The 57,671-nt window shown below is 67.2% G+C and carries 52 protein-coding genes and 1 riboswitch (2 of these 53 running past the window's edge); of the genes, 9 read left to right on the forward strand and 43 right to left on the reverse strand.

What is annotated here, in order from left to right; genetic code table 11:
- Window positions 1-340: the start of a DNA polymerase IV gene (gene dinB / locus ACTODO_RS07240; protein WP_003792698.1), read on the reverse strand. It extends 1,004 nt beyond the left edge of the window; 340 of the gene's 1,344 nt are visible here — the first part of the coding sequence; its start codon is at window positions 338-340; its stop codon lies beyond the left edge, outside the window.
- A gap of 29 nt (window positions 341-369) precedes the next feature.
- On the opposite strand from dinB, the gene ACTODO_RS07245 reads away from it, so the two are divergent.
- Window positions 370-1,209 carry a spermidine synthase gene (locus ACTODO_RS07245; RefSeq protein WP_003792699.1) on the forward strand — a complete coding sequence of 280 codons (840 nt, stop codon included), beginning with the start codon at window positions 370-372 and terminating at the stop codon, window positions 1,207-1,209.
- 58 nt (window positions 1,210-1,267) lie between these two features.
- Here the strand turns inward: ACTODO_RS07245 and ACTODO_RS07250 are convergent, their stop codons facing one another.
- The gene (locus ACTODO_RS07250; RefSeq protein WP_003792700.1) at window positions 1,268-2,344 is read right to left on the reverse strand and encodes a PAC2 family protein; all 1,077 of its coding nucleotides are present in this window, start codon (window positions 2,342-2,344) and stop codon (window positions 1,268-1,270) included.
- Window positions 2,345-2,517: 173 nt separating this feature from the next.
- Here ACTODO_RS07250 and ACTODO_RS07255 point away from each other — a divergent pair, with 173 nt between their 5' ends.
- From ACTODO_RS07255 to ACTODO_RS07265, 3 genes are all read left to right on the forward strand, one after another.
- Entirely contained in the window at window positions 2,518-4,791 is a 2,274-nt protein-coding gene (locus ACTODO_RS07255) for a HelD family protein (protein ID WP_003792701.1), read from the forward strand.
- 59 nt (window positions 4,792-4,850) lie between these two features.
- Entirely contained in the window at window positions 4,851-6,056 is a 1,206-nt protein-coding gene (gene serA / locus ACTODO_RS07260; protein ID WP_003792702.1) for a phosphoglycerate dehydrogenase, read from the forward strand.
- A gap of 85 nt (window positions 6,057-6,141) precedes the next feature.
- Window positions 6,142-8,049, forward strand: coding sequence for an AMP-binding protein (locus tag ACTODO_RS07265; RefSeq protein ID WP_003792703.1), 1,908 nt, complete (start codon window positions 6,142-6,144; stop codon window positions 8,047-8,049).
- A 70-nt stretch (window positions 8,050-8,119) separates the two neighbouring features.
- Here ACTODO_RS07265 and nrdR read toward each other — a convergent pair whose 3' ends face one another.
- Both nrdR and ACTODO_RS07275 read right to left on the reverse strand, forming a co-directional pair.
- Window positions 8,120-8,707 (reverse strand): transcriptional regulator NrdR, encoded by a 588-nt coding sequence (gene nrdR / locus ACTODO_RS07270; RefSeq protein ID WP_003792704.1) that lies wholly within the window; start codon window positions 8,705-8,707, stop codon window positions 8,120-8,122.
- A 56-nt stretch (window positions 8,708-8,763) separates the two neighbouring features.
- Window positions 8,764-9,228: a LysM peptidoglycan-binding domain-containing protein gene (locus ACTODO_RS07275; protein ID WP_034512290.1), complete on the reverse strand. Its 465-nt coding sequence runs from the start codon at window positions 9,226-9,228 to the stop codon at window positions 8,764-8,766.
- 186 nt (window positions 9,229-9,414) lie between these two features.
- On the opposite strand from ACTODO_RS07275, the gene lexA reads away from it, so the two are divergent.
- Window positions 9,415-10,095, forward strand: a complete 681-nt coding sequence (lexA, locus tag ACTODO_RS07285; RefSeq protein WP_003792708.1) for a transcriptional repressor LexA — start codon at window positions 9,415-9,417, stop codon at window positions 10,093-10,095.
- A 60-nt stretch (window positions 10,096-10,155) separates the two neighbouring features.
- On the opposite strand, the gene ACTODO_RS07290 is transcribed toward lexA, so the two are convergent.
- From ACTODO_RS07290 to hflX, 3 genes are all read right to left on the reverse strand, one after another.
- Entirely contained in the window at window positions 10,156-11,145 is a 990-nt protein-coding gene (locus ACTODO_RS07290) for an L-lactate dehydrogenase (RefSeq protein ID WP_034512293.1), read from the reverse strand.
- 102 nt (window positions 11,146-11,247) lie between these two features.
- Window positions 11,248-13,188: an ATP-dependent DNA helicase gene (locus tag ACTODO_RS07295; RefSeq protein WP_003792710.1), complete on the reverse strand. Its 1,941-nt coding sequence runs from the start codon at window positions 13,186-13,188 to the stop codon at window positions 11,248-11,250.
- Complete coding sequence (gene hflX / locus ACTODO_RS07300) at window positions 13,185-14,717, reverse strand: GTPase HflX (RefSeq protein ID WP_034512298.1); 1,533 nt, start codon at window positions 14,715-14,717, stop codon at window positions 13,185-13,187. The genes ACTODO_RS07295 and hflX overlap by 4 nt, the downstream gene beginning before the upstream one ends.
- A gap of 85 nt (window positions 14,718-14,802) precedes the next feature.
- Between hflX and ACTODO_RS07305 the strand changes: the two genes are divergently transcribed.
- A complete protein-coding gene (locus ACTODO_RS07305) occupies window positions 14,803-15,417 on the forward strand; it encodes a class I SAM-dependent methyltransferase (protein ID WP_003792712.1) in 615 nt (204 codons plus the stop codon).
- 70 nt (window positions 15,418-15,487) lie between these two features.
- Here the strand turns inward: ACTODO_RS07305 and dapF are convergent, their stop codons facing one another.
- Together dapF and miaA are read right to left on the reverse strand one after the other, a co-directional pair.
- Complete coding sequence (dapF, locus tag ACTODO_RS07310; RefSeq protein ID WP_003792713.1) at window positions 15,488-16,411, reverse strand: diaminopimelate epimerase; 924 nt, start codon at window positions 16,409-16,411, stop codon at window positions 15,488-15,490.
- Window positions 16,412-16,457: 46 nt separating this feature from the next.
- Window positions 16,458-17,447: a tRNA (adenosine(37)-N6)-dimethylallyltransferase MiaA gene (gene miaA, locus ACTODO_RS07315; protein ID WP_003792714.1), complete on the reverse strand. Its 990-nt coding sequence runs from the start codon at window positions 17,445-17,447 to the stop codon at window positions 16,458-16,460.
- 60 nt (window positions 17,448-17,507) lie between these two features.
- On the opposite strand from miaA, the gene ACTODO_RS07320 reads away from it, so the two are divergent.
- Window positions 17,508-17,954: a YbjN domain-containing protein gene (locus tag ACTODO_RS07320; protein WP_003792716.1), complete on the forward strand. Its 447-nt coding sequence runs from the start codon at window positions 17,508-17,510 to the stop codon at window positions 17,952-17,954.
- Window positions 17,947-18,477, forward strand: a complete 531-nt coding sequence (locus tag ACTODO_RS07325; protein ID WP_003792717.1) for a hypothetical protein — start codon at window positions 17,947-17,949, stop codon at window positions 18,475-18,477. Before ACTODO_RS07320 ends, ACTODO_RS07325 begins: the two co-directional genes overlap by 8 nt.
- 383 nt (window positions 18,478-18,860) lie before the next feature.
- Here ACTODO_RS07325 and miaB read toward each other — a convergent pair whose 3' ends face one another.
- The 32 genes from miaB to rimP all read right to left on the reverse strand — a co-directional run bounded on the left by miaB (window position 18,861) and on the right by rimP (window position 53,966).
- The gene (miaB, locus tag ACTODO_RS07330; protein WP_003792718.1) at window positions 18,861-20,399 is read right to left on the reverse strand and encodes a tRNA (N6-isopentenyl adenosine(37)-C2)-methylthiotransferase MiaB; all 1,539 of its coding nucleotides are present in this window, start codon (window positions 20,397-20,399) and stop codon (window positions 18,861-18,863) included.
- An 11-nt stretch (window positions 20,400-20,410) separates the two neighbouring features.
- Window positions 20,411-20,923: a CinA family protein gene (locus ACTODO_RS07335; protein ID WP_003792719.1), complete on the reverse strand. Its 513-nt coding sequence runs from the start codon at window positions 20,921-20,923 to the stop codon at window positions 20,411-20,413.
- Window positions 20,911-21,537 carry a regulatory protein RecX gene (locus ACTODO_RS07340; protein WP_003792720.1) on the reverse strand — a complete coding sequence of 209 codons (627 nt, stop codon included), beginning with the start codon at window positions 21,535-21,537 and terminating at the stop codon, window positions 20,911-20,913. The genes ACTODO_RS07335 and ACTODO_RS07340 overlap by 13 nt, the downstream gene beginning before the upstream one ends.
- Window positions 21,538-21,540: 3 nt before the next feature.
- Window positions 21,541-22,632, reverse strand: a complete 1,092-nt coding sequence (recA, locus tag ACTODO_RS07345) for a recombinase RecA (RefSeq protein ID WP_003792721.1) — start codon at window positions 22,630-22,632, stop codon at window positions 21,541-21,543.
- A gap of 248 nt (window positions 22,633-22,880) precedes the next feature.
- Entirely contained in the window at window positions 22,881-23,105 is a 225-nt protein-coding gene (locus ACTODO_RS07350; RefSeq protein ID WP_003792722.1) for a DUF3046 domain-containing protein, read from the reverse strand.
- A gap of 3 nt (window positions 23,106-23,108) precedes the next feature.
- Window positions 23,109-23,423, reverse strand: coding sequence for a helix-turn-helix domain-containing protein (locus ACTODO_RS07355; RefSeq protein ID WP_003792723.1), 315 nt, complete (start codon window positions 23,421-23,423; stop codon window positions 23,109-23,111).
- 170 nt (window positions 23,424-23,593) lie between these two features.
- Window positions 23,594-24,310, reverse strand: coding sequence for a CDP-diacylglycerol--glycerol-3-phosphate 3-phosphatidyltransferase (pgsA, locus tag ACTODO_RS07360; RefSeq protein ID WP_003792724.1), 717 nt, complete (start codon window positions 24,308-24,310; stop codon window positions 23,594-23,596).
- 17 nt (window positions 24,311-24,327) lie between these two features.
- Window positions 24,328-27,183, reverse strand: coding sequence for an FtsK/SpoIIIE family DNA translocase (locus ACTODO_RS07365; protein ID WP_003792725.1), 2,856 nt, complete (start codon window positions 27,181-27,183; stop codon window positions 24,328-24,330).
- 57 nt (window positions 27,184-27,240) lie between these two features.
- Window positions 27,241-28,140: a PfkB family carbohydrate kinase gene (locus ACTODO_RS07370; RefSeq protein ID WP_003792726.1), complete on the reverse strand. Its 900-nt coding sequence runs from the start codon at window positions 28,138-28,140 to the stop codon at window positions 27,241-27,243.
- Window positions 28,141-28,257: 117 nt separating this feature from the next.
- The gene (locus tag ACTODO_RS07375; protein WP_034512655.1) at window positions 28,258-29,949 is read right to left on the reverse strand and encodes a ribonuclease J; all 1,692 of its coding nucleotides are present in this window, start codon (window positions 29,947-29,949) and stop codon (window positions 28,258-28,260) included.
- A 97-nt stretch (window positions 29,950-30,046) separates the two neighbouring features.
- Window positions 30,047-30,724, reverse strand: coding sequence for an ABC transporter ATP-binding protein (locus ACTODO_RS07380; RefSeq protein WP_003792729.1), 678 nt, complete (start codon window positions 30,722-30,724; stop codon window positions 30,047-30,049).
- 1 nt (window position 30,725) lies between these two features.
- A complete protein-coding gene (locus ACTODO_RS07385) occupies window positions 30,726-31,934 on the reverse strand; it encodes an ABC transporter permease (protein ID WP_003792730.1) in 1,209 nt (402 codons plus the stop codon).
- 27 nt (window positions 31,935-31,961) lie between these two features.
- Complete coding sequence (locus ACTODO_RS07390) at window positions 31,962-33,152, reverse strand: FtsX-like permease family protein (RefSeq protein WP_003792731.1); 1,191 nt, start codon at window positions 33,150-33,152, stop codon at window positions 31,962-31,964.
- A complete protein-coding gene (locus ACTODO_RS07395) occupies window positions 33,149-34,030 on the reverse strand; it encodes a DUF6273 domain-containing protein (protein ID WP_003792732.1) in 882 nt (293 codons plus the stop codon). Before ACTODO_RS07395 ends, ACTODO_RS07390 begins: the two co-directional genes overlap by 4 nt.
- Before the next feature lie 13 nt (window positions 34,031-34,043).
- Window positions 34,044-34,460: a DUF4418 family protein gene (locus ACTODO_RS07400; RefSeq protein ID WP_196773366.1), complete on the reverse strand. Its 417-nt coding sequence runs from the start codon at window positions 34,458-34,460 to the stop codon at window positions 34,044-34,046.
- 167 nt (window positions 34,461-34,627) lie between these two features.
- Entirely contained in the window at window positions 34,628-35,524 is an 897-nt protein-coding gene (gene dapA, locus ACTODO_RS07405; protein ID WP_034512304.1) for a 4-hydroxy-tetrahydrodipicolinate synthase, read from the reverse strand.
- Between the two features lie 104 nt (window positions 35,525-35,628).
- Window positions 35,629-36,171: a GNAT family N-acetyltransferase gene (locus ACTODO_RS07410; RefSeq protein ID WP_003792735.1), complete on the reverse strand. Its 543-nt coding sequence runs from the start codon at window positions 36,169-36,171 to the stop codon at window positions 35,629-35,631.
- Window positions 36,168-36,908: a 4-hydroxy-tetrahydrodipicolinate reductase gene (gene dapB, locus ACTODO_RS07415; RefSeq protein ID WP_003792736.1), complete on the reverse strand. Its 741-nt coding sequence runs from the start codon at window positions 36,906-36,908 to the stop codon at window positions 36,168-36,170. The genes ACTODO_RS07410 and dapB overlap by 4 nt, the downstream gene beginning before the upstream one ends.
- A 99-nt stretch (window positions 36,909-37,007) precedes the next feature.
- A complete protein-coding gene (locus ACTODO_RS07420) occupies window positions 37,008-38,312 on the reverse strand; it encodes a M16 family metallopeptidase (protein WP_003792737.1) in 1,305 nt (434 codons plus the stop codon).
- A 133-nt stretch (window positions 38,313-38,445) separates the two neighbouring features.
- A complete protein-coding gene (locus ACTODO_RS07425; protein ID WP_003792738.1) occupies window positions 38,446-40,791 on the reverse strand; it encodes a polyribonucleotide nucleotidyltransferase in 2,346 nt (781 codons plus the stop codon).
- A gap of 184 nt (window positions 40,792-40,975) precedes the next feature.
- Complete coding sequence (gene rpsO / locus ACTODO_RS07430) at window positions 40,976-41,245, reverse strand: 30S ribosomal protein S15 (RefSeq protein ID WP_007587851.1); 270 nt, start codon at window positions 41,243-41,245, stop codon at window positions 40,976-40,978.
- Between the two features lie 240 nt (window positions 41,246-41,485).
- Window positions 41,486-42,475: a bifunctional riboflavin kinase/FAD synthetase gene (locus ACTODO_RS07435; protein WP_003792741.1), complete on the reverse strand. Its 990-nt coding sequence runs from the start codon at window positions 42,473-42,475 to the stop codon at window positions 41,486-41,488.
- A gap of 10 nt (window positions 42,476-42,485) precedes the next feature.
- Window positions 42,486-43,538: a tRNA pseudouridine(55) synthase TruB gene (gene truB, locus ACTODO_RS07440; RefSeq protein ID WP_034512308.1), complete on the reverse strand. Its 1,053-nt coding sequence runs from the start codon at window positions 43,536-43,538 to the stop codon at window positions 42,486-42,488.
- 5 nt (window positions 43,539-43,543) lie between these two features.
- On the reverse strand, window positions 43,544-43,996 hold the full coding sequence (gene rbfA / locus ACTODO_RS07445; protein WP_003792743.1) for a 30S ribosome-binding factor RbfA: 453 nt from the start codon (window positions 43,994-43,996) through the stop codon (window positions 43,544-43,546).
- A 98-nt stretch (window positions 43,997-44,094) separates the two neighbouring features.
- Window positions 44,095-46,884, reverse strand: coding sequence for a translation initiation factor IF-2 (gene infB, locus ACTODO_RS07450; protein WP_034512310.1), 2,790 nt, complete (start codon window positions 46,882-46,884; stop codon window positions 44,095-44,097).
- Between the two features lie 136 nt (window positions 46,885-47,020).
- Complete coding sequence (locus ACTODO_RS10625) at window positions 47,021-47,308, reverse strand: YlxR family protein (protein WP_309315478.1); 288 nt, start codon at window positions 47,306-47,308, stop codon at window positions 47,021-47,023.
- Window positions 47,309-47,352: 44 nt separating this feature from the next.
- The gene (nusA, locus tag ACTODO_RS07455; protein ID WP_003792747.1) at window positions 47,353-48,381 is read right to left on the reverse strand and encodes a transcription termination factor NusA; all 1,029 of its coding nucleotides are present in this window, start codon (window positions 48,379-48,381) and stop codon (window positions 47,353-47,355) included.
- A 223-nt stretch (window positions 48,382-48,604) separates the two neighbouring features.
- Complete coding sequence (locus ACTODO_RS07460) at window positions 48,605-49,519, reverse strand: ABC transporter substrate-binding protein (RefSeq protein ID WP_244262538.1); 915 nt, start codon at window positions 49,517-49,519, stop codon at window positions 48,605-48,607.
- Entirely contained in the window at window positions 49,501-51,117 is a 1,617-nt protein-coding gene (locus ACTODO_RS10325) for an ATP-binding cassette domain-containing protein (protein WP_244262539.1), read from the reverse strand. The genes ACTODO_RS07460 and ACTODO_RS10325 overlap by 19 nt, the downstream gene beginning before the upstream one ends.
- A complete protein-coding gene (locus ACTODO_RS07470; RefSeq protein ID WP_034512312.1) occupies window positions 51,101-52,129 on the reverse strand; it encodes an ABC transporter substrate-binding protein in 1,029 nt (342 codons plus the stop codon). The genes ACTODO_RS10325 and ACTODO_RS07470 overlap by 17 nt, the downstream gene beginning before the upstream one ends.
- Window positions 52,130-52,140: 11 nt before the next feature.
- Window positions 52,141-53,232 carry a phosphotransferase enzyme family protein gene (locus tag ACTODO_RS07475; RefSeq protein ID WP_244262540.1) on the reverse strand — a complete coding sequence of 364 codons (1,092 nt, stop codon included), beginning with the start codon at window positions 53,230-53,232 and terminating at the stop codon, window positions 52,141-52,143.
- A gap of 60 nt (window positions 53,233-53,292) precedes the next feature.
- A riboswitch (TPP riboswitch) is annotated at window positions 53,293-53,400 on the reverse strand.
- A 95-nt stretch (window positions 53,401-53,495) separates the two neighbouring features.
- Window positions 53,496-53,966, reverse strand: a complete 471-nt coding sequence (gene rimP, locus ACTODO_RS07480) for a ribosome maturation factor RimP (RefSeq protein WP_003792753.1) — start codon at window positions 53,964-53,966, stop codon at window positions 53,496-53,498.
- Between the two features lie 70 nt (window positions 53,967-54,036).
- On the opposite strand from rimP, the gene ACTODO_RS07485 reads away from it, so the two are divergent.
- Window positions 54,037-55,041: a hypothetical protein gene (locus ACTODO_RS07485; protein ID WP_034512316.1), complete on the forward strand. Its 1,005-nt coding sequence runs from the start codon at window positions 54,037-54,039 to the stop codon at window positions 55,039-55,041.
- 88 nt (window positions 55,042-55,129) lie between these two features.
- Here the strand turns inward: ACTODO_RS07485 and ACTODO_RS07490 are convergent, their stop codons facing one another.
- A complete protein-coding gene (locus tag ACTODO_RS07490) occupies window positions 55,130-56,179 on the reverse strand; it encodes a 3-isopropylmalate dehydrogenase (RefSeq protein WP_003792756.1) in 1,050 nt (349 codons plus the stop codon).
- Window positions 56,180-56,321: 142 nt separating this feature from the next.
- Window positions 56,322-57,671, reverse strand: partial view of an exo-alpha-sialidase gene (locus tag ACTODO_RS07495; RefSeq protein ID WP_003792757.1) — the 3' portion only. Its footprint extends 873 nt past the window's final position; 1,350 of the gene's 2,223 nt are visible here — the last part of the coding sequence; its start codon lies beyond the right edge, outside the window — the gene reads right to left on this strand; its stop codon occupies window positions 56,322-56,324.

The raw sequence follows: 57,671 nt of genomic DNA on the forward strand, positions 1-57,671 counted from the left end.
CGGGGGTGACGGTGGCGAGAATCGCCATCACCTGGCGGGAATAGCGTTGATAGAGGCCGTGGTTGCCGGGGATGAATGCGGCGCCTGGGCACAGGGCGCGGGCGCGCGAGGTGGGCATGCCTGCACGCACGCCCAGGGCCCGGGCCTCATAGGTGGCGGAGGTGACGACTCCGCGCCCGGACGTGCCGCCTACGATGATGGGGCGGCCGACAAGGCTCGGGTCCTCGCGCATCTCAACCTGCGCGAAGAAGGAGTCCATGTCGACGTGCAGGATCGGCGTGGCGCTATCGTCCGATCCCCAGTCGCGTTTGGCGCGCGCGTCCCTGGGAGCGTTTGACATGTCACCTCCTGTGCCCGTGGGCGTCATCCATGGTTACAGTGTCCACCATGGCACGCTCATCTTCGTCACGCGACATCTCCTTCGACACGGATTTCGGCTCGGCCCGGATCCGCTGGTACGGTCCGCGCGCGACGCTGTTCCTGGGCGACGTCGAATCGTCCGCGGTCGACACGTCGGACCCCACGTACTTGGAGTTCGAGTACATGCAGCATATGGACGCCGTCGTGTCCTCGCTGTGGGGTCCCCAGGATCGTTTCCGTGCGCTCCACGTCGGCGGCGCGGCCTGCGCACTCGCCTGCGCATGGTCCTCGTCTCGCCCGAATTCGCGCCACGTCGCCGTTGAGGTCGACCGTCTTTTGGCCGAGCAGGTGCGTGAGCATTTCCCCATCCCGGGGGCCCCGCAGGTCAAGATCCGCGTTGGTGACGGGCGCGCGGTCCTCGACGGGGCGCGAGAGGGTTCTTTCGACGTCATCGTGCGCGACGCGTTCGCGTCGGGCGTGACTCCCGATCATCTGCGCACGGTGGAGTGCGCCGATCGGGCACGGCGCGCCCTGGCGGCCTCGGGGGTGTACCTGGTCAATTGCGCGCACGGAGGCCCAGCCAACGCGCGCCAGGACGTGGCCGCCCTGCAGGAGGTGTTCCCCTTCGTGGCATCCATCCAGGACCCAAAGGTGGGGCGAGGGGGACGGCGCGGCAACGTCGTCGCCCTCGCGAGTGCCGCCGACGTTGTGGACGTTGATCAGATCGATCGGGCCCTGCGCACGCTGGCTCTCCCGGCCCGCATTACGAGGCCGGCAGACCTGACACGCTGGGTCGCAGGCACGCGGGCGCTGACAGACTCGCTGGTGGGCTATCCGCAGGCGGACTGACGCTCCAACGCACGGGTGAATTCACGCGCACGGGCGAGCCCGGGTACGTGGATAGAGCTCAGGCGCGGTGACGCGGAGCCGAGGGACCCGTGCCCTTTCCGTTGCGACGCGCCTCGATGCGTGCAAGCACGTCCTCGATCGTGTCGGGCTTGGAAGGTTCCTCGGATTCTTCGGTGCGCGGGGCGCGCTGAACGGACTCGATCTCCTCGTCCTGGGCGCGCGAGACCTGCGCCAGGTAGGCCTCGATGACGTCACCGATATCCTTCGGGGTCTTCTCCTCGCCGCCCGCAGACGGGCGCTGACCGAGTCCGGGCAGAGGGATCGCACCCTCCCCTCCGGTCCACGCATCGAAGTGTTCCTCGAGGTTGGAGACCGTGTGCGAGATGTCGGGGTTTCCCTCCACGAGCTTGGCGATGTTCTCTTGGTCCTGCGCGGCCCCCTGTTCGAGATCACCGACGGGCAGAGACAGGTCAGCAAACTTCGCGAAGGAGGTGAGCAGGGCCGAGGAGGCCGCCGGGTAGCCGGTGTCCGCCATGTAATACGGGACCGCGCCGAGCAGCACCAGCCCGCCAATGCCTCGTTGCCCCATGCGGATCTGCATGAAGGTGGACAGCGGGGAAGGGAACTGCATGTGATTCGAGATCGCGCCAGACCCCGGGGGAAGCAGCGACGCGTCGGTGGCCTGCACGTGCACTGGCGTCGGTCGCGTGTGCGGCACGCCCGAGGGCACCCCGTGCAGCGAGAAGGTGATCTCGACGCCGGCACGCTCGCACAGCTCGTTGATCGCGTTCGTGAACGACTCCCAGTGCGCGTCGGGTTCGGCACCGTGCAGGACCAGGATCGGGTTGCCCATGTCGTCTTCGACGAGGTCAAGGACAGTTTCGGGCATCACCATGTCCGGGGAGGACGCCCAGTTATCGACGGTCACGATCGGGCGGTGCGAGCGGTAGTCCATGAGCGCATCCGCATCGAAGGTCGCGACCCGCTCGTTGTGCAGGGAACGCAGGAGCTGGCCGATCGCCATACGTCCGGCGGCCCCGGCGTCAATCGCCCCATCAAAGTGGATGAGGAGAATCTTCGCCTTCGCGCCGGCGGCGGGACCGTCGGCATACAGGTCAGTGGCGTTGATACTCACGTCTTCTCCTCATGCTGATTCTTCTGCCTCGTGTCTAACGTACCCGGGACGCGCCCGCCACGTCACGCGGGAGATGGTTTTGAGCTTGCGGCGAAGTTCACCCACTCCGCAGACGACACAGCACGCGAGGCAAAAGTAGGGAACAATGGAAGGCCCATAAACGAGGAGGACCCATGGCCACGAGCACTCATCGCGAGTCGTCGACCGACCTTCCGTTGCCGGAACAGGAATTTGTGGACAGCGCCTACGAGCGCCTGGACGCACTGCGCGCCTCCTATCGGGATCGTCAGGGGCGCGTTCACTCCACCCACGGGGTCGGCAACGCTCAGGGATGGACCGAGCGCGAGGCCCTGTCCGCTCACCTGGGTGAAATGGCCGCCCGCCTCGAAGGCGTCGAAGAGCGTCTGGTGTTTGGTCGCCTCGACATGGCCGACCGTTCGACCCGCCACGTGGGTCGCCTCTCCCTGTCTCACGAGGACGGCACTCCCCTGCTCGTTGACTGGCGCGCACCCGCCGCGCGCCCCTTCTACCAGGCCACGTCAGCCGAGCCGGACGGCGTCGTACGCCGCCGCCACATTTCCACCCGCGACCGACGCGTCACCGGCCTCGAAGACGAGCTGCTGGACGCCTCGCACGCATCCGGGCTCGAACTCCAGGGCGAGGGCGCTCTCATGCACGCCCTCAGCGAGGCGCGTGAGGGCCGCATGGGCGACATCGTCGCCACGATCCAGTCCGAGCAGGACCGCATCATCCGCGCCTCCGACAAGGGACTCCTGGTCGTCCAGGGCGGCCCGGGCACCGGCAAGACCGCCGTCGCGCTTCACCGCATCGCCTACCTCCTGTACGCCCACCGCGAGCGCCTCGAGCGTTCGGGTGTCCTCCTCGTTGGCCCCTCGCGCCTGTTCCTGCGCTACATCGAGCAGGTCCTTCCCTCCCTGGGCGAGACCGGCGTCGTGTCAGTGACACTGGGAGACCTGGTGCCCGGCGTAAACGCGCGCGGCAGCGATGACGAGGCCGTGGCCCTCATCAAGGGCCTTCCCGCGTGGGCGAAGATCGTCAAGGAGGCCGTGCGCGCGCTGGCCAAGCTCCCTGACGGTGACCAGGTTCTGCGCGTGTGGAACCGATCGGTCACGCTCACGCGCGCCGACGTGGAAACGGCGAGGCGTCGGGCGAAGCGCTCGGGCCGCGCGCACAACGTGGCGCGAGAGTCCTTCGCGCGCGAACTCATGGACGTTTTGGCTCTGCGTTTGGCGCGCGAGGCCGGGGACGCGGACTCCGAGGGCGGCGTCGATCCCGAAGTCAAGCGCTCCTGGCTCATCGAAATCCGCGATTCCGTGGACTGCCGACGTGCAATCAACACGGCGTGGATGCCGACGAGCGCACAGACGCTGCTGCGCCGCCTCTACGCTCGCCCCGAGGTCTTGGCGGCAGCAAACCGCAAGGCCGGCTCCCCCCTGCGTCCCGACGAGCTCGCTGCCCTCGTGCGTCCCCGTTCTGCCCCGTGGACGGTGTCCGACGTGCCCATCCTGGACGAGTGCGAGGAACTGCTGGGCCCCATGCCGTCATCCTCGACGACGTCGCGCGAAGCCGACGAGGGCGCAATCGAACGCGCCCGCGAGGCGATCGAAGCCCAGAACCTGGGCGGGGGCATCGTCACCGCCCAGATGCTCGCGGAGCAGGTGGCCGGCCAGGACACCTGGACACCGCTGTCCGAACGCGCCGCAAAGGACCGCGCGTGGGCGTATGGCCACATCGTGGTCGACGAAGCCCAGGAGCTCTCCCCCATGGCCTGGCGGGCCCTGCTGCGCCGCTGCCCGTCGCGTTCCTTCACGGTGGTCGGCGACCTCGATCAGCGTCGCGGCTCCAAGCGCCCACCCACCTGGGAGAAGGCACTCGGACCGGCGGCGCGCGCCCTCGCGGCCGAGTACGCGCTGACCGTCTCCTACCGCACGCCCGCCACCCTCACGACCCTCGCCGAAGGCGTCGTCGCGCGCGCCGGCGTCCCCGTCCTCTACCCGATGACGGCCGTGCGCGACGTCGAGGATTGCTACCGCGTCACCCACGTGGATGCGCCCGAGGACGCCCCGGCCTCGTCGAAGGAGAACAGCCCCCTGTGGCGCGCCGTCGCCCAGGCCCAGGGCGAGGCCGAGGAACGCCTCGATCGCGAGGCGGGGACCTCCCGCGGCCGCATCGCCCTCATTGTCGGCAAGGAGCGTGCCCGCGCGTGGGGAGCCGACGTGGACGGCGAGACGGCCCTCTCCGAACGCGTCTGCCTCCTGTCAGCCGTGGCCTCCAAGGGCCTCGAGTTTGACTCGGTCATCCTCGTCGAACCCGCGGAAATCCTCGGTGACGGCGTCGGCGACCTCTTCGTCGCCCTCACGCGCGCTACCCACGACGTGCATGTCGTCCACTGCGCTCCCCTGCCCGCCGGCATGGAAGAGTGGTAGGAGCGACCACACCCTGACACCTTGTGTCCCTTTCCGCTCCCGTCTGCCATGATGGGGGCATGACACGCGCACTGCTCCTGGAAAACCCGCACGACGTCGCCGACGGTATTTTCGCCAAGTTCGGCATCGAGGTGACCCGCGTGACGGGCGCCCTGTCCGAGGACGACCTCATCGACGCGCTCGAAGGCGTGGACTACCTGGGCCTGCGGTCCAAGACCGAGGTCACCGAGCGAGTGCTGCGCGCGCGCCCCGAGATCAAGGCTATCGGAGCCTTCTGCATCGGCACGAACCAGATCGACCTGGCCACCGCCACCGAGATGGGCGTCGCCGTGTTCAACGCCCCCTACTCCAACACGCGCTCTGTCGTCGAGCTCGCAATCGGTGAGATCATCGACCTCTCGCGCCGCGTCACCGTCAAAAACTCGCGTCTGCACCGCGGCGTGTGGGACAAGAGCGCGGACGGTGCCCACGAGGTGCGCGGGCACACCCTGGGCATCATCGGCTACGGCAACATCGGCACCCAGCTGTCGGTTCTCGCCGAGGCTATGGGCCTCAACGTCATCTTCTACGATGCCGCCGAGCGCCTCGCCCTGGGCAACGCCACGCAGATGCCGACCATGGAGGCCGTCCTGCGCGAGGCCGACATCATCTCCGTGCACGTGGACGGCCAGGAATCCAACACGAACCTCATCGGTCGCGTCGAGTTCGAGCTCATGAAGCCCAGTGCCCTGTTCATCAACCTGTCGCGCGGGCACGTCGTCGACGTCGACGCGCTACACGCAGCGCTCGTCTCGGGCCACCTGGGCGGAGCGGCCATCGATGTATTCCCGGAGGAGCCGCGCGCCAACGGCGACCCCTTCAACTCGCCCCTGGCAACTCTCGACAACGTGATCCTCACGCCCCACATCGGCGGCTCGACGGAGGAAGCGCAGTACGACATCGGTCGCTTCGTGGCCGCCAAGATCGGCGAATACCAGGCCAGCGGCTCGACCGACATGAGCGTGAACCTGCCGAACTTGACGATGAACATCGGCAAGCGCTCGCGCTACCGCGTGCGCCTCATCCACCGCAACGTGCCCGGCGTCATGGCGCGCGTCAACCAGATCTTTGCCTCCTCCGAGGCCAACGTCGACGCCCAGATCCTGGCCACCGTCGACGAGGTCGGCTACGTGCTCACCGACATTTCGGCGGGCCTGGGGCGCGAGGCGCTCGAGGAACTGAGCCACCTGCCCGAAACTGTCCGACTGATCGCCACGCCGCTGTAGAACTGTCGCATTCATCGCGTTCCCAGCTGGTCAACCGAGGCATAACTTACGGTATCGTAGGGGCATCGTTCCCAAAGGAGGACAGATGGATCTCACGACGCAGCTGCGCGAGCTATACGCACCGGGAGTCGCCTACAACATCGCAATTCCCGACCGTCCGATCCCGGACATGGTCCTGGAAGTCGCCTCCCGCTACCCCAAGCGCGCCGCGATTGACTTTTTCGCGCGCCAGCTCACATACGCGGAACTTGCTCAGGAGATGCGTCAGGCCGCGGGGGCCCTCCATCAGGCGGGCGTGCGCCCCGGAGACCGCGTCGCCCTCGTCATGCCGAACTGCCCGCAGCACGCCGTCGCCGTCCTGGGCACGATGCTCCTCGGTGCCGTCGTCGTCGAACACAATCCGCTTGCCCCCGCGGGCGAGCTGGAAGGCGAGTACGAGCGCCACGGTGCTCGCGTCACCATCGCCTGGTCGAAGTCCCTGGAGAAACTCACCTTCCTTGGGCGCGGCCACACCACCTTCTGCATGGACCTGACGACGGCTCTTCCCGCTGCCTCGCGCATGGCGCTCAAGTTTCCCGTCAAGGCGGCCCGCGAGAAGCGCGAACAGCTCTCCAGCCCGCGCCCGAACTGGGCTCGCTCCTGGACGCACGCCATGCGCACCGCGACCCCGTGGCGCGGCGACTGCCCGTCAGCAATGGAGGACGTCGCTCTCCTCATTCACACGGGCGGCACGACTGGCGTCCCGAAGGCCGCCGCTCTCACGCACGCCAACCTCATGGCCAACGTCGAGGAATCGATCGCGTGGGTTCCCGTCCTCCACGAGGGCGCGGAGGTCTTCTACTGCATCCTGCCCCTCTTCCACGCCTTCGGGTTCACGATTGGCTTCCTGGCAGGTCTGCGTCTGGGAGCGACGATCGCCATGTTCCCCAAATTCGACACCGCGCTGGTGCTGGCCGCTCAGCGCCGACTGCCGTGCACGTTCTTCCTGGGTGTTCCGCCCATGTACGAGCGCCTGCTCGCGGCGGCGCAGGGCACGAACGCGGACCTGTCCTCAATCCACTTCTCACTCTCGGGCGCAATGCCTCTCTCGGCTGAGCTGGCTGACCAGTGGGAGCAGGCCACCGGCGGCCTCATGATCGAAGGCTACGGCATGACGGAGGCCTCCCCGATCATCTTGGGATCACCCCTTGCCTCCTCTCGGGCACGCGGGGCGCTCGGTATCCCCTTCCCCTCCACCCAGGTGCGCATCGTCGATCCAGAGAATCCCTCGCGCGAGGTTGCCGATGGAGAGGTCGGTGAGCTCATTGCCCGCGGACCGCAGGTGTTCTCCGGCTATTGGAACCAGGACGATGAGACCGCCGACGTATTCACCGAGGATGACTGGCTGCGCACAGGCGACCTCGTTCAGGTGCGCGACGGCTTCATCTACATGGCGGATCGGCGCAAGGAGATGATCAATTCCTCCGGCTTCAACGTCTACCCCACGCAGGTCGAGAACGCCGTACGTTCGATGCCGGGTGTTCTCGACGTCGCAGCCGTCGGCGTGCCGGCCGGCGAGTCCGGCGAGGACGTCGTCGCCGCCGTCGTCCTTGAGGCGGGCGCCTCCGTGACGCTCGCAGACCTGCGCAAGTGGGCGGAGAAATCCCTGGCCCACTACGCGCTCCCCCGGCAGATCGTCGTTATGACGGAGCTGCCTCGCTCACAGCTGGGCAAGGTCATGCGCAAGAAGGTCCGCGAGCAGATCATGGGCGCCCAGGCTGCCGCAACCGACGCGGTTGCCGGTGCGCGAGAGGCTGTCGCGGGTGCGCGCGGCGCCGTCTCCGAGGCAGTGGCCGAGGCACGCGGTTCTGTCGCCGAGGCGATGGCTAGTGCGCGTGAGACAGTCGCCGAGGCCGTCGCCGGGGTTCGCGCATCCTCCTCCGAGCAGTCTTCCGCGCCCACCGATGCATCTGACGCACCGACACAGCGCCACGAGGAGACGGACGACGAGTAGTCGTCCCACCACCGTCACAACGATGCTGCCCGGCCCCTTCGCGGGACCGGGCAGCATTCGCACGCGTCGATTAGTCGTCTCCCAGCAGCGTCGGGGCGTTGGAGACGGAGCGCTTGCGCGCCGCACGCGCCTTGCGAGGCTTCTTCGCGGGCGCGGGAGCCGCGGGTTCGACGTCCGCGTGGGCACCGGCCTCAGACACCGTGTCACCGCCCTGCGCACGCTCACGCAGCGCCTGAATGGCCTGTTCGAAATCATCAAGGGTGTCGAACTGACGATAGACGGAGGCGAAACGCAGGTATGCGATCACGTCGAGGTCACGCAGGAACGGGAGGATGGCTTTGCCGACTTCGTTCGTCGACACGTTGGAGACGCCGGTTGAGCGCAGCTGCTCCTCAACCTGCTGAGCAAGAATCGCGAGCTGATCATCCGAGACCGGCCGCCCCTGACAGGCCTTCTTGACACCCGACACAACCTTGTTACGGGAGAAAGACTCGACGACGCCGGAGCGCTTGACGACCTGGAACGAGGACGTTTCGAGGGTCGTAAAACGCTTCTTGCAGTGCGTGCACTCACGCCGACGCCTGATCGAGGCGCCGTCGTCCGCGATGCGCGTATCAACGACGCGCGAATCCGGGTTATGACAGAAAGGGCAGTGCACCCCTCAACGGTACACGCTCAGACCCCCATCTGTCACAGGAGTCCCACGCGCAACCATCAGCGAACGGGCACGAGAACCCGCTGCCCGGGCTGCAGGGCCCCCTGAACGTTATTCATGCGCTCAATGTCAGCAACAACCTGCTCGAGTGAACGATCCGTCTTGACATTCTGAGCCAGCGACCACACGGAGTCACCGCTGACAACTGCCTTCGTCACCGTCGGGCCATCGTAGGCTGCGGGTTGGATGGCGAGACCGAGGGCGCCGGCCCCCACAGAGAGAACGACCGTCGCAAGTGCGCCGGCGATAATGCCGCGACGAGAGGAGCGGGTGCGACGACGCGGCGCAGCAGGAGCACGCAGGAACGACGGATCGTCGCCGCGCTGAGCATCGAGACGACGACGCGCGGACGGAGCGGTAGAGATGTCACGAACGGTCGCCTGCGGCGCATCCTCCACGGCGCGAAGCGGGTGGCGGCGAGCGGGGAACGAGACGGCAGTCTGCGTTGCAACGGGAACACTCATGAGAACCTCCAGAAAAACAAATCGAACATCTGTTCGTCGAACACTTGTACGATAGCACGCTCCGTAACCAATGTCGAGACCCACTCGAACATATGTTTCATTTTGCGTGAAATCGGCTTATCCTTGACGTATCTAGTGGACGCCCACCCATGCACATTTGCGTCCACCCCGATGCGAAGGAGAGCCATGACCGAGCGTTCGATCAGCGATCGACACCGCGCGATCTTGCGAGTTATCAACGAAAAGCTGGCATCCAGCGGCTTCCCTCCGTCTGTGCGCGAGATCGCATCTGCAGTCGGTTTGGCGTCTCCCTCGACGGTGAAGCATCACCTTGACGCACTTGAGGCCGACGGATACCTGGTCCGCGAGCCCGGTCTGCCTCGCGCCCTCGACCTCACCGATCGGGCGCGCGCCGAGCTCGGCATCACCCCCTCAACGCAGCCTTCTGAGAAGGTCGTTCGCATCGAGGTCCCCGTCTCCCACGTCGAGGAGGAAGGAACGGCGATTCCGCTCGTTGGACGCATCGCTGCGGGTGCTCCCATCACGGCTGAGCAGCACGTGGAGGACGTTTTCCGTCTTCCCACGTCCATGACCGGACACGGCGATCTATTCATGCTCGAGGTGAGCGGCGAGTCGATGGTCGATGCGGGCATCTTCGACGGGGACTACGTTGTCATCCGCTCGCAGAACGAGGCCCGCAACGGAGAATTTGTCGCCGCCATGATCGACGGCGAAGCGACGGTGAAAGAATTGTCCATCACGGGCGGTCACGTCTGGCTCCTGCCCCACAACGCGGACTACTCCCCCATCCCGGGCGACGAAGCCACCATCCTCGGCAAGGTCGTCACCGTCATTCGTTCGCTCTGACGCACCACATAAGCGAGTGGCGCCACCCGGGGTGGCGCCACTCGCTTATGTGAAGGAGACTCAGAAGCCCAGGTCGCGGGCAACCTGACGCAGGCGCTGGGCCGATGCGGTCAGGCCGTCGCGCTCGTTGAGCGTGAGCGGCGGGTGCAGGACGCGTCCGGCACCGCCGCGGCCGACGATCGTCGGGGCGGCCATGACCACGTCAGAGATGCCCTCCCAATCCTCAAGCAGCGTCGAGATAGTGAGGACACGCTGCTCGTCGCGCAGGACAGCACCCACGATCTTCGAGGCGGCCAGGCCGATCGCGTAGTTCGTCGCGCCCTTACCCTCGATGATCTTGTAGGCGGACTGGACGACTTCCTGCGCAATGGAGTTACGCAGCGCGGAGTCGAAGATGCCACCGGATAGGGTCGGACCCCACTGGGACAGCGGGACGTTGCCGATCTCGGCGCTGGACCACAGGGCGACCTCGGAGTCGCCGTGCTCGCCGGCCACGTAGGCGTGGATGTTCTGGGTGGCGACACCGGTCTCGCGCGAGACCAGGTAGCGCAGACGGGAGGTGTCGAGCACGGTGCCCGAACCAAAGACCTGGTTGCGGGGCAGGCCCGTGATCTTCAGCGCGGCGTACGTGACGACATCGACAGGATTCGTGATGAACATGAAGTGAGCGTCGGGCGCGACGTTCTGCAGGTTCGGCACGATCTTCTTCATGAGGTTGACGGTTGAGCCAGCCAGCTCCAGGCGGGACTGTCCGGGCTGCTGCTTCGCGCCAGCCGTGACGATGATCAGGTCGGAACCACGAACGATCTCAACGTCGTCCGAGCCTTCGATCGAGCCGGCGGGCGTGAACTGGATGCCGTGAGCCATGTCGAGGGCCTCGGCCTCCACCTTGGCCTTGTTGATGTCCTGAAGAACGATCGAGCGGGCGTCGCCGCGCATCGCACAGGCGTACGCGACCGCCGTACCAACGGCACCGGCACCGATGATGGCGATCTTCGAGGGACGTCCGGAGGACTTTGACGGGTACAGGGTCTGTGCTTGGTTTTCCACGAGTGTCTCCTAGAGTCTGCGGGCACTCCCATTGTCTCAGATAAGGACCTAACCTCGCCCGTTATCTGCACGACGTTTTACGTACCCGCGGAGCGCTCGTCCCTACCGGTCAGAACCCTTCGCGAGGCGTCGCAGGGCGCCGCGAACAACCTCCGGATCCGTCGTCGGCCACATGGCGGGTAGGGAACGCATGATGAAGCCACCGTAGCGCTTGGTCACCACGCGTGGATCGAGGATCGCGACGACACCCCGGTCGTCGGTCGAGCGCAGGAGGCGCCCCACGCCCTGGGCCATCATGAGCGCCGCGTGCGTGAGGGATACCGACACGAAGCCGTTCCCTCCCCGGCGCTCGACGTCCATCGAGCGGGCGCGCGAGACGGGATCATCCGGGCGCGGGAACGGAATCTTGTCGATGACGACGAGGCGACATGCGGCCCCCGCGACGTCGACGCCCTGCCACAGGGACATCGTGCCCACCAGGCACGAGTCGCGCTCCTCCCGGAACCGCTGGATCAGCTGCGCCAGGGTCTCTTCGCCCTGCAGGTAGACGGTCAGATCCGTGCGCTCACGCAGGGCCTGCCCTCCCGCCATCGCCCCGCGTCGCGACGCGAACAGAGCAAGCATTCCACCGCCCGAGGCCTGCGCCAGTTCCACGAGCTCGTCGAGCAGCTCCTCGGAGGGCCCGTCTCGGCCCGGCAGCGGCAGGTGGGTCGCCACGTAGCGGATGCCCTGGCGACCGTGATCGAAGGGAGATCCGACGTCAATGCCGTGCCAGGGCACGCCGGAGACGGCCATGCCGACCTGGGCGGCCATGAAGTCGAAGTTTCCGCCAATCGCGAGGGTCGCGGAGGTGAGGATCGCGGGCCGCTCGCCGATGCCGTTTCCGCCGATCGCAGCCGACACATCGAGAGGTCCGACGGTCAAGCGCGCATTGTCCGATTCGTCCTTCGTGATGTAGGCGATCGACTGGTCGGGGTCTCGCCCCCACGCGTCGAGTGCGCCGATCAGCTCGTCGATAGCGGCGCGGGCCAGGAGCTTGGCGGCGGGTTCTCCCTGAGCCTCCGAGACCTCGTGGCTGGCGCGACGGGCCGCGCCGTCGAGCACGATCATCGCGTCGACGAGGGCGCTCGGACGATACTCCAGCAGCCCCTCCTCCAGGGGAGACATGGCCGCGCCCAGCCCAGCCCCGGCCTCCTCCAGGTCGGTGGAATCGATCGAGAGATTCGAGCGCAGGGAGCGGGCCACGCGGCTCACACGGGCGACCGTCAGGTCGGCCGCAGCCTGGGAGCGCACGCGGTCGGCCAGCTCGTGTGCCTCGTCGATAACGACGGCGTCGTACTCGCCAAAGAGTTCGCCCTCGCCGCACGCGTTGATACCAAACAACGAATGGTTCGTGACAACGACGTCCGCGTCCGCGGCCTCCAGGCGAGCGGCCTGCGCGAAGCACTCGTCGATGAGCGGGCAGTGCTTGCCCAGGCACTCGGGTTTGGCGACCGATGCGTGGCGCCAGGCTCGATCCGAGACGCCCGGAACCAGGTCGTCGCGGTCCCCCGTCGTGGTCTCGCTGATCCACTCGCGGATGCGCAGGATCTCCTTGCCGAGCTCGCCCGTCGGGCCGACGCTCATGTCATGATCCTCAAACAGCGTGCCCTCGGTGGGGTACCCACCGTCCAGCTTGTGCAGGCACGCGTAGTTCGACCAGCCTTTGAGCACCGCAACCTTCAGGCGCGCGCCCGTCGCGGAAGCAACCGCGTCGACGACCACCGGAGCGTCCTTGACGAGGATCTGGCGCTGCAGCGCGAGCGTCGCGGTGGAGACCACCCCGCGCACGCCGTTCATCGCGCAGTGCGTCAGCAGCGGCACGAGGTAGCCGACGGACTTACCCGTACCCGTGCCCGCCTGTACGAGAAGATGCTGGCGGTCCTCCAGGGCAGCGGCACCTTCGGCGCACATCGAGGCCTGCCCCTCGCGCGGGGACCCGCCCATCTGGGCGACAACCGCGTCGAGAACGCGACCCGAGGCCTCGACCAGGTCCGCACTCACTCCCCGCTCACCGCCGCGTCACCCACGGTGCCGCCCACCGCCTCGCGGGCGATGACGGCGGCCAGGGCCTCGTCGACGCGCGCGACGATACGCGTGCCGGTCTCGACGTATTCCTCGCGCTCGACGTCGCCCTCCTCGTGGATACGGTGCACGAGGGAGCCGGCCGAGTACGGCAGGATCGCGTCGACGGCCACGCGAGGCCGGGGCAGCATGTCTTCGAGGGCCGCGCGCAGCGCCTCCACGCCCCAGCCCGTGTGTGCGCTCAGCGGAACAGCATTCGGGAATACCGTGCGCAGCAGTGCGATCTGCTCCGGCGAGGCCAGGTCGGCCTTGTTCAGCGCGATCAGCTCCGGGATCTCCGAGGCGCCCTCGATCGTGTCGATGACCGAGCACACGGCCTGCACCTGGGAGACCGGATCGGGGTGGGCGGCGTCCACGACGTGCAAGATGATGTCGGCCTGGCCGACCTCCTCCAGGGTCGAGCGGAAGGCCTCGACCAGCTGGGTGGGCAGGTTGCGCACGAAGCCAACCGTGTCGGTGAGGGTGTACTCGCGACCGTCTGCGGCGCGCGCACGACGCACCGTCGGGTCCAGCGTCGCAAACAGCGCGTCCTGAACGAGGACGCCTGCGTCCGTCAGGCGGTTGAGCAGCGTCGACTTGCCCGCGTTCGTGTACCCGGCGATGACCACCGACGGCACTGCCCCGCGGCGGCGCGAATTGCGCTGGGTGCGACGGGCGGGTTCCATGCGCGCGATGTCCGCGCGCAGCTTCGCCATACGCGTGCGGATGCGGCGACGGTCCAGCTCGATCTTGGTCTCACCGGGGCCGCGAGAGCCGATACCCGCGCCACCCGCGACGCGGCCGCCAGCCTGACGGGACATGGACTCACCCCAGCCACGCAGACGCGGCAGCAGGTACTCGAGCTGTGCGAGCTCCACCTGCGCCTTGCCCTCACGAGACTTGGCATGCTGGGCGAAAATGTCGAGGATGAGGGCCGTGCGGTCGACGACCTTGGCGTCGACGACGTCCTCCAGCCCACGACGCTGGGAGGGGGCCAGCTCCTCGTCAACGATGACGGTGTCGGCCTCGACGCTGCGCACGATGTCGGCCAGCTCGCGGGCCTTGCCAGACCCCAGGTAGGTTGCGGGGTCGGGCTTCATGCGGCGCTGGATGATACCGTCGAGCACGCGCGAACCGGCGGTCTCCGCGAGCGCGGCCAGCTCACGCAGCGAGTTCTCGGCTTCCTCTTCGCTCTGCGTGGTGCGCAGGCCCACGAGCACGACCTTTTCGAGTCGCACCTGGCGGTACTCGACCTCGGAGATATCCTCACGGTCGGAGGCGCCCGTGTCGACACGGCGCGTGCCCGCGCGGGCCTCGCGCTCGAGGGCACCGGCGTCCTGGGAGGTGTCCTGACCCGTCGTCGATGCGAGCGCCGTTCCGGAGCGCGCGAGGATACGCGCGACAACGTCGTTGACGCGCTGGTCACGCTCTTCTTTCGAAGAGTCCGCACCTGTGTGGGTCGTGTCCATAACCATCCTTTTCGTGGGGGCTTCTAGTGTCGCACGCGCCGCCCCCATCTGCGCCTGCGCACGCGGGCGCGATAGGCTTTCTTCCGTGGACGAACAGTATTTCACCGACTCTTCCCCTGCGAGCGCGGAGGAGATCCGCACGATCGAGGTGAGCGCGCGCGGCTTCGATCTGTCGATGCGCGTGTCGTCGCGCGTGTTTTCGGGTTCTAAGCTCGATCTGGGCACACGCCAGCTCCTGGAGATCGCCCCGGACCTGCCCGAGGACGGGACCTTCCTGGACCTGGGCTGCGGGTGGGGGCCGATCGCAACGATCATGTCGTTGGAGTCCCCGAATGCCGACGTGTGGGCGGTGGACGTGAACTCTCGCGCGGTGGATCTGACGCAGCGCAACGCCCAGTCCAACGGGGCGAAGGGGGTGCGCGCACTCAAGGCGGAGGAGGCGCTGACCTCGTCTCAGGAGTCTGATACCCGATTCGACGTCATCTGGTCGAACCCGCCCGTGCGCGTCGGCAAGGACGCAATGCACGAGATGCTGCTGGCATGGCTGGGCAGGCTCATCCCCACCGGCGTCGCCTATCTCGTCGTCCAGCGCAACCTGGGCGCGGATTCACTGATCACGTGGCTGAACGGCCAGGGCTTCCAGGCCTCGAAGTACGCGTCCAAGAAGGGCTTCCGCATCATCGAGGTCCGCCCCGCCTGACGCCCGCCTCTTTCTCGACGAGGCCGGGGCCTCGTCGCGCTCTCCGGCACCGTTTTCTGGGGGGCCGGGCTCAGGGCAGGTGGATCTCCGCAACTCGGGTCGCGTGGCCGGTGAGGAACACCGAGGCATCCGTGATCTGGGGGCTCTCCCCCGACCAATCGATGACGCCGTCGAGGCCAACGATGACCGTTCCGCCCGGAATGTCGACGACCCACTGGGTGGGCGCACCGGGGCCGCGACGCAGGGCCGTGGCGATGGCCGCCGCGCAGCACCCGGTTCCGCATGCCTGGGTCTCCCCTACGCCTCGTTCCAGCACGCGCATCACGATGTGCCCGCGCTCCCCACCCGGCTCGGTCAGGTCAACGACCAGCTCGAGGTTCGTCCCCGCCTGGGGCGCCGGATCATAGGAGGGACGCTGGGCCTGCTGGATCTGCGAGACGTCAACGGTGGGCAGGAATACGCCGCGCAAGGTCTCCTCGTCGGCAAGCTCGACGACTGTGTGCGGGTTGGGCATGTCCACCCAGATACCGCCCAGGACCGCGTCAATACCGGGAACTCGCACGTCGATCGTCTCGCGCGCCGGAGAGGCCGCCGGCCCCATGTCGACACGGTAGCTCGCCCCCTGCCCCTCGTCCTCGGATTCGGGGGTCACGCGCTTGATGCCGCCGCGCGTGGCCACGTCCAGCGTCTGCCCAACCGGCAGATCCACGAGGCCCTCGCGCCGCAGGTGATCGACGAAGACGCGCACGCCATTACCGCACATCTCCGCCTTCGAGCCGTCCGCGTTGCGGTAGTCCATGAACCACAGGCCGTCGCGTTCAACGGCCCGGATAAAGCCATCCGCGCCGATTCCGAAGGCCGGCGAGCACAGCGTCGCAACCTCGACCTCGCTGGGGTCGTAGTCGTCGTATTGGTCCGTGGCGACGACGAACGAATTACCGGCACCGTGGGCCTTGACGACGCGGGCGTGGGCAGGCAGCTGCGTGTTCATCATGGCTCCACCGTAACCCCCGACTCCAGGGCGCGCAGCCCCGCCCGCGTTACAAGCGTCGCAGGGAGGCCTCTGCCTCGCGCTGCGTCAGCTCCACGACGTGGCGCGCCACGGCCTCGTTCGAGTCGAAATTCTCCACGTCCAACCAGTGCACGCGCGGGTCCGGCCGCAGCCACTTGACCTGGCGGCGCGCCAGCTGACGCGTGGCCAGTGCGATAGATTCCACGGCCTCGTCCTCGCTCATCTGTCCGTCGATGACCGCGAGCGCCTGGGCGTATCCCGTGGCGCGGGAGGCGGTTTTCGCCTCGCGTAGGCCCACATCGATGAGGGCACGTACTTCCTCGATGAGTCCTCCGTCCATCATGGCGCGGGTACGCACCGCAATGCGCTCATCCAGCTCCTCCATCGGGCGGCGCAGCGCCACCATGAGCGAGGGTGCCACGAACTCGTGGCGGGGCATGGACGCCGAATAGGGGCGCCCGGTCAGCTCGATGACTTCGAGGGCGCGGATGATCCGGCGGGCGTTGTGCGGGTCGATGCGCTCGGCCGAGACCGGGTCGAGCTGGGTCAGGCGATCGTGCAGGCCGCGCGAGCCCATCGGCCCCTCTGCTTCTTCTTCGAGGCGGGCGCGCACGGCCGGGTCCGTGCCCGGGAACTCGATGACATCCAGGAGGGCACGCTGATAGAGGCCGGAGCCTCCCGCGACCACCGCGACGCCTTCGCGCTCGTGAATGCCCGCCACGTCGGCTCGCGCGTGCTTCTGGTAGGCGGCCACCGAGGCCTCGTCGCGAACCTCGAGCACGTCAATCTGGTGATGGGCGATCCCGCGGCGCTCCTCCACCGGGGTCTTCGCCGTCCCCACGTCCATGCCGCGATAGAGCTGCAGGGCGTCCGCGGAAACAATCTCGCCCGCGCCGCTCGCGCCCAGCGCACCCGGAAGCACGCAGGCCAGCTCCAGGGCCAGATCCGACTTGCCCGAGGCCGTGGGCCCCACAACCGCGCACAGGACGTCCGACGCGCGCCTCACCGATGTCTCCATGGCCACCAGTGTACGGGTGCCTCCCGCAGATACCACCCAACAACGGCTAGGCTTAAGACCATGAGCACAACTGACACTCTCCCGGTCACCCTCGACCGGATCACCCAAGCGGTCGAGGCCGTGGGGCTTATCCCCTTCGTGTCCAGCACCGGCCAGGTCGCGGCCATCCTGCCGAACCGCACCATCCGCATCGCTGTCCCCAAGGGCCACCCCGCCCAGGGCGTCGCCGACTACCCGCGTTTCTTCGATCCCTCGCACGCCGATCAGATCGCCTCCGCGGTGCGTCGCCTCAACGCCTCCACCTACCTGCCGAAGGTCACCTCCGGCACGACCGAGACCGGCGCGATCGCCCTGCACCTGCAGCACACCTTCAACTGGGTCGTGGGTGCGACGGACGACCAGGTCGCTGCCGAGGTCTCCCAGTTCATCATGGCCGCAGTCGCCATGATGAACCAGCTCGACATCATGTTCCCCGACCAGTGGACCAAGGAGGGCACCAATGCCTGAGTGGAAGAGCTTTACCTTCGGCGAGGGCGGCGAGGCCGTTCCCGAGGCCACGCCCGCCCCCTCCCCCGCGATGGAGGCCGACGAGTACGCCGCCAAGTGGGGCACTGAGGTCGCCGAGGTGAGCATCGCTCGCATCGAGAACGTCCTCGAAGGCGACGGACTGCCGCACGGGTCGAGCGAGTTCATCGCCGTCACCCAGCTGGAGGACGTGCGTTTCCAGATTCACCGCGAGCCGGTCGACGCCCCCTGGCTGCAGATCGAGACCCGCATCGAACCCGAGGGCGAGGGCCACACCGAGCTGTCCCTCCAGGCGGTCGCCAACCGCTGGAACACCGAACACCTGCAGCCCACCGTCATCCCGATCGAAGACGAAGGCAAGTGGGTCCTGGTAGCCGCCTCGCGTTTCTTCGTGGGCGAGGGCCTCTCTGACCGCCAGATTCACGCGATGCTGCGCCGCGGCCTCATCATCGGCCTGTCGGCGGCTCAGGAACTGCCCGGCCTGCTGGCAGAGTCTGCCCAGTAACGCCAGCCGTACATCCAACGAATAGTGCCCCGTTCCTCCGTTGGGAGGAGCGGGGCACTCTCGGTGGAGTGTGCGCCGACTACATGCGAAGGCGCGGCGCGTACCGCGTACGCGGGGAGGCCACGGGTCGCATAGGGGGGCTCGAATCGACCCGCACTACCGAGAGTGCTCCCGCATGTCGATCGCCTCGTCGTCGTGACGATCGCCATGACACAAAAGTAACGCAGGAGTCGTGCGTCACATGCGCATTTCAATGAGACATTTTCTCGCTTGTCACTGAGACAAACGATCAAACGTGCAGCGCTCATCGCGCGCGGCACCTCTGCAGATGTGAGCCTCCCCGGGCCACTGCCCGAGGAGGCTCACATCAGTGCAGATCAGGGTCAGCTCGGGGCTCCCACGCGCAGCGTGGGGATACCCAGCGACACAGTGTTGTCGGGTTCGTCCGAGGCCTGACGGGCCTCCCACGCGTCACCGGCGCGCGTGCGGCGCACCTCGAACAGGCCACCCTGCGTGCCCGAGTCGGCGATCAGGTGGTGCGGCGCGCCGTAGGTGACGGTCGCGCGGATCATGTCGCCCGGGCGCGGACGATCCGCCTCGGCCATCCCCTCGGGGAGGGCGACGTGCACGAGACGGTTGTCGCGGGCGCGTCCCGAAATACGGTGCGTGGCGCCATCCTTGCGGCCATCACCCTCGGAGACAAGGACCTCGACCTCGGTCCCCGCCAGCGCGGCGTTATCCTCGGCGCAGATGCGCTCCTGAAGCTTGATAAGGCGCTGGTAGCGTTCGAGCGCCACATCGTCGGGCACCTGGTCCTCGCGGTCCGCGGCGGGCGTACCCGGGCGCGGAGAGTACAGGAACGTAAAGGCGGAGGAGAAACGAGCCTGCTCGACGACTTCGAGGGTCGCCTGGAAGTCCTCCTCAGTCTCTCCCGGGAAGCCAACGATGATGTCGGTGGTAATCGCAGCCTCCGGAATAGCCGCGCGCACGCGCTCCAGGATGCCCATGAAACGCTCACGACGGTAGGAGCGGCGCATCTGACGCAGGATCGCGTCCGACCCGGACTGCAGGGGCATGTGCAGGCTCGGCATGACCGTGGGGGTCTGCGCCATAGCGGCGATCACGTCATCCGTGAAGGCTGCGGGGTGGGGCGATGTGAAGCGCACGCGCTCGATGCCCTCGACGCGCCCGACGGCGCGCAGCAGGTCGGCGAACGCGCCGCGTTCACCGAAGCCGACGCCGTAGGAGTTGACGTTCTGACCCAGCAGGGTCACCTCAATGGCGCCCTGCGAGGCGACGGCCTCCACCTCGGCGAGAATGTCGCCGGGGCGGCGGTCGCGTTCCTTGCCACGCAGGTGCGGGACGATGCAGAACGTGCAGGTGTTGTTGCACCCCACGGAGATCGACACCCATGCTGCGTACGCGCTCTCGCGATGGGTAGGCAGGGTCGAAGGAAAGACCTTGAGGGATTCCTCGATCTCGACGGCGGCCGCGCGGTTATGCTCGGCACGGCGCAGGAGCGCCGGAAGCACGTCGATGTTGTGCGTGCCGAAGACGGCATCCACCCACGGAGCCTTCTCAACGATACCGTCACGCATCTGCTGGGCAAGACAGCCACCGACCGCAATCTGCATCCCGGGACGCGCACGCTTGACGGAAGCGAGCTGGCCGAGGTTACCGAAGAGGCGGGTCGCCGCGTTCTCACGGACGGAGCAGGTGTTGATGACGATGACGTCGGCACCCATGTCACCGGCGTCGGTCGCACGGGCGGCAGCCTCGGGGACCTGCTCAACGGGGACGAGGCCGGCCTGCTCCAGCAGACCCGCCATTCGTTCGGAGTCGTGTTCATTCATCTGGCAGCCGAGCGTGCGCACCGCGTAGGTGCGGGGCAGCGTGGTGCCGTCCTGCGTCATCGTATTCATCGCAGTGAAGTCTAGTCGCCCACCTGCGCACCGGCGAAGTCGAGCACGTCACGCACCAGGGCGATAGCAGCGTCGATCGCGCCCGCGCGCACCGCCGCGCGCTCACCGTCGAGATGCAGGAGGCGGTGCTCCTCCCCCGCCGGATGAGCGCAGGCGACGTGGACGGTTCCTGCGGGGAAACCGTCAGCGGGCCCCGGTCCCGCGACACCGGTCGTCGATACACCGATGTCTGCGCGGAACAGCTCGCGCGCCCCTCGGGCCATCTGGCGAGCAACCTGTTCGTTCACCGGCCCCGTCGCCGCCAACTGGCTCTCCGAAACGCCCAGCACCGAAGCCTTGGTATCAACCGCGTAGGTGCACGCACCCCCGCGCACGACGTGAGAGGCGCCGGGTACGTCCACGAGGCGCGCGACGAGGCCACCTCCGGTTAGCGATTCCGCCGTCGCGATCGTCAGACCGCGCTGCGTCAGATCCGCTATCAGGTCGGCGAGCGCCTCATCGCTTACTGCAATCAGAGTCCCCACTGCCAGGCCTCCTCAGTACCGCTATCCTCGTCGCCCCACGTGTCGAGGGCGTCGCGCACAGCGGCAGACGCAACAGACGGCGAATACCCCTTGCGTGCGAGCATGGAACTCAGTCTACGGTAGGCAGTCTCGCGCGGGACACCCGCAAGGGAGCGACGTTTGCGAGCCACCAGCTGGGCCGCACGCTCCGCCTCGTCATCCCGATCGATCTGAGACAGGGCACGCTCGATCGTCAAAGAGTCCAGCCCCTTGCGCACGAGAACCTCGCGCAGTGCACGACCGGACGCTCCGGTCCCCAAAAAACGCGAGCGGACGAGCGCGTCCGCGTACGCCTGATCATCGACCAGACCAACGGCCTCAAGACGGTCGACGACCTCGACGGCGATCGTGGCGCTGAAGCCTCGCCCTTCGATCGCGCTGGTCAACTCCGAGCGAGAACACGCGCGCGCGTCGAGCTTACGCAGGGCAACCTCGCGCGCGGCCTCGATCGCCGCCGTGCCCGTCAGGGCCGCATTGCGTTCACGGGCACGCGCGAGCCTCTCGCCCGGAGAGGAACACCGGCGGCGCTCCTCCCCCAGCTCGGGATGATCTTCAGGATCCAGGTAGCGGACCACGACTCAGAATCCCGCGTCCTCATCAGGATCGATGTCGGGCACGTCCTGAGACGCCTGGTCCGGATCTGGGGTCTCGCCGATGCCCAGCGAGACGAGGATCTTCTGTTCGATCTCGTTAGCCAGCTCGGGGTTGTCCACGAGGAACTGACGCACGTTCTCCTTGCCCTGGCCCAGCTGGTCGTCCCCGTAGGTGAACCAGGAGCCGGACTTACGCACGATACCGGCCTCGACACCCATGTCGATGATCGAACCCTCGCGCGAAATGCCCTTACCGTAGACGATATCGAACTCAGCTTGCTTGAAGGGCGGAGCCATCTTGTTCTTGACGACCTTGGCGCGCGTGCGGTTACCGACGGGGGCACCGGCCTCCTTGAGGGTTTCAATACGGCGCACGTCGATGCGCACGGATGCGTAGAACTTCAGGGCCTTACCGCCCGTCGTGGTCTCCGGGGAGCCGAAGAAGACGCCGATCTTTTCGCGCAGCTGGTTGATAAAGATCGCGGTCGTGCCGGTCGCGGACAGGGCGCCCGTGATCTTACGCAGGGCCTGGCTCATCAGGCGGGCCTGCAGGCCGACGTGAGAGTCACCCATCTCACCTTCGATTTCCGCCTTGGGCACGAGCGCCGCGACAGAGTCGATGACGATGATGTCGATGCCGCCAGAGCGGATCAGCATGTCTGCAATCTCGAGGGCCTGCTCACCCGTATCGGGCTGGGAGACCAGGAGGGAGTCCGTGTCGACACCCAAGGCGCGCGCATAAACGGGGTCGAGAGCGTGCTCAGCGTCGATGAAGGCCGCGTTACCGCCGGCCTTCTGGGCGTTGGCGACGGCGTGCAGAGCGACCGTGGTCTTACCGGAGGACTCGGGGCCGTAGACCTCGATGACTCGTCCGCGCGGGAGGCCACCGATGCCGAGGGCGACGTCGAGAGCGAGGGAACCCGTGGGGATCACCTGAACGGGCGGGCGGTTGTCATCGCCCAGGCGCATGACGGAGCCCTTGCCGAACTGCTTATCAATCTGCGACAGGGCGACTTCGAGAGCCTTATTGCGATCGTTGGTCGCGGGCTTTGCGGCGGGTGCTTTACGGGCTGCCATGGTGTTCCTTTCGTCTGCGGCCTCTCCGGCCTGCGGGTATCCTGGCCTGGAATGCCACCCCTCTCCGAGGCGACATGACGAGTATGCGACCGGCCATCGTCATCTGCGTCCCGCGCGCGTCACCCCTGTGGATGACACGCGTCGGAGCGTCGTCGCCCACAAGCTTAAATGGAACACATGTTCGATTGTCGATCGACACGCCGCCTACCGATCAGACGGACATCGATCACACCGACAAGCCGGGTCGATCAGCGCCTCCGCTCACGCGGATCCACGCGATGAATCCAGCGTGCATCCTCGCGCCCGGTTTCCTCGCACAGGGTCGCCCAGACCGCGTCAGGATTCGCGCCGGAGGACAGCGCATCGCGCGCGGTCGCCCCCAGCGAGGCCAGATAGAGGTCGGAGACATACGAGCGGCCGAGGGCCGACCCGAAGGTCGCCTCGACCGCCTCGTAAAACTCAGAGTGCTTCACGCGTCAGGAAATCAGCGTGACGGGCACGATATCATCGGGCACCGCGTCAGGAATGACCGCACCATCGATGATCGCCATGCGCTCGGAAACCTCGCGAAGCACGAACCACAGCGGCACGCGCAGAGCCGAGGTGATCGCCTCAAGCAGCTCCGACGAGGCCTCCTTCTGGCCGCGCTCAACCTCGGACAGGTAGCCGAGGGAGACCTGGGCCTCCGAAGAGACTTCGCGCAGGGTTCGACCCTGGCGCTGGCGGATGCCGCGCAGGACATCGCCCAGTTCGCTGCGCAGCAGCGGGGTTTCGCTCAGTGTCTTTTCCATACTGTTACTGTAGCCGTTCTGTTTTGAGGGACGCATTGTAAGTTCGCACATCGAAACGCTGTGACGTTCCGCTTTCATTCCTCGCGTTGCATTCATACCCGTACAACGCGGGCACTTTCAGGCTTATTCCACCGCCGATTCGATGTCGATATGGGTTGCGTCACCCGCACTCAACTTTGGGCATGCTGGCCCGCAGTGCCCCGGCGTGACGGCGCAGACTCCTCCGGAGCATCATTGTCGCGCGAGTCCGCCACGGCCTCGCCAGCGCTCGCCCCGCGCATGAGGCGCACGCCGTCGATGACGTACATGAAGCCCGAGTAGAGCGTCAGCGCGAGCGCAACGCCCGCGAAAATCTGCCCGAGGCGAATGAGAAGGATAACCCACCACTCATTGCCGTCATTGATGTGCTTGAAGTGCGCCCACGGGATCAGCAGGGCCCCCAGGGCCACCATCTGCATGAAGGTCTTGAGCTTGCCCGCCTGGTTGGCAGACACGACGACTCCGCGGCGCAGGAAAAAGGCACGCATCGCGGTGATACCCAGCTCGCGCACGGCGATGAGGATCGTCACCCACCAGGGCAGATACCCCTGGTAGGACAGCAGGGCGAAGCCGCACAGGGTCAGGGCCTTGTCGGCGATAGGGTCGGCGATGCGACCGAAGTCGGTGATCTGCCCCCAGGAGCGCGCGAGTTTCCCGTCGAAGCGGTCCGTGATCGCGGCGACCGCGAAGACGACGAATGCCGCCCACAGCGCGGTCCACGACGCGCTTTGCAGGCCCAGGACCACGAACACTGGAACGAGGACCAGACGTACAACGGTCAGCGCGTTGGGCAGGTTCACCACGGGAACCTTGCTGCCTCGCTGCACGCGCGACACGTTCTCGCTCATGACCGTTTCCTTTCCGCTCAGCGGCCCGTGAGCTGCCAAGCGTCCTCGTTATCCTCAGGCTCCTCGTCGACCCAGTCGGGAGAGGACCCACCAAAGTTATGACCAGAGTACGGGTCAACCCCACTGCCGCGCGAATCGCCGGCGGATGCCGTGCCCATTTCGTAACCGGAAGCGGGAGCTGCATCGGCCGGGGACGAGGCAGGAGCCTCCCCCGCAGCACCCGCGGCGGCGCCGCTGGCCGGGCTGGGCGCCCCCTCGGGAGCGGACGGAGCGGGCGCAGGGGCGGGCTCAGGCTCTGGCTCGGCAATGCCGGCGGACTCTCCGCGCAGCATGGCGAGAACCTCGGGCAGCTGCTCGGGGGTGACGAGCACCTGGCGCGCCTTGGACCCTTCGGAGGGGCCGACGATTTCGCGCGACTCGAGCAGGTCCATGAGGCGACCGGCGCGGGCGAAGCCGACGCGCAGCTTGCGCTGGAGCATCGAGGTGGAGCCGAGCTGGGTGGAGACGACAAGCTCGGCGGCCTGCAGCAGGTCTTCGAGATCGTCTCCAATGTCTTCTGCGACCTTGGCTTCCTTCTTTTCGGGCACGACGTCGTCGCGGTAGTGCGTCTCCATCTGGCTCTTGACGTGGGAGACGATCTGGTGGATCTCGGATTCGGAGACCCAGGCGCCCTGGACACGCATGGGCTTGGAGGCACCTGCGGGCAAATAGAGCGCGTCACCCTGGCCGATGAGCTTTTCGGCGCCGGGCTGGTCGAGGATCGTGCGCGAGTCGGTCAGCGAGGAGGTCGCGAACGCGAGGCGCGAGGGGATGTTGGCCTTGATGAGGCCGGTGACGACGTCGACGGAGGGGCGCTGCGTGGCCAGCACCAGGTGGATGCCGGCGGCGCGCGCCAGCTGCGTGATGCGCTGAATCGACGCCTCGACGTCGCGCGGGGCGACCATCATGAGGTCGGCGAGCTCGTCGACGACCACGAGCAGGTACGGGTAGGGGTGCAGCGTGCGCTCCAGCCCGGGCTTGGCCTGGACTTGTCCGGCGGCCACCGCCTTGTTGAAGTCGTCGATGTGCTTGAAGCCGTAGTCCGACAGGTCGTCGTAGCGCGCGTCCATCTCCTTGACGACCCATTCGAGGGCCTCGGCGGCCTTCTTGGCGTCGGTGATGATGGGCAAGATAAGGTGCGGGATGCCCTCGTAGATCGTGAGTTCCACACGCTTGGGGTCAACGAGGATCATGCGCACCTGCTGGGGCGTCGCACGCATCATGATCGACGTGATCATGGAGTTGACGAAGGAGGACTTACCGGAACCGGTCTGGCCGGCCACCAGCATGTGCGGGGTCTTGGCCAGGTTGGTGACGACGTAGCCGCCTTCGACGTCCTTGCCGACGCCGACGACGAGCGGGTGCTGGTTGCGGCGTGCGGCTGCGGAGCGCAGGACGTCGCCGAGGGCCACGTTTTCGCGGTCGGCGTTGGGGATCTCGATGCCGATCGCGCTCTTGCCGGGGATCGGCGCGAGGATACGCACGTCGGCGGAGGCCACCGCGTAAGCGATGTTCTTCGACAGGTTGGTGAGCTTGTCGACCTTCACGCCGGCACCGAGGACGACCTCGTAGCGGGTGACTGTCGGGCCTCGGGAGAAGCCGGTGACGCGCGCGTCGACGTTGAAGTCCGCGAAGACCTGCCCCAGGGCCGCGACGACCTGGTCGTTGACGGAGGATCGGGTCATGTGGGGCGGGCCGGAGACAAGGAGGTCCTCCGACGGCAGCGTGTAGCTGATCGAGTCGTCGAGGTTGGGCTGGAAGGCCCCCTCGGGCTCGTCGGTGATCGGCGGGGGCGCCGGCGCATCCTCGGGCTCCGGTTCGGGTTCGGGCACGTGCGCGGGCACCTGGACGGGCGCGGGGGCCACGGCGGGACGCATCTGGGTGAGCATCTCGGTGGGCGCGTCGGGCGTCGTGGCACGAGGCCGGGGCGCGGGAGTTGGGGCGGGCGCGGGGGCCGCGATGGCACCGGATTCCAGGAGGCGGGTCTCCCCCACGGATTCCGTGTCGGTCGCCTTGCGGAAGGACTCGTCGCCGTCGTATTCGTCGAGGAAGGCGTCGTCTCCCGCTGCGAGGTCCTTGCGTGCGCGGCGGCGCGCTTCCTTCGCTGGGTCTCCACCCGCTTGATCGGTCGTTCCAGCCTCACCCTCGGGGCGCTCACCGCTGAGGTGGGCGGCGAGGTCGCGCAGGCGCGCGGGAACCTCGGCGACGGCCGTACGCGTGGCGAGCAGGATCGAGTAGGCCAGGAGGAGGATCATGAGGGCACCCGCACCCCAGCCGGACAGCAGCAGGGCGAGGGGGCGTGCGACGAACCAGCCAAGCAGGCCACCGGCCGCCTCAATGCCGGGTTCGGCGCCCATCGCGGGATTTCCACGCGAGATATGGACCAGGCCGGTGAGCGCTGCGGTGATGCCGATGCCGCCTGCCACGTGGTGGGGCAGCGCGGATCGCCCGGATCGCGCGGAGACGAGCTCGACGGCCAGGGCAATGAGGACGAGGGGCAGGACGACCGAGAAGATGCCGAACAGGCCGGCGGAGGCGTGGTGGATCGCATCCCCGGCCTCGCCGGAAACCTGGAACCACTCGCGCAACGCGATAACGATGGCCGCGGCAACTGCAACGAAGGCCGCAGCATCACGCTTGACCTGCGAATCGGTCGCCTTCCATGCGCGCACGGCACCGACACCGGCGCGGCCGAGCGCGGAAAAGAAACGTGCCAGGAAGCCTGGCTGCGTCGCTTCGGGCTGGGGCGCTTGGGCGGACTTGTTCGAGCCTCCCTTGGCGCGCGGGCGCGCGGGAGCCTTGCCGGACGACGAGCGTGGAGACGATTGTGCCATGATCCTTCCACCATATCGCCCGCCGCGGCCCCACTCTGCCAGGCGCGCCGCGCGAGATCAGCGCAGGATGTTCGTAACAACCCCGGTTTCGAGCACGTTTTCAACCTGCTCGCGCGTGGGAACGGGCAGGGCCGACTCGTGGGAGATGGCCAGCGCGGCACCCGCGTTCGCCATGAGGCACGCGGTCTCCAGGTCGTAGCCCATGGCCAGGCCCGCACACATCTCTCCGATGTGGGTATCGCCCACGCCCGCGGTGTCCGCGATACGCGACTGGAACGCGGGAATCGAGATGACGGGAGCATCCGCGACCTTCTGCAGCTCGCACCCCCGCTCCCCCATGCGGCGAACCGTGGCCGCGTCCGGGCGCATGTAGGTGCGGATCGTGGAGCCGTGACGGTTGGCGTCGAGAATACCGGCGAGAGTGGCGGCCTCCCAGCTGCTCATTGTCACGACGTCGGCACGGGGGAAGATCACCTCCCACGCTTCAACGGGAACCTGCGCGACTGCGGGAGACACCGAAACGACGAGTGTCACGAAGGGCGGCAGGGATGCGGCCCACTCGCTCAGCTCGGAAGCCGCGTGCGCGCTCGTCATGTCGGAAGCGGCCACGTGGACCACGTCCCCCTCGCGCAGCTCGATGCTCGCAAGCGCACCGCGCGACGGTTCCGATTCGACGCCGGCCGTCACGACCGAACGCATCGACCCGTCTTCGACGATGAGCTGAATGACGACTCCGATGTCACCCACCAGTTCGGGGGTCAGGACCTCGACGCCGGCCTCGACCAGCTGCTGACGAACGGCGAAAGAGTTCGGACCCGTGCCAAGCGGCGACGCAGCTGCCGTCGGCACACCCATGGCCGCAGCGGCGCACAGGGTCGTGAAGCCACCGCCCGGGCGCGAACTGGCGGCATCCGCATGAACGGATCCGCCACGCTCGGGCACGTATGCGATGTGCATCGGCAACACGAGCGCAACAGAGTGCGTCGAAATAAAACGACCCGACACGTAGATTCCTTCCTTCAAGCGCGCGCTACCGCCCAGCGCGCGAGGGCCTCGTCAATGAAGACTGCCAGACTACTGTTCGGTAACGACCGGAACGATCATAGGACGACGACGCAAGCGTCGCGCAACCCAGCGTCCGATCACGCGGCGCATCGCCTGCTGCAGGACGTAGGGGTCCTGCCCACCGGGAGCAGCCGCGTCCTTGAGCGCCTGCGTGACGTCAGGGAGGATCTCCTCGAACACCGAGTCGTCCTCGGCCATGCCGATCGCGCGAATCTCCGGGCCGGCCAGGACCATGCCCGAATCGCGCTCGACGACCGCGAAGATCGAGATGAAGCCCTCCGACCCCAGGGTGCGGCGGGTCTCCAGCTCGTCCTCGGAGATCTCTCCGATCGAGCGGCCGTCCACATACACGTACTCGCAGGGCACGATGCCCGACACACGCGCAACGCCGTCCTTGAGGTCGACCGTCACGCCGTCCTCGGCCAGGACCACTTTCTGCGGGTCGATGCCCGTCTTAACGGCCAGCTGACCGTTGCCCACCAGGTGACGGACCTCACCGTGGATAGGCATAACGTTCTTCGGTTGAACGATGTTGTAGCAGTAGATGAGCTCGCCGGCGCTCGCGTGACCGGACACGTGCACCTTCGCGTTCTCCTTCGACACGACGCGCGCGCCCAGGCGAGTCAGGTCGTTGATAACGCGGTAGACAGAGTTCTCGTTGCCGGGAATCAGCGAGGAGGCCAGCACGACCATGTCACCCGGCTCGATCGTCACTGTGCGGTGCGATCCCACCGACATGCGTGACAGCGCGGCCATCGGCTCGCCCTGCGAACCGGTCGCCATGTAGACGCGCTGGGAGGGCGGCAGCTCGCCGATGCCCTTGAGGTCCACGATGATGTCCTCAGGGATCGACAGGTAGCCCTTTTCTTCCGCGATGCGCATGTTGCGTTCCATCGAGCGGCCCACGAAGGCCACGCGACGCCCGTGATGGGCAGCCGCGTTGATGACCTGCTGGACGCGGTGCACGTGCGAGGCGAAGGAGGCGACAACGATCTGGCCGGTGGCCTCGCCAAACACCTGATCGAGGACCGGGCCGATCTCGCGCTCAGGCGTGATAAATCCGGGCACCAGAGCGTTCGTGGAATCCACCATGAACAGGTCAACGCCCTCCTCGCCCATGCGGGCGAAGGCGCGCAGGTCGGTGAGGCGGCGGTCCAGCGGCAGCTGATCCATCTTGAAGTCACCCGTGATGAGGACGTTGCCCGCATCGGTGCGCACGAAGACCGCGAGCGCGTCGGGGATCGAGTGGGTGACGGAGACGAACTCAAGGTCGAAGGGACCGACGGTGAGGCGATCGCCCTCGGCGACGACGTTGAGGCCCGGGTCGGGCAGGCGGTGTTCGCGCAGCTTGGGGGCGACGAAGGCCAGCGTCAGGTCGGATCCGTAGATCGGAATATCGCCTCGCAGCTTGAGGAGGTAGGGCACGGCGCCGATGTGGTCCTCGTGGCCGTGGGTGAGGACAAGGCCGACGACGTCGTCCATGCGATCTTCGATCCAGGAGAAATCCGGCAGGATCAGGTCGACGCCGGGCTGGGTCTCCTCGGGGAAGAGGACGCCACAGTCCACGACCAGGAGCTTGCCCCGGTATTCGAGGACGTTCATGTTGCGGCCGACCTCGCCGAGACCTCCCAGCGGGATCACTCGCAGTGCGCCATCTTCCAGGGGCGCGGGTTCGCTGAGGTTCTCGTACAAAGACTTCATGATGCCAGTCTGCCACGTTGACACCGCTTTGCCCGCATCGGGAGACATGTTGGGTAGGTCGGCCCTCTCACATTTAACGCGTTCGGAGACTGCTGAGCTACTCGCTCGCACGCAGATGGCCGTCCTCCATGACGTAGCTGCGGTCCGCGAAGCGCTGCGCCTCGGCCTCGTGGGAAACAACGAGGACGGCCGTTCCACGATCGGCGGCGTCGCGCAGGAGAGTAAGGACGGCGGTCGCGTTCGCGCTATCGAGGCCTGCGGTCGGCTCGTCTGCGACGACGATGGCGGGGTCCATGAGGAGGGCGCGCGCGATCGCCATGCGCCGCAGCTCACCGCCCGACAGCTCGGTGGGCGCAGCATCGGTGAGGTCGCCCAAGCCCACGGCGACCAGCAGCTCGCGGGCACGATCCGCGGGCGCCTCGTCCTTGGTGTAGAGGATCGAGGGGAGCAAGACGTTGTCGAGGACCGTCAGGGCTCGCAGGGCCGTGTGCCCCTGGGGGACGAGGCCGATGCGCTCGTTGCGCAGGCGCGAGAGCTCCTCGTCGCGCAGCGAGTACAGGTCCGTGCCGTCCAGTCGTACGTGTCCTGCGGTCGGCGTGAGGATGCCGGCGAGCATGTTCGCCAGGGTGCTCTTACCGCTGCCCGAGTGCCCGGAGACAACGGTCAGTTGGCGCTCTTCCAGGCCGATATCCAGCGGGTGGACGGCCGTGAAGAGGCGCTTTCCCCCGCGGGCTCGGGCGAATTCTTTCGTGAGTCCCGTTGCTTCGATGATCATGTCATTCCCCTTCCTTGAGGGCCAGGCTGGCGTCCATTGTCGTCACGTACCGTAGCGCTATCCACGAGGAGACGAGGGCGACGAGGCCCACCGACGCGAGCGCTCCCAGCGCGAGCAGCGCCAGCGTGGGCAACGACGGGACGAGGAATCCCCCTCCCAGGCTTTGGCGTACGAGGCCGGAGAAGGACACGAGGAGGACACCGGAGACGACGATGCCGCCGACGCCTCCGAGCGCGTTGACCGCGAGGGCCTCGCGGATGATGATGCGCGAGATCAGCCGACGGTGCGCTCCGGCGGCGATGAGGGTTGCGAATTCTCTCCTGCGCTCGACAATCATCAGGACGAACATGAGGGTGATCATGAGCAGGCCGGCTCCCCACGCGACGGCGATGAGGGTGGTGACCGTGCGCGACGTCGCATCCAAGGACTGGGCGATACCGCTGACCAGCTTCGTCGAGGTGGCGACCGACACGCCGGGTACCTGCTCGCGGATCTGCGCGGCCACGGCCTCGGCGTCGTATCCGGGTGCCACCTTGACCATGACCGAGGAGATGATGCGGTCGGTTTCGAGCGTCGAGTACTTGTTGAGTCCCTTGCGCAGCGAGGAGTCGATGACGTTCTTCGCGGTCTCGAAGTTCATGTAGACCGCATTGTCGAGGGTCGATCCGGTCGGGTCGAACTGGCCGACGACCCGCAGGGTGTTGTCGAAGAGCTGGAAGTTCTCCGGGTCGTTGGCGAGCACGTTGGCGCCGACGATCACCTCATTCTCACCCAGCTGCGCCTGCCCGACGGCGTCGTTCATCCACGGCTGGATCGTAAAGTCGGTGGCCGGGTCATAGGCAATCACCTGGTAGCGACCCGAGCAGCAGCTCGCCCTCGCCGAGGCGAGGAACAGCTGAGAGGAGGCGGCCTCGACACCGTCGACGGCTGCGACTGCCTCGCGCGTGGACGCGTCCATGTAGAAGTACGACGGTTCGGCGTTCACGAGGAAGGTCTGCGCGTCGAAGTCGGTGTCGGCCTCGTCGGGCGTCACCATGATGTCGGCTCCGAGGCGCGACTGGGTCGTGCGCAGGCCGTGTTCGATGCCTTGGACGACCAGCGTTCCGCCGAAGATCGTCATCGTCATGAGCATGGAGAAGAAGACCAGGGTCCCCGTCCGCACGGGGTAGCCGCGCAGGTTCATCCACGGAAGTCGCGACAGCGACAGCATTACGTCATTCCTCCTTGACCGTTGTCCCTACACCAGGACAGATTTATTCCCCGTGGTCGCACGGCTGACCCGAGCGAGCGCGAGACGCGTTCCGGCGACGCCGACACAGGTGACGGCGACTATTGACAGGCCCGCGAGGGGCAGTGACGTCGCGGGGGAAGCGAGGCTCTCAACGAGGCTCCCGTCCCCCACGAATGGCACGGTGAGGGCTGCGAGGCATACTCCCGCGAGCGCTCCGGCCACGTGAAGCAACGCTGATTCGCTCAGCATGACACGGCTCATGATGGAGCGCGATGCCCCAATCGAGCGCCACACGGCCAGTTCCTGCATCCGTTCGTTCATGAGGCTCACCTGCACGATGACGAGGGCGCCCAGTAGAACGAACCAGGTCGCTCCCAGAACCCCGATTGCGATCCCGCGGTGTACGCGGATGCCCGACGCGGCGCCGACGAGCGCATCGGCGGCACGCACCGCACTGACCTTGCGCACGTAGAGGTTGATCCAATTGGTAACGCTCTCGATGGCGTCGCTGTCCGAGGCGCGCACGAGCGCGGCAGAGTAGTCGGTACGCGGGTCGAGGGATGCGTCGTTGTCCTCCCCTGCCGCGCGCGCGTCCGCCATCATGTCCGACAGGGTGTCCATGGAAACGAAGACGGCGTCATCGAGCTCCGAGCCGGTGGTGAGGAGGTGAGCGCCGATCGGGCGCTCGCGCCCGAAGACGGAGAGGGTTTGCCCGTCCGCGCCGGGCACGGCACTACCGACAAGGACCGAGCCGCGCGGCAGCGACGTCCCTTCCCCCTCGGCAATCCAAGGCGAGAGCGCGAAATCCGTCTCGGGTTCGAAACCGACGATCCACCGGGTGGACCCATCGACAAGCGTCTCGGACACATAGAGCTGATAGGACACCGCGGCGATGTCCTCGTTGGACGACATGCGCGCCAGGGCCGAGCGCGGCTGGTGACAGCCCACGGGGGTCCCGAGCATGAGGAGGCGCTTCTTCTCCACCTGGTTCAGGCAGGTCGTCGGGTACACGACGAGGTCGGCGCCGAGCCTGCGCTCAGCGAGGGTGAGCTCCGCCCGCATCGCACCCACGAGGATCAATCCGCCGAACACACAGGCTGCCTGCGCGAGTGCAAGCACAGCGATGATGAGGGAACGGACGGGATGCGCGCGGATGGTCAGGAGGGGAACGCGGCGCAGGGACAGCGCGTTACTCATCGGCTCCCCTCACCGACCCCTTCGACGTTGATCCACAGCGCGGGACGCACCCCGTACTGCAGGTCGACGTTTGCTCCGCTGAGCGAGGGCACGCCCGTCGCGTCGACGAATTGCGTCGCGAAACCGTATGTTCCGGGAGAGCGCAGCCACCAGTCTGCCGTGCCGTCCTCGGAGACGCTCAGGGGTCCGGCGGCCGCGTGAACGCTGGCGGGCGCCGCTCCGATGTCACTGCGCGCGGCGGGCGTGTTCAGGTAGATAACGCTCTCGGTCTCACTGAGCGCAAAAACCCGGTCGTCGGTCGCAGCTCCGCCGCTCGCACCGGTAATCGACTGATCCGCGTTCTCGTTGTGCACCGTCTCGATGAGCCCGCGCTGAGCGGGGGTGAACGCGCCGTCGTAGAAGTCGCCGTTCATCCACGCGCGCAGGTCAGAGTTCTCCCACGTGACCTCCTCGAAGGGCACGTGGTGGTACTGGCGCGCCTCGAGAACGTCTGCGCTCAGGAGCAGGAGTTGGCCGTCGATTTTGTCGAGGACAATCCACGTGATCGACTCTGGACCGTTGCTCGTATTTCCGTCCTGCTCGTAGGAGCCGAAGGACACGGTGTCGCCCTTGGATACCGAGCGGTACGGCAGCGCGGGATCGGCTTCGACGAGGGCCTGCGCGCGCTGCGCCGCGTCGCTGTACCCGCCGAGCGCATGGAAGAGCTCGTACGCCCCCTGGGAGTCCCCGGCCTCGTCCAGGGCGACGGCCTCGCGATAGCGCACTGCGTTGCGCACGACGATCGCGAGAACGGCGACGAGGGATAGCGCGAGGAGAACCGCGCCGATGCGCACGGTTGTCGAACGTCCTTGGGCCCTCACGCCGCCATTGTCTCCCATCCGGGGCAATACGTCAGGCGGAGGGCTTCGCGTCCTTCTTCCATGACGCGACCAGCGCCCCGATGCCGCTGCCGGCAACCAGGACGCTCATGATGCGCACGAAGGGCTGGAAGACGGTGTGGCAGCGCATCGTCTTCATCGCGCACAGCGGGCAGATCCCGCCGGGAATGAAGAACACTACGACGCTGGCGATGACCGCGAGCGCGAGCAGGGCCAGGCGCGCGGGCTTGTTCTTGACGAGGGAGGAGGCGCCGTACAGTGCGATGAGGCCGACGGCGCTGCCAGCCACCATGTTCTGGCACTGGTGGCAGTGCATCCACGAGCCGTCGGCCCGTTGCTCGCACGCCGAAAAGACGGTCACACCTCCGGCGAGCAGCAGGGCGCTGAGAGCGGCGGGGACCAGGGGAATGATGACGTCCTTCTTTGCCACGGTATCCACTCCTTGAAGACAACGATCAGTGTTGATGAGCTTTGCCTAAGTATACTAAGCCTAACTATTAGCGCTCGTCAACGATCGATGATGCCACCACGGCGCCGCCGTTCAGCCCCGCACATACAGCTCACCCCGGCTGGGTCTCGACAGGGGCGAAATGTATGTCAGAGCAGACCAGCGGTGCACAGGGCGCGACGCAGGGCCGACACCTCATCGTCGCTGATACCCACCATCGGCAGGCGCACGGCCGGGCTGTCGATGACGCCCTGGAGCCACAGCGCGTACTTCGCCATGACCGCTCCCTGTCCTCCACCCATGATGGCGTGCACGAGGGGACGCAGTGAATAAGACAGCTCGCGAGCCTCCCACACCTGGTCGCTGTCGAGCAACTCGATCATGCGGCGATACTGGGCCGAGGCCACGTGCGCGACCACGGAAATGAAGCCCGAGGCGCCGCCCGTCATCCACGCGAAGTTCAGGCCGTCGTCGCCCGAGTAGTACTCCAGGCCCGTGCGGTGCATGCGTTCCACGCCTGTCTCCACATCACCCGTCGCGTCCTTGACGCCCAGGATCCGCGGGTGCTGGGCAAGGATGTCAAGGGTCGCGTCAGAGAACGCGATGCCCGTGCGCCCCGGAATGTCGTAGAGCATGACGGGCAGGTCGGTCGCATCCGTCACGGCGCGCACGTGCGCGCGCAGGCCCTCCTGGGACGGGCGGTTGTAGTACGGGGAGACGATCAAGATGCCGTCGGCGCCGTGCTCCTGGGCACCCTCACCGATGCGCACCGCGTGGGCGGTGTCGTTCGAACACGCGCCGCACAGGATGAACGCTCGATCCCCCACGGCCTCACGGACGGCATCCGTCAGGTCGTTCTTCTCCGGCTGGTGAGTCGTCGGCGACTCGCCCGTCGTGCCGGACAACAGAATCGTGTCGCACCCTTCCTCGACCAGCTTGATCGCCAGGCGCTGCGCGGAGGGCAGATCAATCTCACCTGTGTCGGTCATCGGCGTGACCATGGCGGCTGCGAGGGAACCGAAGCGGCGGGCAGGAATGTTACTCATGCGCTCCATGATACGCACGGCCCCGTGCAATGGGCGCACACCGTCCCCGACGTGGACGGAGCACCACGCACGCACTCGCGTGGCGTCGCTCGCGCCGTGGGCCCTTAGTCGCGCTCCGCCCACCACATGTGCTGCGTGGGGCCATCGCCCAGCACTCGCACCGCGCCCGAGGGCGCAAAGCCCGCCGACGTGTAAAAGCGCTGGCGTTCCTCGTCATCCACACCAACCCACGCGCGCAGCTGGCCGCTCGTCAGGTCCGCAACCGCCGACAGCAGGCGCGAGGCATGCCCCGAGCGGCGGAAGTTCTTATCCACCGTCAGCTCATACACCTGCGTCGCAGCCACCGCCGCCTCACCCGACTCAGCATCGGGGGCCGAGGGCACCCCGGCCTCGTCGGGACCGGCGAGCGCGAAACCCACGATCGTATTGCCGTGGAGGGCGACGAGGAGGGCGGTGCCGCCCGGCCGCGGAGAGGCCAGCGTCGCCTCCCACTGGGCAGCGAGCGCCTCCTCGGTGATGCCCTGAGCGTCGAGGGCGTTCTGCCCCATGAGGGAGCGCCAGGCCTCGTACTGCAGGCGAGCGATCGCGCGCGCGTCACCGCTCTGGGCGGGGCGCACGGAGCGGTCCGGACCCACGCTCTGGCTCACAGGCCCATCACCTGGTCAAGGCCGATCGTCAGGCCAGTACGGCCGATCACGCGGCGCACGCCCAGCAGGACACCGGGCATGAAGGACACGCGGTCGAAGGAATCCGTGCGGATGACCAGCTGCTCGCCCACGTTGCCCAGGAGGATCTCCTCCGAGGCGGTCAGGCCGCGCATGCGCACGGCGTGGACGGGGATACCATCCACGCGGCCGCCGCGGCTGCCGAGCTCGTCGGTTTCGGTCGCGTCGGGCATCTCGCCCAGGCCGGCCTCGGCGCGCGCCTTCGCGATGCCGCGCGCGGTCGCCACGGCGGTGCCGGAGGGAGCGTCCACCTTGGCGGGGTGATGCATCTCGATGACCTCAGCGGACTCGAAGTAGGGGGCAGCCATGGCGGCGAACTTCATGGCGAGCACCGCGCCCATCGCGAAGTTCGGGGCAATCAGGACGGCGCGCCCAGCGGCCTCGGCATGCTCACGCACGCGCGCGTAGGACTCTTCCGTCCAGCCGGTCGTGCCCACGACGACGTCCACGCCCGCGTCGAGGAGCGCGTGCACGTTGGACTCGGTGACGCTAGGGATCGAGAAGTCGACGGCGACCTGCGCGCCATTCACGCTCTGCGGCGTGATCTCGTCGCCCGCATCGAAGAGGGCAACGACCTCCATGTCCGAGGCGTCCGTGACCGCCTGAACGACGGTCGAGCCCATGCGGCCCTTGGCTCCTGTCACTGCGACGCGAATCATTGCGCTCTCCTTCTTACGGTTATGTGGCTGTCTTCAGGGTATTCCCACGGGCGGCGCGAGGAGCGCGGATGGACAGGGGGTATCTCACTCCCCCGTTTCTTACTGCGCGGGCAGGACGAGGGCCCGGCAATCCAGCTTCGCGATGAGGGACGCCGCCAGCGCGCGCACGTCGCCCGCCTGCACCGCGTCGAACTCGGCGAGGGACTCGTCGATGGGACGGTAACGTCCGATGATCTCCGAGCGGCCCAGTCGCATCATGCGCGACCAGTTGTCTTCGAGGCCCAGGACGACGCCTCCGCGCACCTGTCCGCGCACGCGCGTCATCTCTTCCTCGGTCGGGCCGTCCGCGGCGAGGTCTTCCAGCTGGGCGCGCATGATGGCCTCGACCTCGTCGACCTTATCGGGGCTGCAGCCCGCGTACATGCCGAAGGTTCCGGTGTCGGAGTAGGCCACGTCGAAGGCGTAGGTCGTGTAGGCCAGGCCGCGCTTTTCGCGCACCTCCTGGAAGAGGCGTGAAGACATGGAGCCGCCCAGGACCGACAGCAGGACACTCATGGTCGGGCCCGCGGGGTCCGTGGCCGACAGGCCCTCGCAGCCGATGATGACGTGCGCCTGGGTCACGTCGCGTCGGCGGGTGATGTCCTTGTCGTGGTCGGCAATCGGTGTCACGGTCGTGGATCGACGAGGCCAGGGCGACGCCGCGCTGCCCGCGTCCCAGGGCGATCCCTCCAGGGCGGCCTGCACGCACTCGCACACTGATTCGTGGTCGACGTTGCCGGCGGCTGCAACGATGAGGGATGAGGGGCCGTAGTGGGCCTGGTAGTGCTCCCAGACATCCGCGCGCTCGACCTCACGGATGGCCTGGGCGGTGCCACCGACGGGGCGTCCGATCGGGCGGTCGCCGTGGACGGCCAGCTGGAAGGTGTCGTGGACCGTGTCCGTGGGCGAGTCCTCCCCCATTGCCAGCTCGTCGAGGATGACGCCGCGCTCCATCGAGAAATCTACCTCGTCGAGGCGCGAGTCGGTGACCATGTCGGTCAGCGTCTCGATCGCCATGTCGAGGTCCGCGTCGCGCACGCGCGCCCAGTAGGCGGTGTGCTCGCGCGCGGTCTCGGCGTTCGACTCGCCGCCCACGCTGTCGAAGGCGACGGCGATGTCGAGGGCGGAGCGCTTGTTCGTGCCCTTGAAGAGGAGGTGCTCGAGGAAGTGGGTCGACCCGGCCGTGCGCGGTCCCTCGTCGCGTGACCCCACGGGCACCCACAGGGACACGCCCGCGCTCTTCGTTGCGGGAATCTCCTGGGTCAGGACGCGCGTCCCGGCTCCCAGGATCGTGCGTTCAATGCGGGTATCGCCATCCTCGATGGACAGGCGGGCCTCGTCGAGCGGCAGCGGCTTGGGCGTCATACTTCTCCTCTTGCGTCCCCACAGTCCGGGGGTTGGCACGAAACGTTCACAGTGTAGCCGTAAAAGGGACGGTGGCCGGGCGGAGCACACGCTCCGTCCCGGCCACCGGTCCGATTTAGCTAGCGGGAGCTACTCACTCCTCGGAAGCGCCGTCCTCGCGCTCGTCATCACGGCGACGACGGGTGCGGGTACGGGGGCGACGCTCGCGACGCTCAGAGCGATCGCGGCGCTCGCGACGTTGCTCGGTCTGCTCGCCCTCGGCGGCCTCAAGCTCACCGGCCTCGCCGTCGATGACGGCGTGCAGGCTCAGCTTGCCGCGGTCGCCGATCTCAGCGATCTCGACCTCGACCTGCTGGCCGACCTGCAGGACGTCGTCCACGGAGTCGATGCGCTTGCCACCCACGAGGCGACGGACCTGCGAGATGTGCAGGAGGCCGTCCTTGCCGGGGGTCAGCGACACGAAGGCACCGAACGAGGTGGTCTTGACGACCGTGCCGACGAAGCGCTCGCCGACCTCGGGCATCTGCGGGTTCGCGATCTGGTTGACCATCGTGCGGGCGGCCTCGGCGGAAGCACCGTCGGAGGAGGCGATGTAGACGGTGCCGTCATCCTCGATGGTGACGTCAGCGCCGGTCTCGTCCTGGATCTGGTTGATCATCTTGCCCTTGGGGCCGATGACCTCGCCGATCTTGTCGACGGGGACCTTGACGGTGATGATGCGAGGAGCGTTGGGGCTCATCTCATCCGGGCCGTCGATCGCCTGGTTGATCAGGTCGAGGATCGCCAGTCGGGCATCGCGGGCCTGGGCCAGCGCGGCGCGCAGCACCTGGGAGTCGATGCCGTCAAGCTTGGTGTCCAGCTGCAGGGCCGTGATGAAGTCGCGGGTACCGGCAACCTTGAAGTCCATGTCGCCGAAGCCGTCCTCAGCACCCAGGATGTCGGTCAGGGTGACGGCCTTGAACTGGCCATCGACCTCACCGGTCATGAGGCCCATCGCGATGCCCGCGACGGGGGCGCGCAGCGGCACGCCGGCCTGGAGGAGGGACAGGGTCGAGGCACAGACCGAGCCCATCGACGAGGAGCCGTTGGAGCCCATGGTCTCGGAGACCTGACGGATCGCGTAGGGGAAGTCCTCACGCGAGGGCAGGACGGGGACCAGGGCGCGCTCAGCCAGGTCGCCGTGGCCGATCTCGCGGCGCTTCGGGGAGCCGACGCGGCCGACCTCGCCCGTGGAGAACGGGGCGAAGTTGTACTGGTGCATGTAACGCTTGGCGTTGACGGGCGACAGGTTGTCGATCTGCTGCTCCATGCGCAGCATGGCCAGGGTGGTGACGCCCAGGATCTGGGTCTCGCCACGCTGGAACAGGGCGGAACCGTGCACGCGGGGCAGGACCTCGACCTCGGCGGAGAGGGAACGGATCTGGCGCGGGGTGCGACCGTCCATGCGGATCTCTTCGCGCAGGGTGCGGTTACGGATCGTGGCCTTCTCGAGCGAGCGGAAGGCGGCCTTGAGGGCCTTCTCCGACTCGGGGAAGCGCTCGGCCAGAGCCTCGAGCATCTCTTCCTTGACGGCGTCCACGGCCTCGTCGCGGGCGAGCTTACCCTCGGTCAGTAGGGCCTGGGCGACCTTCTCGGCCGCGTATTCCTCGACCGCCGCGTACTCTTCGTCGGTGTAGTCCAGGAACAGCGGGAACTCGACGGTCTCCTTGGAGGCCTTCTCGGCCACCTTGAGCTGAGCCTCGCACAGGACCTTGATGAAGGGCTTGGCGGCCTCGAGGCCGTCGGCCACGATGTCTTCGGTGGGGGCGGTGGCGCCAGCCTGAATGAGCTCCCACTGGTTCTTGCCGCCGCCGGCCTCGACCATCATGATCGCGACGTCTTCGGAGCCGTCTTCCTTGGTGACGATGCGGCCCGCGACAACGATGTTGAACACGGAACGCTCGAGCTCGCTCCAGCGCGGGAACGCGACCCACTGGTCGTCGATGAGCGCCAGGCGGGTGCCACCGATCGGGCCGGTGAAGGGCAGGCCGGCGATCTGGGTGGACATGGACGCGGCGTTGATCGCCAGAACGTCGTAGGCGTCGTCCGGATCAATCGTCAGGACGGTCTCAACGACCTGGACCTCGTTGCGCAGGCCCTTGACGAAGCCGGGGCGCAGCGGGCGGTCGATGAGGCGGGCGGCCAGGATGGCCTCGGTGCCCGCGCGGCCTTCGCGGCGGAAGAAGGAACCGGGGATGCGACCCGCGGCGTACTGACGCTCTTCAACGTCGACGGTCAGCGGGAAGAAGTCGAACTGGTCCTTGGGGTTCTTGCCCACCGTGGTGGCGGACAGAACGGTGGTGGAATCGTCCAGGTAGGCCAGGGCGGAGCCGGCGGCCTGCTTGGCGAGACGGCCGGTTTCGAAGCGCACGGTGCGCTTACCGAAACGGCCGTTATCGATAATCGCCTCTGCGGCGATGATGTCGGAGCCTTCCATCATGGGGCGTTTCTCCTTGGTTTGTTGGTGTCGCGCTCCACTTCGGCCTTCGATCGAAGCCCACGGATAAACGCTCCGTAGGCCACTGTCGAAAACCGGCGGCTTTCGCGCGAGAATTAACGGTTTGCCCGAGGCGGGCGTGTGAAAACCGGCCCGTCTCCGCTACGGGAGGCGGGCCGGCCCAAAATCAGCGGCGCAGGCCGAGACGCTCGATGAGCGAGCGGTAACGCTCGATGTCGATGTCAGCCAGGTAACCCAGCAGGCGGCGACGACGGCCGACCAGCAGCAGCAGGCCACGACGGGAGTGGTGGTCGTGCGTGTGGGTCTTGAAGTGCTCGGTCAGATCCTTGATGCGGCGGGTCAGCAGCGCGATCTGCACCTCGGGGGAACCGGTGTCGCCCTCGTGGGTCGCGTACTCGGCGATGATCTGGTCCTTGACGTCCTTGCTCAGCGGCACAGGCTTCTCCTTTGTGTTCGTTGCGCGGGGCATCCGGGCTTTTCCCGGGTGCTGACAGTCCGCGGCCGGTGTACGGCCTTTCTACAGTAGCACGCCACCGGCGTTATCCCCACAATGAGCGACCAAGCTAACGATTCTGCCTTCTCACAAGGACTTTTCTCCTCCCCCGACCTGCGCTCCCCGGCCTCGGGCTGGGTGTGCGCCCCCTGAAGCGCGGGGCCAGGCGAAGAGGAGGGTGCCCTATCGGGCGGTGACGGAGTCCGGATCGACGCGCCCGGCGACGCCGATGCCGAGGACGGAGGCCGTCTGACGCAGGTCGTCATCCATCTGGGTAAGCAGTTCGTCGAGGGAGTCGAAGGAGAGCATGGGGCGGATGCGCGACACGAAGGTCACCGCGATACGTTCACCGTACAGGTTGAGGTCGGAGCGCCCCAGGACGTGGGCTTCGACGGTGCGTTCGACGCCGTTGAACTGGGGGTTGGTGCCCACGGAGATGGCAGCGGGGAGGAACTCGGCGGACTGGGTGCCGGGCACGGCGCGCACGACCCACCCGGCGTAGACGCCGTCGGCGGGGATGACACCTTCGACGTCCTCGGACAGGTTTGCGGTCGGGAAGCCGAGGGTGCGGCCGCGCTTGAAGCCGTGGCACACGGTGCCGCGGATGCGGTGAAGATGGCCGAGGACGCGGGCGGCACCAGACACGTCACCGGCGGCGAGGAGCTCGCGCACCCACGAGGAGGACCAGCGGCGCCCCTCGGGGGCCTCGATGTCGGTGACCGTGATGACGTTAAACCCGTAGCGGCGCCCGAGCTCACGCAGCGTGTCGATGGTGCCCGCGTTGCCGCGTCCGAAACGGAAGTCTTCGCCGACGACGACTTCGCGAGCACCGCAGCGCTCCACCAGGTATTCGTAGACGAACTCGTCGGCTTCGAGGCTGTACACGCTCGCGTCGTAGTGGGCGACGAGCGTGGCGTCCAGGCCAGCAGCGGCCATCGCGTCGAGGCGGTCGCGCAGCGGGGAGATGAGCTGGAGACCTACCTCCGGCTTGTGGACCTGGATGGGGTGCGGGTCGAAGGTGATGGCCACGGCGTCGACGCCGAGCTTATGGGCGCGCTCGATGCACGTGGAGATGACCTTCTTGTGTCCGTTGTGCATGCCATCGAAGTTGCCGATGGTGACGACACTGGCCTCGTTGCCGGGAATGTCAGAGAGTGAATACCAAACGTTCATGAGTCTCTTTCTAGAAAACCAGGACGGTACGCAGTCGAGCCGCGTCGATGCGAAGCAGGCCCAGGACGGTGCCGTCGGGCGCGACGGCGGCGATCGGCGCGGGCTCCTCCTCGGGGGCGCTCTTCGGGCAGTAGCCAGCCTCGACCGCCCACTGCGCCAACTCACTGCGAGAACGCCTTGGGGCCTGGCCGTGGGCGAACGCTCCGGCCTCGGCCTCGGTCATGAGCAGGGAGGGGAACATGGTGCGCGCAGCCTCGCCCAGGGGGACGAGGGGCAGGACCGGCTCCGCGTCCGACTCTCCTTCGGCGGATGCCGCCTCGACGGCGGCGCTCAGTTCGTCGAGCGTCATTGCCGCCTCCAGCGGCACGTCTCCCACGCGCGTACGTCGCAACGCCGTCAGGTGCGCGCCCACGCCGAGCGCCTCGCCAGCGTCGCGCGCGAGGGCGCGCACGTAAGTGCCCGAGGAGCACTCGACAACGACGTCAACGTCCACGACCCGGACGCTGCCTGGCGCGACCGCGCCATCGGGAGCGGTCTCAGGGTCGGGCTCGTCGAGGATGCACCAGGCGGGGCGCGGGGGCGCGAGGACCTCCAGGCGCGAGATGCGAACCGGGCGCGCGGCCAGCTCGACGTCCTCGCCTGCGCGAGCGAGTGCGTAGGCACGCTTGCCATTCACCTTGATCGCCGAGACGGTCGAGGGCACCTGCATAATGTCCCCACGCTGCGGCGCAAGCGCAGCCTCAAGCTGCTCCTCACTCAACGAGGCACAGCCAACGGCCGCGGTCGCGACGCCCTCAGCGTCGTCCGTGTTGGTGGCGACGCCGAAGCGGATCGTCGCCCGATATTCCTTCGAGTGGCCGCTCACCCAAGTGAGCAGCTTCGTCGCCTTGCCGATGCCGATCACGAGGACTCCCGTGGCCATCGGGTCCAGGGTGCCGCCGTGCCCCACCTTGCGGGTGCGGGCCAGGCGTCGCACGCGCGAGACCACGTCGTGGCTGGTGAGCCCCTGCGGCTTGTCGATGACAAGCAGGCCGGGACGCGGATTATCGGGTCGACGAGCCATGAGGGTCAGGCCCAATCCTTCGCGTCTGCCTCGTCCTCTTCGTCGTCGTGACGGTAGGGGTCGGCGTCACCAGCGTAGGTGGCGCCAGCAGACGCGGCGGCAATCGCCTCATCCTTGGCCTTGGCCTTGGCCAGGGCGTCCTCGAGCGCGGCAGCGCTCTCGGGCAGCGCGTCGAGGATGAACTCCAGGGTCGGGGTCAGGCGCAGGCCCAGGGCCTTGCCCACGCGGGAGCGGAAGAGCCCCTGCGCGGATGCGAACGCGCGCGCGGCCTTCTCACGCTGCTCGTCGTCGCCGAGCACCGTGTAGAAGATGGACGCATGCTGCAGGTCGCCCGTCACTCGCACGTCCGTGATGGTGACGAGCTCCAGGCGGGGATCCTTCACGTGGCGTCCGATCATCGACGCGACGGTCTGCAGGATTCGCTCCTGCACCTTTCGAACGCGAGCTTCGTCAGCCATCGCGCCCTCCTTTCGGGCGGTGTCGCCCTCTTAGAAACACTGGTGAGAGAAGATCGGGGTCCGAGCGTGCCCGGACCCCGATACTTCAAGCCATACGATCAGTCACGAGCCTTCTCGCGCATCTCCCAGGTCTCAATGATGTCGCCTTCGGCGATGTCCTTGTGACCCAGCGTGATACCGCACTCGTAGCCCTCGCGGACCTCGGTGACGTCATCCTTCTCGCGACGCAGGGACACGATCTCGAGATTATCGGCGACAACCACACCATCGCGCACCAGGCGAGCCTTGGTGCCACGCTTGATCGTGCCGGAGCGGACGATCGAACCGGCGATGTTGCCGAACTTGCCGGAGCGGAAGACCTGACGGATCTCCGCGGTACCCAGCTGGACCTCCTCGTAGATCGGCTTGAGCATGCCCTTAAGGGCCGCCTCAATGTCGTCGATCGCAGAGTAGATGACGTTGTAGTACTTGATCTCGACGCCCTCGGCATCCGCCATCTCGGCCACGCGCTCGGCGGGACGGACGTTGAAGCCGATGATGACCGCGTTGTCGACGGTCGCCAGGTTGACGTCGTTCTGCGTGATCGCACCGACGCCTCGGTGGATGATACGCAGCGCGACCTCATCGCCCACGTCGATGCGCAGCAGCGAGTCTTCCAGGGCCTCGACGGCACCGGACACGTCGCCCTTGATGACCAGGTTGAGGGTGTCGACCTCGCCCTCGGCCAGGACCTTGTCGAAGTCCTCCAGGGAGACGCGCTTGCGGCGCTTGGCCAGCAGGGCCTGACGCTCGGCGGCCTCACGCTTGTCGGCGATCTGGCGGGCCGTGCGGTCATCCGGCGCGACCAGGAAGGAGTCGCCGGCGCGCGGGACGGACGTGAGACCCAGGACCGCAACGGGCGTCGACGGGCCGGCCTCGGAGACGTCGTTACCGCCGTCATCGAACATAGCGCGCACGCGGCCGTAGGACGAGCCGACCACGAGGGAGTCGCCCACGTGGAGCGTGCCGCGCTGGACCAGCATGGTCGCGACGGCGCCGCGGCCCTTGTCCAGGTTCGCTTCGATGGCGACGCCACGTGCGTCGGTGTTCGGGTTGGCTTCAAGGGTCAGCGCAGCGTCGGCGGTCAGCAGGACAGCCTCGAGCAGCTCGCGGATGCCCTTGCGCTGCTTAGCGGAGATGTTCACGAACATGACGTCGCCGCCGTACTCTTCCGCGACCAGGCCGTACTCGGTGAGCTGGGAGCGGATCTTCTCCGGGTTCGCCGTGTCCTTATCGACCTTGTTCACCGCGACGACGATCGGGACGCCGGCGGCCTGCGCGTGGTTGATAGCCTCAACCGTCTGGGGCATGACGCCGTCATCGGCAGCGACCACGAGGATCGCAATGTCGGTGACCTGAGCGCCACGTGCACGCATGGCCGTGAAGGCCTCGTGACCGGGGGTATCGATGAAGGTGATCGGGCGGACGGTGCCGTCCTCAGCCTTGACCGTGACCTGGTAGGCGCCGATGTGCTGGGTGATGCCGCCGTGCTCGGTGTCGACGACGTCGGTGTGACGGATCGCGTCGAGCAGCTTGGTCTTACCGTGGTCGACGTGCCCCATGACGGTGACGACCGGCGGACGGGGCACCATATTCTCAGCGTCGTCGAGTTCTTCGGCCTCGAGATCGATGTCGAAGGACTCGAGCAGCTCGCGGTCCTCGTCCTCGGGGGAGACGACCTTGACGTCGTAGCCGAGCTCCGCGCCCAGGGCCTCGAAGGTGTCCTGGTCGAGGGACTGCGTGGCGGTCGCCATCTCGCCCAGGGCGAAGAGGACCGTCACGAGTGCTGCGGGATTGACATCAATCTTCTCGGCGAGGTCAGCAAGGGATGCGCCCTGGCGGATGCGGATCTGCGCGCCGTTGCCGCGCGGGATCGACACACCGCCGATGACGGGTGCGTTCTGCTGCTCATACTCTTGACGCTTCGCGCGCTTCGACTTGCGTCCGCGCTGCGAGCGGCCGCCTCCGCGACCGAATGCGCCCGGCGTGGAGCCGCGACCGCCGCGGCCACCACCGCGGGGACCACCGAAGCCGCCGCCGTTGTTCTGGGGGGCGCCGCCGCCGGCACCTGCACCTGCTCCGCCGGGACGGGCGCCGCCGCGACCGCGTCCACCGCGGCCGGTGCGCTCACCACCGCCGTTACCGGAGGCAGCATTACGTGCGAAGTTCGCCTGGCCGGGCATCATGCCCGGGTTCGGACGGTTGCCGCCGGGGCGCGGGGCGCCGGGACGAGGACCACCGTTGCCGGAGGCACCCTGACGCGTGGCACCGGGGCGCGGACCACCGTTGCCGGATCCGCCCGGGCGCGGGGCGCCGGGACGAGGGCCGCCGGAGCCGCCGGGGCGAGGCATGCCCTGCGAGGAGGCGTAGGGGTTATTGCCCGGGCGCGGGCCACCGGGGCGCGGGCCGCCGGGGCGAGCCGGGCGCGGGGCGTCAGCGCGACGAGGCGCGGGCTTGGGGGCGCCGCCTTCCGCGCTCTTGCGGGTGGCGGGCTTGGGGGCGGCGTCGGCCTTCTTCGTACGAGGCTTGGGCGCGCCGGGTTTGGGCGCGTCACCCTTGGGGGCCGCGGCCTTGGGGGCAGCATCGGCAGCCTCCGCCTTGGGGGCGGCAGGCTTCTTCGCAGCAGGCTTGGCCGCGCTGGGCTTGGGGGCCTTGGCGGCGGGCTTTGCGTCCGCCTTCTTGGTCTTGGGGGCCGTCGCGAACTTCTCGCGCATCTGCCGCACGACGGGCGGTTCGAGCGAGGACGACGACGACTTGACGAATTCACCTGCTTCCTTCAGGTGACCCATCAGTTCTTTGCTGGTGATTCCGAGCTCTTTGGCGAGCTCGTGGACACGCAACTTTGCCACATTTCTCCATTCCGGAAGCGTCTCCGGTCCGGAGACGCCTTACTGATATTGCTGGCAGCTCATCGCTGGGTACTCATCGGGTGCCCATCAGCTTCCAACCCGCTTCCATTTTCTCGGCGTTGATGGCGCGTGGCCATCACTGGTGGTTGATCAACTCCTCCACGTCGTCCCACACGCCGTCCGTAACGTTTCCCGTTCGGAACGAGCGCGCAAGGCCGCGCCTGGCTCGGGCTTTCTGGACGCACCCCGCATCGGGGTGAACCCAGGCCCCTCGGCCCGGAAGAGTGGCCGTTCGGTCGAGGCGAATCGAACCGTCCGGCGAGCGAACGATCCGCACGAGAGCGGATCGATGCGCGTGTGCGCCGCATCCAATGCAGGTGCGCTGGGGCCCAGAGGCGGGCACTGGCGGCACAGAATACGACACAATCCCCTAGCTTAGTCCAGCTAAGGGATTGCTCGTCTCAGATTCTATGAGCGACTTGTCACGTCGTCGGGGGTCGAGACGCGCGAAGCAATCGCATCATCGCCGGTTTCCGTGTCGGCGTGGATGTCGATGTGGTAGTTCGTCAGGCGCGCGGCGAGGCGAGCATTCTGGCCTTCCTTGCCGATGGCGAGGGACAGCTGGAAGTCGGGGACGATGGCCGTCGCCGTGCGATTGTCCACGGAGTGGACGACGACGCGGGTAACGCGCGCGGGCGACAGCGAGTTGGCCACGAAGCGCGCCGGATCGTCGGAGTAGTCGACGATGTCGATCTTCTCCCCGCCCAGGTCGGCCATGACGGAGCGCACGCGCGCGCCCATCGGGCCGATGCAGGCGCCCTTGGCGTTAATGCCTTCGCGGGTGGCCGCCACGGCGATCTTCGTGCGATGGCCGGCCTCGCGGGCGATGGCCTTGATCTTGACGAGGCCTTGCTGGATTTCGGGAACCTCACGCTGGAAGAGGCCGGCGACGAGGTTGGGGTGGGTGCGCGACAGGGTGATGCGCGGGCCGCGCTCAGTGCGCTCGACGCCCACGACATAGGCGCGGATGCGGTCGCCGTGGCGGTAGGACTCGCCGGGGACCTTTTCACCGTCGGGCAGGACAGCCTCGAAGTCGTCGGAGACCTGGACCATCGTGGGGCGGCCGGGGCGCGGGGCCTGGACGGTGCCCGTGATGATCTGACCTTCACGCCCGGCGAAGTCACCGAAGACACGCTGGTCGTCGGCGTCGCGCAGACGCTGCATGATGACGGAGCGCGCCGTCGACTGAGCGATGCGGCCGAAGTTCTTCGGGGTGTCGTCGAACTCGCCGATCGGGTTGCCGTCCTCGTCCTCGTCCATGGCCATGACGGTGACGCGTCCGGTCTTCTTGTCGATCTCGATGCGGGCCTGGGAGATGGCACCGGGCAGGTTGTGGTACGCCTTGAGCAGCGCCTCTTCGATCGCGTCGACGAGGGTTTCGAGGCTAACGCCCTTCTCGTTTTCCACCATCCGCAGAGCGGTCATATCGATTTCCATGGTCTCCTACTTCCCCGTTCCAAAGTCGACGCGGGAACGCGCCTTCCTCATGTCCTGATACCCCATGGTAATCGATTCAACGACGTTGGTGGTCGTTGAGCCGGTCTCGCCCATCCTGCCCGTGGGGGTGATGACAGTTCCGAGGACAGCCGCCTCAGCCGGACCTTGGGTCGGAGGAGGCGGCTGTCGCGCTGCTCAAGCAAGCAAGCGCTTGCGGAGAGCGTCAGGGCAGGAAGTCGTTTGTCCAGGCACCCTCCAGATCTTCGATGCGGCTACCTTCTTCGAGCCAGCCGCCCTCGTCCATCCACGTCGTGTAAGAGGTGACGAGGTCTTCCTGGATCTCACCCCAGCGTCCCTCGGGGGTGAACCAAGAGTCTCGGATAGCACGCAGGGAGGCGCGCAGGACGTCGGGACGCACATGACACATGGGCCAGCTCATCGCCTCGACGGCACCATCCTCGTCTTCCATCGCTTCGCGGTAGCCGTTGGCCGCGGCGGCTAGGAAGGAGCGCACGAAGTCGGGGTTACGATCGAGCGTGTCTTGGCGCACCGAGAGGAAGTAGGAATGATGGGGGGCGACTCCCACCGAGTCGAATTCGAGGACCACGACCTCATCGAGAGGCGTGTTTCCCTGGAAGGGTTCCCACGCGCGCACATTCATGACGGCGTCGTAGAGGCCCTGTTCGACGGACCTCACGTCGGGTTCCCAGTTGCCGGGGTCCGCGAAGCGCACGAGCGCGGGGTCTGCTCCATCGGCGGCGACGGCCTCGCGCACCTCGTGGATGAGGCGAGCGACGGGAGGAACTGCCACGGTCTTGCCTTCCAGGTCGGCGAAGCGCGCAATCCCGGTCTCGGGCGTCGTAATGACGGAGCCGAGCTGGCGTTGGTTGAGTGTCGCGACCGCGACGAAGGGGGTACCGGTGGATCGCGATTGGAGGACGTGGCCCAGGCGCAGGGAGGCGATGTCGTATTCTCCGCGGGCGAGGACCTCGGGTGCCCCTCCCCTGTCGTATCCGTCTGAGAGGAGGTCCACATCAATTCCGGCGCGGGCGAAGCCTCCGTTTCGCCGGGCGAGGAAAAGTCCGGCGTGGTTGGGCCACGGGTGGACGTATTCGAGCATTACTCGTGTGACTGGCATGGTGTTCCTTCGTGTCGGGTACGCCCGTTGTTGGTAGTGAGGGCGTCTTCCACGCGGGCGCACAGGGCGTGGAATCGCTCGAGTCGGCGGGTACCGCGCCCACGCGGGTGCGGCAGGTCGATGCGGATACTGTCGGTGATGTGACCGGGCCGGGCACTCATGACGTGGACGGTGTCCGCGAGCTGAACGGCCTCGAGGATGTCGTGGGTAACGATGACGGTTGTCCGCGGATCCTTGTGGAGTAGGTCGGCGAGCCAGTCGCATACCTGTGCCCGGGTGAGTGCGTCGAGCGCCCCGAAGGGTTCGTCGAGGAGCATCGCCGACGTGGGGGTGAGCAACGTGCGAGCGAAGGCGACGCGGGCGCGCATACCCCCGGAGAGCTCGTCTGGCCGGTGGGAGGCGAAGGACCCCAGCCCGAGGCTGTCGAGGGTGGCGTCAGCTCGGGTGAGGGCGTCGCGCTTCGACGCACCGGCCAGGACGAGGGGAAGCGCCACGTTGTCGCGCACGCGCAGCCAGGGCGCGAGGGAGTCTGACTGCGGCATGAGGGCGCAGGACGCCGATTCGCTCGCCTTCCCTTGGCCTGTCGCATTGTCCGCACGCTCGAGTCCGGCGGCGATGCGGATGAGGGTGCTCTTCCCGCATCCAGATGGCCCGACCACGGCGGCAATCGTCCCCTCCTCAACGATGAGGTCTGCGCCGTCCAATGCGCGTACCTCTCCCTGGGAGGATCGGTAGGTCTTCGACACTGACGTCATTTCGATACGCCCAGGCGCGACCTGTTGTCTGCCCGGCGTGCGCCGCCACCGGCCTGGGAGGGAGCGGCGAGAGGTCAGGGCTTCAGCAGCAGCAACGATCGCGTACAGGATGATCGTCATGACCACGAGGGTGCCAGCGCCAGCGAAGACGAGGTCCGTACGGAAGGAGGACTGGGCGCTCAGGAGGAACACACCGAGTCCGCGTTTGGCCCCCATGAACTCCGCGGTTGCTGCGGATGCGAAAGCATAGGTGGCGGCGATGCGGATTCCAGAGAAGAGGTGGGTGTGCGCCCAGGGCAGGCGCGCGTGCAGCAGGATCCACATCCGCGAGGCCCCCGCGACTCCCATCGGGTCGGTGAGCGAGGTCGGTACACGCCCAAGCCCGCGCAGCAGGGCGAGAGCCACGGGAAAGGCCGTGAAGACTGCGACGACCACGATCTTCGAGGCCATGGTAAAGCCCATCCAGATGACCATGAGGGGCGCGACGGCCACGAGAGGGACCGTTTGGGAGACGACCAGGATCGGCATGGCGACGTGGGTGAGGCGCGGCCACAGCGAGGTGGTGAACGCGATGACGATGCCCACGGCGATACCCGCGATCAATCCGGCGATTCCTTCGACGCCCGTCGCCCAGGCGGCAGCGCTGAGCGAGGGCCAGCTGGCGGCGGCGGAGGCGAGGATAGTGGTCGGGGCAGGCAGGATACGCTGCGAGAGGCCGGAGGCGTGGTGGGCAAGTTGCCACACCACTACGACCACGCTCAGGGAGACACACGCCCATGCTGCGCGCGTGGCGTTGTCTCGCACGCGCGCAGCGACTGGGGTGGGGCTATTCGAGGAGGTCATTGCTCACCATGTCTGCTCCGGACAGCGGGGCGGACGCGGGTGCCCCGGACGCATCTTCGAGGAGTCCTTGCGCGAGCAGATAGTCGATGTAGCCCTGCCAGCGAGCCGGGTCGCCGTGGCCGACGCTTCCGGAGGAGTCCTGCCAGTACTTTGAGGAAAGAAGCTCCTGGCTGCGCGATGCTAGTTCGCGGTCGATCGCGGCGTCGGGGTTAGCGCTTATGAGGGCGTCCACTGCGGCAGACGGATCGGTGATGGCGTCCTTGTATCCGCGCTGGGTCGCCCGGATGAAGCGCTTAGCCAGGTCGGCGTGGTCCCGCAGGTAGGAGGGGGTTGCGACCAGTCCGAGCTCGGCGGGGGTCGTTTCGACTCCGTAGTCGGCGGGCATAAACCACTTCAGGGGAGTGCCTGCGAGTTCGGCTTCGATGCCTTCCCACGTCGTGAGGCCTTCGGCGTAGTCTGCGGTGCCGTTGTAGACGGCGGCATAGGCGCTCGTGCCGAGGAGGGCCGTCTCGACGTTTCCTTGCCCGCCGTCGTTGCGGATCATCGTTTGCACCTTCGCGACGCCCTCGGCCGCTCCCCACGTAGCGAAGAGTTTGCCGTCGAGATCAGCGGGCCGAGTAATGTCCGTGTTATCCGCGCGCACGGCGATCCCCTGCGAGGATTGTTGCTGGAGGTTGAACACCATGGTCATCTCGTCCCCTCGAGCGCGTCCGCTGATGACCGAGTAGGCGCCCTCGAAGGCGAAATCTGCTCCCCCTCCGAGTAGGACGGAGGCGGAACCCGCTTCGGAGTAGGGCAGGATGTCCACATCGATGCCCTCTTGTTCGTAGTAGCCACGCGCCATGGCGAGGTAGACGCCGGAGTGGTTGGTATTCGGGGTCCAGTCCAAAACGACGCTGACGCTCTGGCGTTGTGGGCTGCTCTGTGGGGTGCTCGCGTTGCCTGCGCACGATGCGAGCGCGAGCGCGCAGGCGGGCAGGAGGGCAGTCAGTGCTGCGAGTGGTCGTCTCATCGTTGGTCCTTTCAGTGGTGTGAGATCGCGTCGTCGAGCCATGCGAGGTAGTCGCGCCCGGGTGGGCGGGTGAACCATCGCGTGTGCTCACCGAAGAAAACGTCCAGGCACCAGTCGGCGCCGGGCATGGATCTGGTCGCCCCGTACTGGTATTCGATCCAGTTCAGGCCGGATTCGGCTTGAATCAGGGGCATGAGGGCGAGGAGGCCTCGCCGCTCGAGCGGGCTGAGGGGTCGCACTTCCTCGTATCCGTCGATGAGGGCGAGGGTGATGTCGCGGTGGACTGCTTCTTCGTCGCCGTCGACGATGCGGGTCCATTCGAAGGCGTTTCGTTCGATGATGAGAGCCAGGTCGTAGACGGAGGGGTTGCGGTCTGCCAGTCCGAAGTCGATGAACTCGGAGGGGGCCAGGCCCTTCCAGAAGACGTTGGAGACGTGCAGGTCTCCGTGCGTCCAGGAGGTGGGCAGCTGGGCGGCGATGGGGGCGTAGGCGGCCGCGAAGTCAAGGTGGGGTGCCCACTCGTCCTCGATGCGCCTGCCGGAGTCACGCAGGTAGGCCTGGACACCGGGACGCTCGGCGAGCCACTGGGGCAAGTCGCGGCGAGGGTCCTGCGCAAAGAGTCGCATCCTGGATTGATAGGCGCTCGGTGGGTTGAGCGCGGCGTGATAATCCGACGAGGCCAGGGCGAGGCGGGCGGTCATTGATCCGAGGGCGTGGGCTTCGTCGAGCGTGCCGGGAATCGTCCACGTGGGGTTGTCGCGGTAGCGGTCCTCACCGATGGCACCCTCGCACACTTCCCACGTCCCCGTCGGCGTTTCCCAGACGGTGTCAGAGTCGGCGAAGGGTAGGAATGCGGGGGTGGGAAATCCTCTCGCGCGGATGTGTGCGACGAGGCCGTGGACTGCGCGCAGATGGTCGGCGGGGACGGCACCGGGTGCGTAGCGTTTGATGAAGACTGTCGAGGTGCCTGCGTCGACGAGGATTCCCGCTGCTGTGGGGCGATGAGAGACCTGCAGGACGGTACCTGCGAGAGGGGTGGCGAGGCGGGTAAGCACCCGCTCGCATTCGCCTTCGGAGATGACGGGCCAGACCCTGGTCGTCACGTCAAGGTGTTTGTTGCTGTCGCTCACTACGGCTCTTTCGCGTGCGCGCACGAGCCTTCGTGGAAGAAGTGTCTGCGTCCCTACGCCGGTATGATCCGGATCAGGTGTGTCGGTCGGAGGATCGCCTCCCTCTCAGCCCCCTACTGTCAGGGCTCCCGTGCATCGCGTCACACTCTACACCCCGACGGGGGATATATCAAATAGATCACAGAAATATGCCCGGCTGCGTGGACGCAGCCGGGCACGTGAGCGGTGTGAGGAGCTTAGTCCCCCGACCCAAAGTCGACGCGGGAGCGCGCCTTCCTCATGTCCTGATAGTCAATGATCGTCGTTTCGCCGTCGACATCGATCGTTGCGCTGGTCTCGTTCGCGGCGACGACGCGTCCGGAGACGTAGCCGCCGGCTCGCAGCTTGATGCGCACGAGGCGTCCGATCTGTCGCATCCAGTGCCCGACCTTCGTGAGCTCGCGTTCGGCCCCGGGAGTAGACACTTCCAGCAAGTACTCGCCGTCGATCGGATCCGCAACGTCCAGGGCTTTCGAGACGGCGCGGGACACGTCTGCGAGCGTGTCGGAATCAATTCCACCTGCGCCGATCGGTGCCTCGACGATGACCCGCAGGAGCGGCATCGCATCTGAGCGCGAACGGATGACTGAGTCCAGTTCCAGTCCCGACTGTGCGACCACGGGAGCCAGCAGCTCCTCGAGCGGTCCCTCTGACGTGGACGATGCCATATGTGCCTATCTTTCTGTCGCGTAAGCGGGTCAGTTCCCTATCGTACCCGGGGTGTGGGATGATGCGGATGTGCGTTTCGCAAAACTGACTTTGACCACACGTCGCCTCCCCGGCCTCGCTGCGACTGGAGCGGCGCTTCTCGCGCTGTCCGCGTGCTCGTCCTCGTCCCTGCCGACTCTGTCTGGTTTTGACGCGGTGCGCGACCAGGCCGCGCGTACGGAGGCGGCAGCATCCGAGCGCGCGACCCAGCTCGCCGAGGTCGCGACAGAGTGCGCATCGTGTTCGGCTGCTCTGCGTTCCGTCGCGTCGGCGTCACATGAGCGGCTCGAGGCGCTGGGGGGCCTGTGGGATCCGTGGGGAGGGGCGGTGCCCGAGGGCGAGTCCGCTCCGGCTGCAGTCTCCGAGGCTCCCACCGACGTGTCTGCTTTCGTCTCGTGGTTGGCCCGCACAGCGACCCGCGACCTGGAGATCGCCGCTGACCCGAATCGCACGTCCTCCGAGGAGGCCCGCACGCTGTCGACCGCGTCGCTGGGCCGTTACGCGAGCGCCGTGACGATCGCCCACGCGTACGGCATCGAGGTGGACACGGGTCTGGATCAGGCGCTCCTTGTCAATGATCGAGTGAATGCTGCGTCGCGTCAGGGAGTCCAGGCCTGGTCCATTGATCTCTTTGACGCTCCGACGCTCTCGTCTTCCTTCGCCCCCTCGGGCAAGAAGCTGCCCGACTCTCAGGAACTGTCGACTGCGGTCGCAACCTGGGATTGCACGGCGTCCACCCTGCCGAAGGCTCAGGTCAGCGGCGGCTCCCTATCCGACGCGTACGCCGTGTCGGGCGAACTTCTGGTTCGCGCAGATATCGCCCTGCGTGCCGGTGCGACGGATACGCGTTCGCCTCGCTGCAACCTCGGTTTCCTTGACGCCCCGTCGCTAGCCGCCAATCTGCTGGCGGCGGACGCCGCGATGCTAGCCAGCGACTCCGCCGACGTGCGGGCAGCGGGGGCAAGCGCAGCATTGGCGGACATCGAGCAGTGGGCGCCTCGTGCCACGCTTCCCGCTCTCATCGGCGCACGCTGAGGCATTCCACCAACGCCCAGCAGGGGCGACTATAGGCAAACTACAGGGCCGCTCCCCGTTCGGGGAGCGGCCCTGTTTCGTCTTTCGCTCAGACCCTGGCGGCGATGTCGTCGCCGATCTGGGAGGTGGAGCGCACGAGCGGCGTTCCCGCCGCCGCAGCCTCGGCACGCGCCGCCATGTCGTCGTCGATAGCCGCGCGCACACGCTCTGCTTCCTCGGCGTAACCCATGAAGTCCAGCATGAGCGCGACCGACGAGATGGTCGCGGTCGGGTCGGCCTTACCCTGCCCCGCGATGTCGGGGGCGGAGCCGTGCACGGGCTCGAACATGGAGGGGTACTCGCGCGAGGGATTCAGGTTGCCCGATGCGCTCAGGCCAATGCCGCCGGTGACTGCCCCGGCCTCGTCGGTGAGGATATCGCCAAAAAGGTTATCGGTGACGATGACGTCGAAGCGGCCCGGGTCGGTGACCATGTAGATGGTGGCGGCATCGATGTGGCAGTAGTCGATGCTCACATCGGGATACTCCTCCCCGACCTCGTCGACGATGCGGCGCCACATGTGTCCGGCGTTGACCAGGACGTTGTGCTTGTGGACGAGGGTGAGGTGCTTCTTGCGCGAGGCGGCCGCCTCAAAGGCGTAGCGCACGACACGCTCGACGCCGTAGGCGGTGTTGACGCTGACCTCGGTCGCGATCTCATGCGGGGTGCCCACGCGCACGGCGCCACCGTTGCCGCAGTAGAGGCCCTCGGTGCCTTCGCGAACGACGACGAAGTCGATGTCGCCGGGGTTGGCCAGCGGGCTGGGCACGCCCTCGTAATACTTCGAGGGGCGCAGGTTCACGTAGTGATCGAGAGCGAAGCGCAGCTTGAGGAGCAGACCGCGCTCAAGGACGCCGGAGGGCACGGAGGGATCGCCGACCGCACCCAGAAGGATGACGTCGTGGTGCTTGATCGCTTCAAGGTCCTCGTCGGTCAGGGTGTCGCCGGTGGCGTGCCAGCGCTCGGCACCCAGGTTGAAGTGGGTGGTGGAGTAGTCGATGCCCTTGTCCGCCAGGACGCGGTCCAGGACCTTCAGGCCTTCGGGGACGATTTCCTTGCCGATGCCGTCTCCGGGGATTACTGCGATGTTCAGTGTCATGACTCCATCTTCCCCCGCGTCTGTGCCGCGCGTCCGCACGGGTCCAACCCGTGGTCTCTTTGGGCCGTGACGTCCCCCATAGACGAGGCCGGGGCCGGGAGGGCACTCACGCTCCCCCGGCCCCGGCCGCGATAGATATGGATCAGATCCACGCACCCGAAGATGCGAAGTAGTACCAGCGGCCGTCGATCATCTGCCAGCCGGTGACCATGTGGCCGTCGCCGGCGAAGTAGTACCAGGCGGAGCCGAGCTGCTGCCAACCGGTGAGCATGGCACCCGAGGGGGCCAGGTAGTACCAGCTACCGGCGTGCTGCCAGCCGGTGAGCATCGCGCCGGAGGCGGAGAAGAGGTACCAGGTGCCGTCGATCTGGGTCCAGCCGGTGGCCATCGCACCGGTCGCAGGATCGAGGTAGTACCAGCTACCGGCGTCCGTGAGCCATCCGCTCGCGCGGGCACCGTAGGCGTTGTAGTAGCTCCACACGCCGCCCTGGTTATCCCAGCCGGTGACCATCATGCCATCTGCGCCGAAGCGGTAGGTGGCCTCGCCAATGACGATCGTCTGGTTCATCGCGTAGCTGGAGTCTTCCAGCTGCCACTTCCAACCCGAACCGGTGTTGACCCAGTGGGCGGGAGTGGCCGTCGGGTTCGGTTCCGGGGCGGGCTGCGGCTGCGGGTCCGGCGTGGGCTCGGGCTCGGGGGCGTCCTCTTCGCCGGGGTCGGTCAGGCCGAGGTAGGTGGCGTCCAGTCGCATGAACTCGATGTTCTTGTAGCCGCCGGACTCGTACAGCAGGCCCCAGGTACCATCACCGAGGGGGTGCAGCGTCGAGTAGGCCATCTCGCCGCTCTCGAAGACCTTGCCGTCGTTCCAGGTGAAGCCGTCATCGTAGGAGATGCGAATCGTACCGTTGGCGCGGGCGCTGGAGGAGTCGGCGTTGGAGAAGAGCAGGACGCGGGCGCGCGCGGAGCCCTCGGGGGCATCCGGGTAGGCGCGCACGATGGAGGCGTTGTTACGCGGATCTGTCAGGTCCCAGTTGTGGCGGAAGGGGCCCCAGGTCTCGCCGCCGTCGTAGGAGATGGCTTCGAGGCGCTGGCCGGCGGTGCCCTGCGTGCGCGAGTTGAGGAGCAGGCGACCGTCGGAGAGCTCGACGACCTTGTTCTCGTCGGCGCTGCCCTCGGTGGGTGCGCCGGGCTTCCAGGTCTGCCCGTGGTCGTCGGAGTAGACGGAGACGGCCATGAGCGAGGTCGTTCCGGTGTTGGCAACGGCGTACTGCTGAATGAGGCGACCGGCGTGGGCGCCGTAGCGCAGCTGGATGCCTTCACCGGAGGAAGCAAAGCGGGTGAACCACTTGTCCCCGTATCCGGCGGTCACCTGGTCGGTGATGGTGCGCGGGTTCACCCAGGTCTCACCGTTGTCGTGGGACTCGACGACGTGGGCATGCAGGATGTTACGCGCCGCAGGATCGGTGCCCAGCTGGGACTGGAAGAGGCCGGC

The organism is Schaalia dentiphila ATCC 17982 (genome assembly GCF_000154225.1).
In the GTDB taxonomy this organism is placed as follows: Bacteria; Actinomycetota; Actinomycetes; order Actinomycetales; family Actinomycetaceae; genus Pauljensenia; species Pauljensenia dentiphila.

Bases quoted from the DNA above. Each gene is read 5' to 3' on its own strand.
- recA (WP_003792721.1), bottom strand. From the start codon at position 22,632: ATGGCAGCCCGTAAAGCACCCGCCGCAAAGCCCGCGACCAACGATCGC.
- ACTODO_RS07365 (WP_003792725.1), bottom strand. From the start codon at position 27,183: ATGGCACAATCGTCTCCACGCTCGTCGTCCGGCAAGGCTCCCGCGCGC.
- nusA (WP_003792747.1), bottom strand. From the start codon at position 48,381: ATGGAAATCGATATGACCGCTCTGCGGATGGTGGAAAACGAGAAGGGC.
- ACTODO_RS07390 (WP_003792731.1), bottom strand. From the start codon at position 33,152: ATGAGTAACGCGCTGTCCCTGCGCCGCGTTCCCCTCCTGACCATCCGC.
- rimP (WP_003792753.1), bottom strand. From the start codon at position 53,966: ATGGCATCGTCCACGTCAGAGGGACCGCTCGAGGAGCTGCTGGCTCCC.
- hflX (WP_034512298.1), bottom strand. From the start codon at position 14,717: ATGGACACGACCCACACAGGTGCGGACTCTTCGAAAGAAGAGCGTGAC.
- ACTODO_RS07460 (WP_244262538.1), bottom strand. From the start codon at position 49,519: ATGCCAGTCACACGAGTAATGCTCGAATACGTCCACCCGTGGCCCAAC.
- pgsA (WP_003792724.1), bottom strand. From the start codon at position 24,310: ATGAGCGAGAACGTGTCGCGCGTGCAGCGAGGCAGCAAGGTTCCCGTG.
- dapF (WP_003792713.1), bottom strand. From the start codon at position 16,411: ATGATGAACACGCAGCTGCCTGCCCACGCCCGCGTCGTCAAGGCCCAC.
- ACTODO_RS07245 (WP_003792699.1), top strand. From the start codon at position 370: ATGGTTACAGTGTCCACCATGGCACGCTCATCTTCGTCACGCGACATC.
- serA (WP_003792702.1), top strand. From the start codon at position 4,851: ATGACACGCGCACTGCTCCTGGAAAACCCGCACGACGTCGCCGACGGT.
- ACTODO_RS07385 (WP_003792730.1), bottom strand. From the start codon at position 31,934: ATGCTGTCGCTGTCGCGACTTCCGTGGATGAACCTGCGCGGCTACCCC.
- ACTODO_RS07370 (WP_003792726.1), bottom strand. From the start codon at position 28,140: ATGCACATCGCATACGTGCCCGAGCGTGGCGGATCCGTTCATGCGGAT.
- ACTODO_RS07255 (WP_003792701.1), top strand. From the start codon at position 2,518: ATGGCCACGAGCACTCATCGCGAGTCGTCGACCGACCTTCCGTTGCCG.
- ACTODO_RS10325 (WP_244262539.1), bottom strand. From the start codon at position 51,117: ATGACCTCCTCGAATAGCCCCACCCCAGTCGCTGCGCGCGTGCGAGAC.
- ACTODO_RS07435 (WP_003792741.1), bottom strand. From the start codon at position 42,475: ATGAACGTTTGGTATTCACTCTCTGACATTCCCGGCAACGAGGCCAGT.
- ACTODO_RS07425 (WP_003792738.1), bottom strand. From the start codon at position 40,791: ATGATGGAAGGCTCCGACATCATCGCCGCAGAGGCGATTATCGATAAC.
- ACTODO_RS07375 (WP_034512655.1), bottom strand. From the start codon at position 29,949: ATGAAGTCTTTGTACGAGAACCTCAGCGAACCCGCGCCCCTGGAAGAT.
- ACTODO_RS07395 (WP_003792732.1), bottom strand. From the start codon at position 34,030: ATGGGAGACAATGGCGGCGTGAGGGCCCAAGGACGTTCGACAACCGTG.
- ACTODO_RS07355 (WP_003792723.1), bottom strand. From the start codon at position 23,423: ATGGAAAAGACACTGAGCGAAACCCCGCTGCTGCGCAGCGAACTGGGC.
- miaA (WP_003792714.1), bottom strand. From the start codon at position 17,447: ATGGAGACATCGGTGAGGCGCGCGTCGGACGTCCTGTGCGCGGTTGTG.
- miaB (WP_003792718.1), bottom strand. From the start codon at position 20,399: ATGAATACGATGACGCAGGACGGCACCACGCTGCCCCGCACCTACGCG.
- ACTODO_RS07420 (WP_003792737.1), bottom strand. From the start codon at position 38,312: ATGACGCCCAAGCCGCTGCCGCTCGACGAGGCCCGCCTGTCCATCGAG.
- dapB (WP_003792736.1), bottom strand. From the start codon at position 36,908: ATGATTCGCGTCGCAGTGACAGGAGCCAAGGGCCGCATGGGCTCGACC.
- lexA (WP_003792708.1), top strand. From the start codon at position 9,415: ATGACCGAGCGTTCGATCAGCGATCGACACCGCGCGATCTTGCGAGTT.
- ACTODO_RS07265 (WP_003792703.1), top strand. From the start codon at position 6,142: ATGGATCTCACGACGCAGCTGCGCGAGCTATACGCACCGGGAGTCGCC.
- ACTODO_RS07275 (WP_034512290.1), bottom strand. From the start codon at position 9,228: ATGAGTGTTCCCGTTGCAACGCAGACTGCCGTCTCGTTCCCCGCTCGC.
- ACTODO_RS07490 (WP_003792756.1), bottom strand. From the start codon at position 56,179: ATGACACTGAACATCGCAGTAATCCCCGGAGACGGCATCGGCAAGGAA.
- truB (WP_034512308.1), bottom strand. From the start codon at position 43,538: ATGGCTCGTCGACCCGATAATCCGCGTCCCGGCCTGCTTGTCATCGAC.
- rbfA (WP_003792743.1), bottom strand. From the start codon at position 43,996: ATGGCTGACGAAGCTCGCGTTCGAAAGGTGCAGGAGCGAATCCTGCAG.
- dapA (WP_034512304.1), bottom strand. From the start codon at position 35,524: ATGAGTAACATTCCTGCCCGCCGCTTCGGTTCCCTCGCAGCCGCCATG.
- ACTODO_RS07380 (WP_003792729.1), bottom strand. From the start codon at position 30,724: ATGATCATCGAAGCAACGGGACTCACGAAAGAATTCGCCCGAGCCCGC.
- ACTODO_RS07470 (WP_034512312.1), bottom strand. From the start codon at position 52,129: ATGAGACGACCACTCGCAGCACTGACTGCCCTCCTGCCCGCCTGCGCG.
- ACTODO_RS07320 (WP_003792716.1), top strand. From the start codon at position 17,508: ATGAGCACAACTGACACTCTCCCGGTCACCCTCGACCGGATCACCCAA.
- ACTODO_RS07325 (WP_003792717.1), top strand. From the start codon at position 17,947: ATGCCTGAGTGGAAGAGCTTTACCTTCGGCGAGGGCGGCGAGGCCGTT.